The organism is Sporosarcina cascadiensis (assembly GCF_009650995.1).
GTDB lineage: Bacteria > Bacillota > Bacilli > Bacillales_A > Planococcaceae > Sporosarcina > Sporosarcina cascadiensis.
In genome coordinates, this window is sequence record NZ_WHVV01000006.1 from 113,362 (window position 1) to 171,032 (window position 57,671).

General features: G+C 42.9%; 65 protein-coding genes and 2 riboswitches (2 of these 67 only partly in view). Of the genes, 44 read left to right on the forward strand and 21 right to left on the reverse strand.

All coding sequences use genetic code 11. The features are described 5' to 3' along the window. Positions 1-197, forward strand: partial view of a malate synthase G gene (locus tag GDZ68_RS08470; protein WP_153721845.1) — the 3' end only. The gene continues 1,993 nt to the left of window position 1, outside the view; only the last 197 of its 2,190 coding nucleotides appear in the window; its start codon lies beyond the left edge, outside the window; it ends in the stop codon at positions 195-197. 140 nt (positions 198-337) lie between these two features. Then, positions 338-877: a hydrolase gene (locus GDZ68_RS08475; protein WP_153721846.1), complete on the forward strand. Its 540-nt coding sequence runs from the start codon at positions 338-340 to the stop codon at positions 875-877. Between the two features lie 46 nt (positions 878-923). Here the strand turns inward: GDZ68_RS08475 and GDZ68_RS08480 are convergent, their stop codons facing one another. From GDZ68_RS08480 to GDZ68_RS08490, 3 genes are all read right to left on the reverse strand, one after another. Then, positions 924-1,481, reverse strand: coding sequence for an SLOG family protein (locus GDZ68_RS08480; RefSeq protein ID WP_153721847.1), 558 nt, complete (start codon positions 1,479-1,481; stop codon positions 924-926). After that, on the reverse strand, positions 1,478-2,635 hold the full coding sequence (locus GDZ68_RS08485) for an acyl-CoA dehydrogenase family protein (RefSeq protein ID WP_153721848.1): 1,158 nt from the start codon (positions 2,633-2,635) through the stop codon (positions 1,478-1,480). The genes GDZ68_RS08480 and GDZ68_RS08485 overlap by 4 nt, the downstream gene beginning before the upstream one ends. 177 nt (positions 2,636-2,812) lie before the next feature. Continuing rightward, positions 2,813-3,718, reverse strand: coding sequence for an AEC family transporter (locus GDZ68_RS08490; RefSeq protein ID WP_194841103.1), 906 nt, complete (start codon positions 3,716-3,718; stop codon positions 2,813-2,815). Positions 3,719-4,117: 399 nt separating this feature from the next. On the opposite strand from GDZ68_RS08490, the gene GDZ68_RS08495 reads away from it, so the two are divergent. Further along, the gene (locus GDZ68_RS08495) at positions 4,118-5,806 is read left to right on the forward strand and encodes a methyl-accepting chemotaxis protein (protein ID WP_153721849.1); all 1,689 of its coding nucleotides are present in this window, start codon (positions 4,118-4,120) and stop codon (positions 5,804-5,806) included. 32 nt (positions 5,807-5,838) lie between these two features. Here the strand turns inward: GDZ68_RS08495 and thpR are convergent, their stop codons facing one another. Beyond that, positions 5,839-6,387: an RNA 2',3'-cyclic phosphodiesterase gene (gene thpR / locus GDZ68_RS08500; RefSeq protein WP_153721850.1), complete on the reverse strand. Its 549-nt coding sequence runs from the start codon at positions 6,385-6,387 to the stop codon at positions 5,839-5,841. A gap of 177 nt (positions 6,388-6,564) precedes the next feature. Here thpR and GDZ68_RS08505 point away from each other — a divergent pair, with 177 nt between their 5' ends. Beyond that, on the forward strand, positions 6,565-7,356 hold the full coding sequence (locus GDZ68_RS08505) for an HAD family hydrolase (RefSeq protein WP_153721851.1): 792 nt from the start codon (positions 6,565-6,567) through the stop codon (positions 7,354-7,356). A 49-nt stretch (positions 7,357-7,405) separates the two neighbouring features. Here GDZ68_RS08505 and serA read toward each other — a convergent pair whose 3' ends face one another. Next, positions 7,406-8,992: a phosphoglycerate dehydrogenase gene (gene serA / locus GDZ68_RS08510; protein ID WP_153721852.1), complete on the reverse strand. Its 1,587-nt coding sequence runs from the start codon at positions 8,990-8,992 to the stop codon at positions 7,406-7,408. A 618-nt stretch (positions 8,993-9,610) separates the two neighbouring features. Here serA and GDZ68_RS08515 point away from each other — a divergent pair. Further along, on the forward strand, positions 9,611-9,922 hold the full coding sequence (locus tag GDZ68_RS08515) for a thioredoxin family protein (RefSeq protein WP_153721853.1): 312 nt from the start codon (positions 9,611-9,613) through the stop codon (positions 9,920-9,922). A gap of 42 nt (positions 9,923-9,964) precedes the next feature. Here GDZ68_RS08515 and GDZ68_RS08520 read toward each other — a convergent pair whose 3' ends face one another. Continuing rightward, entirely contained in the window at positions 9,965-10,234 is a 270-nt protein-coding gene (locus GDZ68_RS08520) for an AbrB/MazE/SpoVT family DNA-binding domain-containing protein (protein ID WP_153721854.1), read from the reverse strand. Between the two features lie 149 nt (positions 10,235-10,383). Then, a riboswitch (SAM riboswitch) is annotated at positions 10,384-10,490 on the forward strand. A gap of 93 nt (positions 10,491-10,583) precedes the next feature. Here GDZ68_RS08520 and metA point away from each other — a divergent pair. Together metA and GDZ68_RS08530 are read left to right on the forward strand one after the other, a co-directional pair. After that, positions 10,584-11,492 carry a homoserine O-acetyltransferase MetA gene (gene metA / locus GDZ68_RS08525; RefSeq protein WP_153721855.1) on the forward strand — a complete coding sequence of 303 codons (909 nt, stop codon included), beginning with the start codon at positions 10,584-10,586 and terminating at the stop codon, positions 11,490-11,492. A gap of 86 nt (positions 11,493-11,578) precedes the next feature. Next, entirely contained in the window at positions 11,579-12,283 is a 705-nt protein-coding gene (locus GDZ68_RS08530) for a YetF domain-containing protein (RefSeq protein WP_376776829.1), read from the forward strand. A 45-nt stretch (positions 12,284-12,328) separates the two neighbouring features. Here GDZ68_RS08530 and GDZ68_RS08535 read toward each other — a convergent pair whose 3' ends face one another. Beyond that, complete coding sequence (locus GDZ68_RS08535; RefSeq protein WP_153721856.1) at positions 12,329-12,988, reverse strand: HAD family hydrolase; 660 nt, start codon at positions 12,986-12,988, stop codon at positions 12,329-12,331. A gap of 106 nt (positions 12,989-13,094) precedes the next feature. Beyond that, positions 13,095-13,730 carry a spore coat protein gene (locus GDZ68_RS08540; protein ID WP_153721857.1) on the reverse strand — a complete coding sequence of 212 codons (636 nt, stop codon included), beginning with the start codon at positions 13,728-13,730 and terminating at the stop codon, positions 13,095-13,097. Positions 13,731-13,856: 126 nt separating this feature from the next. Between GDZ68_RS08540 and GDZ68_RS08545 the strand changes: the two genes are divergently transcribed. Next, positions 13,857-15,140, forward strand: a complete 1,284-nt coding sequence (locus GDZ68_RS08545; RefSeq protein WP_153721858.1) for a LysM peptidoglycan-binding domain-containing protein — start codon at positions 13,857-13,859, stop codon at positions 15,138-15,140. A gap of 41 nt (positions 15,141-15,181) precedes the next feature. Here the strand turns inward: GDZ68_RS08545 and GDZ68_RS18075 are convergent, their stop codons facing one another. Next, the gene (locus GDZ68_RS18075; RefSeq protein ID WP_194841104.1) at positions 15,182-15,325 is read right to left on the reverse strand and encodes a hypothetical protein; all 144 of its coding nucleotides are present in this window, start codon (positions 15,323-15,325) and stop codon (positions 15,182-15,184) included. Between the two features lie 396 nt (positions 15,326-15,721). Here GDZ68_RS18075 and gdhA point away from each other — a divergent pair, with 396 nt between their 5' ends. Beyond that, the gene (gene gdhA / locus GDZ68_RS08550) at positions 15,722-17,104 is read left to right on the forward strand and encodes an NADP-specific glutamate dehydrogenase (RefSeq protein WP_153721859.1); all 1,383 of its coding nucleotides are present in this window, start codon (positions 15,722-15,724) and stop codon (positions 17,102-17,104) included. Positions 17,105-18,049: 945 nt separating this feature from the next. Continuing rightward, the gene (locus GDZ68_RS08555; RefSeq protein WP_153721860.1) at positions 18,050-18,616 is read left to right on the forward strand and encodes a YdcF family protein; all 567 of its coding nucleotides are present in this window, start codon (positions 18,050-18,052) and stop codon (positions 18,614-18,616) included. A gap of 60 nt (positions 18,617-18,676) precedes the next feature. Here GDZ68_RS08555 and GDZ68_RS08560 read toward each other — a convergent pair whose 3' ends face one another. Further along, positions 18,677-19,471 carry a histidinol-phosphatase HisJ family protein gene (locus tag GDZ68_RS08560; RefSeq protein WP_153721861.1) on the reverse strand — a complete coding sequence of 265 codons (795 nt, stop codon included), beginning with the start codon at positions 19,469-19,471 and terminating at the stop codon, positions 18,677-18,679. Positions 19,472-19,625: 154 nt separating this feature from the next. Between GDZ68_RS08560 and hisZ the strand changes: the two genes are divergently transcribed. From hisZ to rlmN, 11 genes are all read left to right on the forward strand, one after another. Next, positions 19,626-20,858, forward strand: coding sequence for an ATP phosphoribosyltransferase regulatory subunit (gene hisZ / locus GDZ68_RS08565; protein WP_194841105.1), 1,233 nt, complete (start codon positions 19,626-19,628; stop codon positions 20,856-20,858). Then, positions 20,846-21,481 (forward strand): ATP phosphoribosyltransferase, encoded by a 636-nt coding sequence (hisG, locus tag GDZ68_RS08570; RefSeq protein ID WP_153721863.1) that lies wholly within the window; start codon positions 20,846-20,848, stop codon positions 21,479-21,481. The genes hisZ and hisG overlap by 13 nt, the downstream gene beginning before the upstream one ends. Further along, positions 21,478-22,758 (forward strand): histidinol dehydrogenase, encoded by a 1,281-nt coding sequence (hisD, locus tag GDZ68_RS08575; protein WP_153721864.1) that lies wholly within the window; start codon positions 21,478-21,480, stop codon positions 22,756-22,758. The genes hisG and hisD overlap by 4 nt, the downstream gene beginning before the upstream one ends. After that, positions 22,759-23,343, forward strand: a complete 585-nt coding sequence (gene hisB / locus GDZ68_RS08580) for an imidazoleglycerol-phosphate dehydratase HisB (protein WP_153721865.1) — start codon at positions 22,759-22,761, stop codon at positions 23,341-23,343. A 28-nt stretch (positions 23,344-23,371) separates the two neighbouring features. Beyond that, positions 23,372-24,097, forward strand: coding sequence for a 1-(5-phosphoribosyl)-5-[(5-phosphoribosylamino)methylideneamino]imidazole-4-carboxamide isomerase (gene hisA, locus GDZ68_RS08585; protein ID WP_153721866.1), 726 nt, complete (start codon positions 23,372-23,374; stop codon positions 24,095-24,097). Then, entirely contained in the window at positions 24,084-24,848 is a 765-nt protein-coding gene (gene hisF / locus GDZ68_RS08590; RefSeq protein WP_153721867.1) for an imidazole glycerol phosphate synthase subunit HisF, read from the forward strand. Before hisA ends, hisF begins: the two co-directional genes overlap by 14 nt. Further along, a complete protein-coding gene (hisIE, locus tag GDZ68_RS08595) occupies positions 24,841-25,491 on the forward strand; it encodes a bifunctional phosphoribosyl-AMP cyclohydrolase/phosphoribosyl-ATP diphosphatase HisIE (RefSeq protein ID WP_153721941.1) in 651 nt (216 codons plus the stop codon). The genes hisF and hisIE overlap by 8 nt, the downstream gene beginning before the upstream one ends. Further along, positions 25,484-26,545, forward strand: a complete 1,062-nt coding sequence (gene hisC, locus GDZ68_RS08600) for a histidinol-phosphate transaminase (RefSeq protein ID WP_153721868.1) — start codon at positions 25,484-25,486, stop codon at positions 26,543-26,545. Before hisIE ends, hisC begins: the two co-directional genes overlap by 8 nt. Before the next feature lie 913 nt (positions 26,546-27,458). Beyond that, positions 27,459-28,811: a cyclic 2,3-diphosphoglycerate synthase gene (locus GDZ68_RS08605; RefSeq protein ID WP_153721869.1), complete on the forward strand. Its 1,353-nt coding sequence runs from the start codon at positions 27,459-27,461 to the stop codon at positions 28,809-28,811. Positions 28,812-28,901: 90 nt separating this feature from the next. Beyond that, entirely contained in the window at positions 28,902-29,102 is a 201-nt protein-coding gene (locus tag GDZ68_RS08610) for a hypothetical protein (RefSeq protein WP_153721870.1), read from the forward strand. Positions 29,103-29,198: 96 nt separating this feature from the next. Further along, positions 29,199-30,275 carry a 23S rRNA (adenine(2503)-C(2))-methyltransferase RlmN gene (rlmN, locus tag GDZ68_RS08615; protein ID WP_153721871.1) on the forward strand — a complete coding sequence of 359 codons (1,077 nt, stop codon included), beginning with the start codon at positions 29,199-29,201 and terminating at the stop codon, positions 30,273-30,275. Positions 30,276-30,295: 20 nt separating this feature from the next. On the opposite strand, the gene GDZ68_RS08620 is transcribed toward rlmN, so the two are convergent. The 4 genes from GDZ68_RS08620 to GDZ68_RS08635 form a co-directional block, all read right to left on the reverse strand. Further along, complete coding sequence (locus GDZ68_RS08620; protein ID WP_153721872.1) at positions 30,296-30,658, reverse strand: hypothetical protein; 363 nt, start codon at positions 30,656-30,658, stop codon at positions 30,296-30,298. Positions 30,659-30,733: 75 nt separating this feature from the next. Further along, complete coding sequence (locus GDZ68_RS08625; protein ID WP_153721873.1) at positions 30,734-31,294, reverse strand: SCO family protein; 561 nt, start codon at positions 31,292-31,294, stop codon at positions 30,734-30,736. Then, the gene (locus GDZ68_RS08630) at positions 31,295-32,704 is read right to left on the reverse strand and encodes a sensor histidine kinase (RefSeq protein WP_153721874.1); all 1,410 of its coding nucleotides are present in this window, start codon (positions 32,702-32,704) and stop codon (positions 31,295-31,297) included. It abuts the gene before it with no gap. Further along, on the reverse strand, positions 32,701-33,378 hold the full coding sequence (locus tag GDZ68_RS08635) for a response regulator transcription factor (RefSeq protein ID WP_153721875.1): 678 nt from the start codon (positions 33,376-33,378) through the stop codon (positions 32,701-32,703). The genes GDZ68_RS08630 and GDZ68_RS08635 overlap by 4 nt, the downstream gene beginning before the upstream one ends. Before the next feature lie 155 nt (positions 33,379-33,533). Between GDZ68_RS08635 and GDZ68_RS08640 the strand changes: the two genes are divergently transcribed. From GDZ68_RS08640 to GDZ68_RS08655, 4 genes are all read left to right on the forward strand, one after another. Continuing rightward, the gene (locus tag GDZ68_RS08640; RefSeq protein WP_194841106.1) at positions 33,534-34,289 is read left to right on the forward strand and encodes a FixH family protein; all 756 of its coding nucleotides are present in this window, start codon (positions 33,534-33,536) and stop codon (positions 34,287-34,289) included. 120 nt (positions 34,290-34,409) lie between these two features. Beyond that, positions 34,410-34,742, forward strand: coding sequence for an ASCH domain-containing protein (locus GDZ68_RS08645; RefSeq protein WP_153721877.1), 333 nt, complete (start codon positions 34,410-34,412; stop codon positions 34,740-34,742). Between the two features lie 8 nt (positions 34,743-34,750). Beyond that, a complete protein-coding gene (locus GDZ68_RS08650) occupies positions 34,751-35,191 on the forward strand; it encodes a DUF2269 family protein (protein ID WP_153721878.1) in 441 nt (146 codons plus the stop codon). 69 nt (positions 35,192-35,260) lie between these two features. After that, positions 35,261-36,109 (forward strand): MetQ/NlpA family ABC transporter substrate-binding protein, encoded by an 849-nt coding sequence (locus GDZ68_RS08655; RefSeq protein ID WP_228551059.1) that lies wholly within the window; start codon positions 35,261-35,263, stop codon positions 36,107-36,109. 105 nt (positions 36,110-36,214) lie between these two features. Here the strand turns inward: GDZ68_RS08655 and yfkAB are convergent, their stop codons facing one another. Both yfkAB and GDZ68_RS08665 read right to left on the reverse strand, forming a co-directional pair. Beyond that, positions 36,215-37,312: a radical SAM/CxCxxxxC motif protein YfkAB gene (gene yfkAB / locus GDZ68_RS08660; protein WP_153721880.1), complete on the reverse strand. Its 1,098-nt coding sequence runs from the start codon at positions 37,310-37,312 to the stop codon at positions 36,215-36,217. A 19-nt stretch (positions 37,313-37,331) separates the two neighbouring features. After that, positions 37,332-38,291 carry a YecA family protein gene (locus GDZ68_RS08665; RefSeq protein ID WP_153721881.1) on the reverse strand — a complete coding sequence of 320 codons (960 nt, stop codon included), beginning with the start codon at positions 38,289-38,291 and terminating at the stop codon, positions 37,332-37,334. A gap of 172 nt (positions 38,292-38,463) precedes the next feature. Here GDZ68_RS08665 and GDZ68_RS08670 point away from each other — a divergent pair, with 172 nt between their 5' ends. Next, positions 38,464-39,192, forward strand: a complete 729-nt coding sequence (locus GDZ68_RS08670; RefSeq protein WP_153721882.1) for a MerR family transcriptional regulator — start codon at positions 38,464-38,466, stop codon at positions 39,190-39,192. Here GDZ68_RS08670 and GDZ68_RS08675 read toward each other — a convergent pair whose 3' ends face one another. Further along, positions 39,193-39,876 (reverse strand): CPBP family intramembrane glutamic endopeptidase, encoded by a 684-nt coding sequence (locus GDZ68_RS08675; protein WP_153721883.1) that lies wholly within the window; start codon positions 39,874-39,876, stop codon positions 39,193-39,195. Positions 39,877-40,215: 339 nt separating this feature from the next. Between GDZ68_RS08675 and GDZ68_RS08680 the strand changes: the two genes are divergently transcribed. Further along, positions 40,216-40,737, forward strand: coding sequence for a hypothetical protein (locus GDZ68_RS08680; RefSeq protein WP_153721884.1), 522 nt, complete (start codon positions 40,216-40,218; stop codon positions 40,735-40,737). Positions 40,738-40,853: 116 nt separating this feature from the next. On the opposite strand, the gene GDZ68_RS08685 is transcribed toward GDZ68_RS08680, so the two are convergent. The 4 genes from GDZ68_RS08685 to GDZ68_RS08700 all read right to left on the reverse strand — a co-directional run bounded on the left by GDZ68_RS08685 (position 40,854) and on the right by GDZ68_RS08700 (position 42,962). After that, entirely contained in the window at positions 40,854-41,054 is a 201-nt protein-coding gene (locus tag GDZ68_RS08685; RefSeq protein ID WP_153721885.1) for a hypothetical protein, read from the reverse strand. 71 nt (positions 41,055-41,125) lie between these two features. Next, positions 41,126-41,371, reverse strand: a complete 246-nt coding sequence (locus GDZ68_RS08690; RefSeq protein WP_153721886.1) for a hypothetical protein — start codon at positions 41,369-41,371, stop codon at positions 41,126-41,128. Between the two features lie 15 nt (positions 41,372-41,386). Further along, positions 41,387-41,704 (reverse strand): DUF3784 domain-containing protein, encoded by a 318-nt coding sequence (locus GDZ68_RS08695; RefSeq protein WP_153721887.1) that lies wholly within the window; start codon positions 41,702-41,704, stop codon positions 41,387-41,389. 82 nt (positions 41,705-41,786) lie between these two features. Next, complete coding sequence (locus tag GDZ68_RS08700) at positions 41,787-42,962, reverse strand: MFS transporter (protein WP_153721888.1); 1,176 nt, start codon at positions 42,960-42,962, stop codon at positions 41,787-41,789. Between the two features lie 50 nt (positions 42,963-43,012). Next, positions 43,013-43,112: riboswitch (purine riboswitch) on the reverse strand. A 297-nt stretch (positions 43,113-43,409) separates the two neighbouring features. On the opposite strand from GDZ68_RS08700, the gene GDZ68_RS08705 reads away from it, so the two are divergent. The 17 genes from GDZ68_RS08705 to GDZ68_RS08785 form a co-directional block, all read left to right on the forward strand. Continuing rightward, on the forward strand, positions 43,410-44,303 hold the full coding sequence (locus tag GDZ68_RS08705) for an Rpn family recombination-promoting nuclease/putative transposase (RefSeq protein WP_255425141.1): 894 nt from the start codon (positions 43,410-43,412) through the stop codon (positions 44,301-44,303). Positions 44,304-44,438: 135 nt separating this feature from the next. Next, positions 44,439-44,660 (forward strand): DUF2829 domain-containing protein, encoded by a 222-nt coding sequence (locus tag GDZ68_RS08710; RefSeq protein WP_153721889.1) that lies wholly within the window; start codon positions 44,439-44,441, stop codon positions 44,658-44,660. A 57-nt stretch (positions 44,661-44,717) separates the two neighbouring features. Continuing rightward, positions 44,718-45,473 (forward strand): 3-oxoacyl-ACP reductase, encoded by a 756-nt coding sequence (locus GDZ68_RS08715; RefSeq protein ID WP_153721890.1) that lies wholly within the window; start codon positions 44,718-44,720, stop codon positions 45,471-45,473. Between the two features lie 154 nt (positions 45,474-45,627). After that, entirely contained in the window at positions 45,628-46,137 is a 510-nt protein-coding gene (locus GDZ68_RS08720) for a QueT transporter family protein (RefSeq protein WP_153721891.1), read from the forward strand. A 1,271-nt stretch (positions 46,138-47,408) separates the two neighbouring features. Then, a complete protein-coding gene (gene qoxA / locus GDZ68_RS08725) occupies positions 47,409-48,332 on the forward strand; it encodes a cytochrome aa3 quinol oxidase subunit II (protein WP_153721892.1) in 924 nt (307 codons plus the stop codon). Positions 48,333-48,365: 33 nt separating this feature from the next. Then, positions 48,366-50,312: a cytochrome aa3 quinol oxidase subunit I gene (qoxB, locus tag GDZ68_RS08730; protein WP_153721893.1), complete on the forward strand. Its 1,947-nt coding sequence runs from the start codon at positions 48,366-48,368 to the stop codon at positions 50,310-50,312. Then, positions 50,309-50,905, forward strand: a complete 597-nt coding sequence (qoxC, locus tag GDZ68_RS08735) for a cytochrome aa3 quinol oxidase subunit III (protein ID WP_153721894.1) — start codon at positions 50,309-50,311, stop codon at positions 50,903-50,905. Before qoxB ends, qoxC begins: the two co-directional genes overlap by 4 nt. Before the next feature lies 1 nt (position 50,906). Then, entirely contained in the window at positions 50,907-51,197 is a 291-nt protein-coding gene (gene qoxD, locus GDZ68_RS08740) for a cytochrome aa3 quinol oxidase subunit IV (RefSeq protein ID WP_153721895.1), read from the forward strand. 198 nt (positions 51,198-51,395) lie between these two features. Next, on the forward strand, positions 51,396-52,046 hold the full coding sequence (locus GDZ68_RS08745) for a DUF418 domain-containing protein (RefSeq protein ID WP_153721896.1): 651 nt from the start codon (positions 51,396-51,398) through the stop codon (positions 52,044-52,046). Positions 52,047-52,056: 10 nt separating this feature from the next. Then, positions 52,057-52,467, forward strand: coding sequence for a DUF418 domain-containing protein (locus GDZ68_RS08750; protein ID WP_153721897.1), 411 nt, complete (start codon positions 52,057-52,059; stop codon positions 52,465-52,467). Positions 52,468-52,597: 130 nt separating this feature from the next. Continuing rightward, positions 52,598-52,828: a hypothetical protein gene (locus tag GDZ68_RS08755; RefSeq protein ID WP_153721898.1), complete on the forward strand. Its 231-nt coding sequence runs from the start codon at positions 52,598-52,600 to the stop codon at positions 52,826-52,828. Positions 52,829-53,125: 297 nt separating this feature from the next. Continuing rightward, positions 53,126-54,070, forward strand: a complete 945-nt coding sequence (locus GDZ68_RS08760; RefSeq protein WP_228551055.1) for a M23 family metallopeptidase — start codon at positions 53,126-53,128, stop codon at positions 54,068-54,070. A 1,155-nt stretch (positions 54,071-55,225) separates the two neighbouring features. After that, positions 55,226-55,528 carry a hypothetical protein gene (locus GDZ68_RS08765; protein ID WP_153721899.1) on the forward strand — a complete coding sequence of 101 codons (303 nt, stop codon included), beginning with the start codon at positions 55,226-55,228 and terminating at the stop codon, positions 55,526-55,528. 17 nt (positions 55,529-55,545) lie between these two features. Further along, entirely contained in the window at positions 55,546-56,232 is a 687-nt protein-coding gene (locus GDZ68_RS08770; RefSeq protein WP_194841108.1) for a DUF1361 domain-containing protein, read from the forward strand. A 178-nt stretch (positions 56,233-56,410) separates the two neighbouring features. After that, positions 56,411-56,632, forward strand: a complete 222-nt coding sequence (locus GDZ68_RS08775; protein WP_153721901.1) for a small, acid-soluble spore protein tlp — start codon at positions 56,411-56,413, stop codon at positions 56,630-56,632. A 140-nt stretch (positions 56,633-56,772) separates the two neighbouring features. Next, positions 56,773-57,099, forward strand: coding sequence for a monothiol bacilliredoxin BrxC family protein (locus GDZ68_RS08780; RefSeq protein WP_153721902.1), 327 nt, complete (start codon positions 56,773-56,775; stop codon positions 57,097-57,099). A 96-nt stretch (positions 57,100-57,195) separates the two neighbouring features. Then, positions 57,196-57,671, forward strand: the 5' portion of a protein-coding gene (locus GDZ68_RS08785; RefSeq protein WP_330583161.1) for a class I SAM-dependent methyltransferase. The gene runs 85 nt beyond the window's last position; only the first 476 of its 561 coding nucleotides appear in the window; it begins with the start codon at positions 57,196-57,198; the stop codon falls past the right edge of the window.

Sequence of the window (57,671 nt, forward strand, 5' to 3'; positions counted from 1 at the left end):
TAGATGAGCAAAATGCCGGAGATGAATTATATCAGCCCATGGCTCCAAATTACGGCGATTCTGTTGCATTCCAGGCAGCTTGTGATCTGGTATTCAAAGGCGCTGAACAGCCGAGCGGCTACACAGAGCCGATATTGCACGCCCGTCGTATTGAGGCGAAAGCAAAAGCGAAACAAAAAGCAACTGTACAAAACTAAAGATATACCGTCACGGAGAGTCAACCGACTTTCTGTGACGGTTTTTCAGTTATATTCAAAGCTGGTGTTCCAGATTTTTTCTAATAAATCTGTAAATATGTTATACTATCGGCAATAGTAGAAGAAGGGGGAGAATAGATATGTTGCAAAAAGATCAAACCGTTTTTGTACTCGTGGATGTGCAAGGGAAACTTGCCCAAATAGTGAATGAAAGTGAAAAACTGCACGAAAATCTTGAAAAAGTGATAATAGGATTGCATGTTTTAGACATTCCTATCCTTTGGCTGGAGCAATATCCTGACGGGCTGGGACCCACTACAGAATCTTTATCGAGTTTGTTGAAAGGGCAGGAGCCGATTGCCAAAATGACTTTCAGTGCAGCCGGCAATGAAGAATTCATGAAACAGCTGAAAGCTACAGGCAGGAAACAAGTTCTTATTGCGGGAATTGAAACGCATATTTGTGTCTATATGACTGCGGCGGATTTAGTGAAACAGGGATATGAAGTTGAAGTCATTGAAGACGCTGTCACTTCACGGACCGAAGCGAATAAACAAATCGGTTTGCAGAAAATGAATGGTCTTGGCATCGCAGCTACTTGCGTGGAAACTGCCCTTTATGAACTAGTAGGCCAAGCAGGCACAAGTGAGTTTAAACAAGTATTGAAAATCATAAAATAATAGAAAAAAGCGAACTGCCTTTGTAACACATTGGCGTTCGCTTTCTTTATTCCCATTGTTCTCGCTGTAAATCTTCCGCAATAAGCTGCAAATCGTCAGCAGTAATAGTCAAAAGTTCATATTCAGTCGTTTCTGCCAGCTGTGCGGCCATCTGCTTAATGAATTTTGGAGAACCTTCATTTTCTTCATCGTATACAAGGAGCAGCGCATCTGAGTTACGCAGAAGAAATTTATTCTTTTCTACAAATTGCCAGGGCGCCTCATACGGTTTGTTTGTCAGACTCACAGAGTAGTCTGACATCGCGATAATCTGTTCATACATTTCTTTCTTCTCGTCATTCCAGTTAGCCTGCTGATCCAGGAATGGAGTGATGACCGCATATTGCAGCTCCGGATAGTCTTCTTGCAGTTCCCATACACACTCGACCGCCCAAGTCTCGACTCCAAGCTGGCCGCTGACGATCACCCATTCTAATCCCTGATCGAGCAAGGAGAGAAGTCGATCTGTCAGTGCTTTTTTTATGATCGCAATGCCGGGATGCTGCTCATTAAAAATCCCTAATTCATGTGCTTTATAGCCGCTGACGAGTACGCGTTTATTCATTGCTGTCCGCTGATTGCGGCTTGAGCCAATTTTGTGATAGTCATATCATCCATCGGCGGGTTATGAAGGCCGGCGCGCACATCACGGTAATGGCGTTGAAGGGGATTGGAAAGTTCCAAACTTTTTGCGCCTACAATCCGCATTGCAAGATTGACTATTTCAATTGCGCTGTTCGTGACAATCGACTTAGCGACTCCTAGTTCGTTCTGTAAATGAATACGGCGTTCGGGATTATCATAAATCCCAGCAATGTCATAAAGTAAATGACGCGCTTTAATCAATTCTAAATCCATTTTGCCGATTTGTGTCTGAATATTAAACAGCGAAGCAATCGGTTCATTCATGCTGTTAGGCTGGTATGTTGAAGCAAAATGGACAGCATAATCCCGTGCTGCCTGTGCAATACCGAGATAACAGGCCGGTATATGCAGCAGCCAGCCATTTTGTTTGCTGCCTGGGCGCAGTTCATTCAATTCAACTAGCTGTTGATCCTGAACTTTCACTTGTTCCAATACTAATGTTTGGCTTTCTGTCCCGCGCATCGAAATCGTATGCCAGGTCTCTTTAATAGAAAGTCCGTCTGCTTCACGCGGGATCAAAAAGAATCCAACTCGCTGTTTTTCTTCCACCCAGGCTGAAACAAGAAAATGGGTGAGAACAGGAGCCATAGTAGTGAAGGTCTTTTCGCCAGTTATGATCCAGCCATTTTCGAAACGTACCGCTTCTGTTTGCGGCCGACCGCCGCGAGTAGGGCTGCCGCTCTGGACTTCAGTAGCTGAACGGTTGACCAATGCTCCATTTTGGATGGCTTCGCTGAAGTGTGTTAATTGTTCAGCAGACCAGATGGTTTTCTCGAAAATTTCACCGGCGGTTGCCTGATGCCAGCCGATTGCAAGAGCTGTCGAGCTGTCAAACCGGGCAATTGTCTCTTGGAAGAGCACCATATCCGTTACCTTGATTCCGGCTCCGCCGAATTGCTTGGGTAAGATTAACGAAGTATAGCCCATTTCAACAAGTTTTTGTATATTCTCTTTTGGGAATTTGGATTGTCTGTCAGACTGCTCTGAAAAGCTGCTGAAAAACGGACCTGCCTCGGTCAATTCATTGACCCACCGGCGTTGAAAGTCCGTTGTGATAAAAAGTTCTGTCGACACGAGTAACACGTCCTAACTGCTTCAGTCTACATTCTTCTATTGAGTAATTCTTTAGAGTCTGTATGTATAAAAACAAGAAATCCTTGAGTATCTCCTTCAAGGTCATGAAATTACAGTATACTAGAAAACTAAACAAAATACCATTCAGACGAACAAAAAACTAGCAGGAAATACAGATTACGTCATGACTAAATAAAGTACGATCGGAATAGTCAATAAGCTTAATAAAGTTGTAGCCAGTGTTGTAAAAGAAACGAGATCAGGCTCTGTTCCAAACTGTACAGCAAACATGGTTGTATTTGCTGAACCAGGCATTGCCGCTTGGATAATAAGCACAGCTTTCAGCAAGTTATCGACAGGAAGGAACAACAAAATAACGACCGCTATTATAGGAGAGAAAACCATTCGGATAAGTGTAGCTGCTGTAACATAGCGGTAGGCAACGCGCTTGCGAACAATCATTGCCAACTGCATGCCGAGAACAAGCATCACTACAGGAATGGAAGCGTCTGCTATCAAATCAACCCCCTGCATCATGGAGTCTGACAGGTTAATCGACGTATATTGAAAAATGACACCAAGGATGGCGGCATAGATCAATGGCATTCGAATGACCCGCTGCATGGAATCGCGCCACGTTGCCTTCGCTTCACCGCCTATTGAAGCGAAGAAAATGCCGATGGAGTTCATCAGGATCGACTGAAATACCATCATGATAACTCCATAATCAAAAGCTTCCGAGCCGAAAGCAAATAATACCACCGGTACGCCATAATTCCCGCTGTTCATGAAAGCGGCGCTCAGTATCATTGCAGAACGTTCAGACCGGGATGCTTTCATTGCACTTGCTGTGATCCAGACCGTTATGAATAACACGATCAATAATATGAGAGCAAATGCAGCAATATAGAGATACGTGCTGTCCAACTCATTTTTATAGAAAGTACGAAAAGCTAAAAATGGTGACATTAAGTAAAGCGCTGCCGTGGAGAGCGTCTTAATGTCGAATGAAAGAAATTTCTGGCCGATGAAGCCGATTAGGAAGATAAATAATACAGGTGCGATAATACCGATAAGTTCCAAGAAAATTCCGTCCTTTCTAAGCTGCCACTCTATTATAAACAATTTTGAGTAACAGAATCTATAGGTTTCTGCAGAAGAACGAAGAAAATAATATTTATACAACGAATTGTATAAAAATGACTGTGAATGGCATGTGCAATAATGAAAGAAATTGAACAGGCAGGGAGTAAAGAACCCTTTCAGATTCAGGCTTTAAAGAACTGGTTTAATAACTAACACTAGTTCGAATGACTTTATGTTTTTATAAAAAGACATAAAAAGACAAATGATTATAGATTGCTTTAAATTTTTAAAACAGTAAATCTCCTTGTATACGAGTACAGCATATTGCGGTATAATTATTTATAAATGAATACCTTTGTATAAGTATTCATTCATTTGAATAAAGGGGATGAAATCGTGAAATTCACGGTGGGCAGGAAAATTTGGGTTGGTTTTTTAAGCGTTGGCATTATTATGGTTATTATAGGGGCAATAGGTTATTTGTCTTTAAAAAATGTCAATGAAAAATATCGTTTTTTAATAGATGACCGTATGTATAAAGTAGTTTTACTTGAGCAGCAAATGAGTGATCAAAACTATTTAACAAGCAGTATCCGCGGGTACATGCTGCATGGGAATGATACCTATCTATCTGAAATTCAAGAAAAACAAGAAAGTAATCAAGTTCGTTTGGAAGAGTTAGATAAGATTATACATAATAAAGATATGAAAGACGCTATTTTAGAAATTCGTGCGGCAACGACAAATTACGATGGCGTCATAAGGAATATAATAAGTCAAATAGAAATAGGTGACCGTGACAGAGCGCTGCAGACTGGAACGAATGGTGCAATTTATCAAGAGATTATCTCAACTAATATACAAGCCATGATTAAGTACCAAAAAGAACAGCAAAACCAGGTTGAAAAGCAAGTGGAAGGTTATACAAATGCTGCAATCTTACTGATGGTTGTACTCATCGTGCTTGGCTTGATCGGAAGTATCATTATTACTATTATCATCAGCCGGTTAATCAGCCGTCCTGTTCAACAAATGACAAGTGCGCTCAATAAAGTATCAGCCGGAAATTTTGCTTTGGATGAAGTAACTATCAAAAACCGGGATGAAATCGGGGATATGGCGACAGCCTTAAATTCGATGGTTGCAGATTTGCGAGGCATCATTCAGCGGGCAAAAGATTCAGCGAGTCAGCTGGCTGTTCAATCAGAAGGATTATCTGCCAGTGCGGAAGAAAGCTTGGCTGCTTCGGAAATGGTTGCAGAGATTTCCGAGAAAAATCTGCAGACAAGTGAAGCACAGACACACATAGTCAGTCAGTCTACTGCTTCAATGGAAGAAATGATAACGGCGATTGACCAGATTACAGAGGATAATGAAGAAATGCTTGGTTCTTCCGAAGATGTCGCCCGTTTGGTAAAAGAAGGTTCTTCATTGATGAATGAAACGACAGATCAAATGAACAATATCAGCCAGACGATTGGTGATTCGATGGTGACAATCAATGAATTGGCCGCCCGTTCAGAAAACATTAGAAATGTAACCGCCATGATTACGAACATAGCGGAACAGACAAATCTATTAGCATTAAATGCGGCGATTGAAGCAGCTCGGGCAGGGGAACACGGCAAAGGCTTTGCAGTCGTTGCTGACGAAGTGCGAAATTTGGCGGAACAGTCCAAACAATCTACTCAGGAAATCGGCCGAATGATTGACACGATTATTGAAGATGTGACAAAGGTTGTTGCAAGTACCGATGAAGGCCATAAACGTGTAGAGGAAGGGCTGGCATCGACCGAGAAAACGAATGCAGTTTTTGCGAGTATCGAACATGCGACATCAGATGTCAGTGAAAAAGTTTCCACTGTTTCCGCGGCTATTGAAGAAATCCGCGCGATGACAGATGAAGTGGCAGCTGGTTCTAAGCGCGTAGAAGAATTAGCGATCCAGGCTTCTGCAGAGGCACAGTCGACAAGTGCTGCAACAGAAGAACAGCTGGCAGCAAACGAAGAGATTACCTCCAGTTCCCAAACATTGGCGGTGCTGGCAGAACAACTTCAAAGCGATATGGGCCGCTTTCAAGTGTGATTAAATAGAGAAAAGCTGATTGCAACACGCAATCAGCTCTTTTTTAAGGGGAAATATTCTATCGATTCGTAGGAAGGTATAACGTTTGGATTGATTTTAAACAAGGTGAAGCCATTTATATGAATGGGAATAGGTATTATTTCCTCTTTCACCAATTGCATTTTATCAGCAGTTTTACGTTTTTTTGCAATCGTCACATGCGGAACAAATCGTGTATCCTTTTCCAAGTCCAGTATTTTTTCAGTCCGTCTGGCAATCTGTCTCTGCAGGTTGCACATTGCGTTAACTTTTTTAACTGAAAGATAGACAACCCGAGGACCGGTAGACGAACCGAAAAATTCTAAACCTGTTAGAGATGTAGAGAAACATGGATGGTCACTCGCGATCTTATGCAGGGAAGAAATGAGCATTTCTGCGCTTTTTTGGTTCATCTCTCCTATATAACGCATGGTTATATGCAAATCATCCTTGTGCGGAAGGACTTTATATTTTTCTTTTAACAGATATTTGGCGCGAAACTTTTCTGCCAGCTCTGAAGCGGAATCAGCGGCCGTGATGCCGATAAAGTAATGTTGAGCCACTTTTCAGTTCACCTCCTGCTTATTAGATTCCCTTCTCTGCAGATAACTATACATGGAAGGCAGAAAATTTGCATTTACATGATAAAGATGAAGAGCAAACTGACAAACTGGCAGGGTAATGTGTATAATTAAAGATGTATCTAACGTAAAAGCAGAAAAGAGAAGGGGGCAGGCGATATGATCAAAACACTGATATTTGATTTGGATGATACGCTGATTTGGGATGCAAAAAGTATTGCCATGGCATTTCAGAAGACATGTGAATATGCTACGAAAAAGACAGGTGTTAACCCGGTTGAGCTTGAGAAAGCAGTGCGCCAGGAAGCTAGAGAACTGTATGCAGCTTATGAAACTTATCCTCATACACAAAATATAGGCATCAATCCATTTGAAGGTCTTTGGGGCGTATTTGATGATCCAGGTGAAGAATTTCAGAAAATGAAAGAGATTGTTCCGGGTTACCAGCGGGATGCATGGATTAAAGGACTGAAGAAGTCAGGCGTGGATAATGAAGCTTTTGGAAGAGAGCTAGCGGAGGTGTTCCCGAAAGAACGGAAAAATCATCCCTATATTTACGAAGAAACGTTTGATGTGCTGGATCGTTTAAAAGGGAATTATCAGCTGATTTTGCTGACGAACGGGTCTCCCAGTCTGCAGCAGATCAAGTTGACGATTTCTCCGGAGATACCGCCGTATTTCGACCATATCATCGTGTCCGGAGCTTTTGGTAAAGGTAAACCTGATGCAACGATTTTTCAGCATGTCCTGGATACTTGCGGTATAACTGCGGATGAAGGACTGATGATCGGTGATAATCTGATGACCGATATACTCGGCTCAAGCAGAGTGGGTATGAAAAATGTATGGATCAACCGTGAAAGCAAGCTGCCTGTCGATGGAGTAAAACCGACGTATGAGATTGACCACTTAGAAAGTTTATTTCCAATACTATCCCAACTTACAAACTAAAAACATAAAAAATCCAGCTGATTTTCTATCAGCTGGATTTTTGTCATTCTTATAGATCAACCGCTTTTGCATCATGGATATTTTGGACTTCTTTAATACGGGAAACAGAAGCAGACTCCACATGGTGATCGACTGTAAGCATCATGATTGCGTCTCCGCCTTCAGCAGAACGTCCTACCTGCATTGCAGCGATATTGATATTTTCTTCTGCAAGCAAAGTACCTACGCGGCCGATTGCGCCTGGCTGGTCAATATGGCGGATGAACAACAAGTGACCTTTAGGGATAGCGTCCACTACATAGTCATCTACTTTTACGATGCGCGGTCCCAGTCCGTTCAGAAGAGTACCCGCTACTTTGCGGATGCCTTTCTGTGTAACGATTTCTACTGTGATTAAGTTAAGGAAACCTTTAGCAGTCGTCGTTTTCTGTTCATTTATTTTTATGCCATAACGGTCAGCCAAAAGCTTTGCATTCACGTCATTTACAGTTTCGCCAAGATTACGCTTCAGCAAACCTTTTACTGTGTTGCGTGTTAATGCACGTACATCATAGTTCGCCAATTCGCCTGCATATTGAATATTAATTTCTTCAATAACAGAGTTTTGAATTTGGGACAGGAACATACCAAGCTTTTCAGTTAGATCGAAGAAAGGCTCGATTTTTGCTAATACATCACGAGAAACGGATGGCAAGTTTACCGGGTTGCGAACAGATCCGATATTGAGGAAGTTCACAACGTCACGGCTGACATCTACTGCAACAGATTCTTGCGCTTCAATTGTGCTTGCTCCTAAATGAGGTGTAGCAATCACTTGCGGCAATGTCAGCAATTTGTGGTCAAGGAAAGGCTCTTCTTCAAATACATCAAGCGCTGCTCCGGCAACCTTCCCGGCAACAATTGCATCATACAAAGCATCTTCGTCAATGATTCCGCCGCGTGCACAGTTGATGATCTGAACGCCGTCTTTCATTTTTTCGAATGCTTCTTTATTAATCATTCTGCGAGTTTCTTTCAGTAATGGCGTGTGGACGGTAATGAAATCTGCTGCAGCCAGTACTTCATCTACTGTTCCGATCTCAATGCCTAATTTTTTAGCAATGTCTTCTGTCAGGAATGGGTCATATGCGACAACGCTCATACGCTGACCTTTAGCACGGCGTGCAACTTCTGCTCCGATTCTGCCCAGCCCGATAATACCGAGTGTTTTATCCTTCAGTTCGACCCCAAGGAAAGATTTACGGTCCCATTTATTGTTCTTCAAAGAATTGAAAGCCTGAGGGATTTTCCGTGCCATTGCCATCATCATCGCGACAGTGTGCTCAGCTGCTGAGTTTGTATTACCGTCAGGAGCATTGACAACAATGATTCCTTTTTCAGTTGCTGCATCCAAATCGATGTTATCGACGCCTACACCTGCACGGCCGATAATTTTCAATTGATCAGCAGATTCTAATAATTCTTTTGTTACAGTAGTTTGACTGCGCACTAGAAGGGCATCGAAACCTTTAATTCTGTCTTTCAGCTGATCTGGAGTCAAATCTGTATCAATAACAATTTCAAAACCTTCTGCCTGCCTTAATGGAAAAATACCATCCTCGCTGAGTGGATCACTAATAAGTACTTTAAAAGCCATGATTATCATTCTCTCCTTCAGTAAATTGTTTTGGTCCTGCATTCGGGTAATGAGCATTCATCTGATCAATCGTCTATGTAAGCTGCGCTAACCTCCTTTTAGGAAAAATAAAAAAGCCTTCCACCCCTTACAATACGTAAGGGGCGAAAAGCTCGATTAACTAACGCGGTACCACCCTTGTTTTGCTGCCGGAGCAGCCTTCATTCAGCATGCGTAACGTGCATGTGACGGATCGGCCTACTGAATATTCAGCCAATCAATTCGGAAGTGCCGCCATCCTAAGAATTTGCTGACTCTCACCACATCATCAGCTCTCTAAGAAATTCTATTACGGAAAGGTATGTCTTCGTCAAAATTGTTTTGCATGTATTAAATTTAGAACTAATCATAACACGTCCAAAACAATTGTCAATTACTTTTAAGCAAAAAATCAAAAAGTATTAAATGCGAACATATCTTATTGAATATATTGTGAACGTTCGTGTTTGAATGATGAAAATGAAAGAAATGCACTTAATATCAAGTTTGTTCTGTAAATTAGATAAGTCGTCAAGAGAGAAGAAGGATAGTAAACAATGCTATAATGACGGCAGAATAAGTAGAAAAGAGGTTATATTTATGAGGAAACTTGAGACTTTGGAACAATTTGACGGGCTGAAGAAAGAAGAGCGTGTAATTTTCTTGTTTACTGCAGACTGGTGTCCTGATTGCAGAGTGATCGAACCGTTTCTGCCGGAGTTGGAAATCGAGTTTTCGGAGTATGAATTCTTTTCTGTTGACCGCGACGATTTCATTGACCTTTGCAGTCAGCATGATATTTTTGGCATTCCCAGCTTTGTCGCTTATAGCAAAGGTAAGGAATTGGGACGTTTCGTCAGCAAGAATCGCAAAACAAAAGAGGAAATTGAAGAGTTTATCAATAGTTTATAAGCACAAACAGAAACCATCCCGCGAGTTGGGATGGTTTTCCTGTTATTCCATATCGCCAATCTGTTTCAGCAGTATTTTTGCACCTTCGGGACTGATGAATAATCCGTTAGATAATTCCTTGTTATCTTCGTTTACTTCACCGGTTATGAAACAAGCTTTGTTAACTTGGTATTTCCTCAAGATGATCTGTTCATCTTCCGAAAAGATTTCTATTGGATCCCCTTTGACAATTTGCAGAGTTTGACGAAGTTCTTTTGGAATGACGATTCTGCCAAGATGATCGACTTTGCGAACAATACCTAAAGATCTCATGGATGCCTCCTTCGGAAATAATAGTCTGTATGTCTATTATACGGAAAATTTTGTTTTATACAATTTGATTGGCTGGAATGAGTAGAACTATTTGATAATTCCGCTATACAATTTATATATTAATGTTATAATAGTCTGTAATTACATAAAACTTATCAAGAGAAGCTGAGGGAACTGGCCTGATGACGCTTCAGCAACCTCTGTGCAAACAGGAAGGTGCTAACTCCAACAAGATTGTTTTCTTGAGAGATAAGAATGATATCCCGAACCTCATTTTCTTATCTATAGGAAAATGAAGGTTTTTTTATTGAAAATAACTGGCCGAGTGAATGGCCGAGGAGGAAGAAACATGCCGATTAATATACCGCAGCAGTTACCAGCAGGAGAGTTACTGAAAGAAGAGAAGATATTTGTGATGGATGAGAATCGAGCGGTTGCACAGGATATCCGCCCGTTAAGTATATTAATCCTAAATTTAATGCCTGAAAAGGAAAAGACGGAACTGCAGCTGCTGAGATTGCTGGGTAATACACCGCTTCAGGTAAATGTGACATTTTTGAATACCGCCTCTTATACATCGAAAAATGTCAGTCAGACACATTTAGAAACATTTTACACAACTTTTGAGCACGTTAAAGACCGCCGTTTTGATGGAATGATTATTACAGGGGCACCGATAGAACTGATGCAGTTTGAAGATGTAGTTTATTGGAAAGAGCTGGAGGAAATTATGGATTGGACCAAGACGAACGTGACCTCAGTCCTTCATATTTGCTGGGGAGCACAGGCTGCACTTTATCATCATTACGGAATTGATAAGTTTGAACTGCCTGAAAAGTGTTTTGGTGTATTTGCACACGAAGTCTATGATCAGACAGTAAATCTTTCACGCGGTTTCAATGATGTATTTGTAGCGCCGCATTCAAGACATACAGGTGTATCCATTGAAGAAATAGAGAAACACCCAGATCTGACGCTGCTTTCTGTTTCAGAAGATGCGGGAGCGTTTATCGTCATCTCCAACGATGAAAAACATATTATGGTGACAGGTCACTTGGAGTATGATGCGCATACATTAGACAGTGAATATAAAAGGGATGTTGAAAAGGGAATGGAAATTGATGTTCCTGAAAATTATTATCCGAATGATGATCCAAATCAGGAGCCGATGAATACATGGCGTTCTCATACGCATTTACTGTTTTCCAACTGGCTGAATTACTACGTCTATCAGGCAACTCCATTCGTATGGAATTGAAAGAGCCGGCTGCTTCTGACATGATGAGCGTATAAGTCCATCCGTTTCACACATACTCCATACAATGGAGGTGTACGTTTGTGAATATAGATGAATTTTGGGAGTTGGCTTTCTGGGAAATGACACTTCGGACAGTGCTCTCCTTTGTGGTACTCTTGATCCTGGCGCGTTTTATGGGGAAAAAGCAAGTATCGCAGTTAACGTTCTTTCATTATGTAACAGGGATTACTATAGGTTCGATTGCGGCTAACCTGGCAGGAGAGTCGGAAACGCCTTTCTTGAATGGTTTGTATGGAATGATATTATGGGCAGTTTTGACAATTGTCGCTAATTACTTATCATTCAAATCAATCAAACTGCGTGTTTTATTGGACGATAAACCGATGATTGTGATTGAAAATGGTGAAATCATTGAAGGTTCACTCCGCAAATTAAGACTGAGTTTTAATGATCTGAATATGTTGCTTCGTGAAAAGTCCATATTTTCCATGAAAGAAGTAAATTATGCGATATTCGAAACAAACGGAAATCTCAGTGTGATGTTGAAAACAGGGGAGGAACCGGCCACCAAGAAAGATGTGCAGGCTTCATCACCTCCGCCGAAATATATTCCTACTGAAATAATCACAAACGGCAAAGTGGAAGAAAAGAATATGCGAGAATTGAAGCTGACAGATGTATGGTTGACAAAGCAGCTGGAACAGCAGGGAATCGCAAGGCCGGAGCAAGTGCTGTATGCAGAAATTCAGACGGATGGCAGTCTGTATGTTAATACATTGAAAAGTGTTTGAACTAAATGTCGCCGCATGTCAGGTTACTGGCGTGCGGCGACATTTTTACAGTATTTGCCAGGCACGCTGCTTGGCAATCGCGGCAAGTTTTGCATCAGGTCTGACGGCAACGGGATGACCCACTTGTTCCAATACAGGCAGATCTGAAATGCTGTCCCCATAGGCAAAGCTTTTTTCCCATTCCACTGTCTTCCCTTCCAAAGCGCAGTAAATCATCTCATTTTTACGCTGTCCTTGAATATGTAAGAAGGGCTGGTCCATCGCTATATGCTCCCCATTGACAGGGATTTCGGTTCCGATGATTTCATCAAAGGTTAAATGGCTCGTAACTGCAGTCAAAAATGGTGTGTAAGCACCTGAAACCAACAGTACGTGATAACCTTCTTCCCGATGTTTAGCGAGTCTATTGACGACGTCTTCATTAAAATCACTTGACATCTCGTCCTGCATTTCTTCGAAGTAAACCCGAAGCTGGGGAATTGTCAGTGTTTCCAATGCCTTCAAATAAAGCATCATGGAACGTTCTTTCATGACCGGTTCCGGAAGCATTTTTAATTTGTAACGAATATACAATGGCAGGATGGACCGGTAAAACTTGCCGTAATATTGCTGATAGGCCGGATGTTTTTTTAAATGTTCCATCAGGAGTTTAAACGTTTCTTTCGTATATAACGTGCCGTCAAAATCAAAAATTGCAACTTTCATTCAGACACCCCTCAGTTCATTCATCTCCTTACAGTATACAAATATAATGAGTGGAAAAGCAAAAAAGCAGGCGGAGAGAAAAAATCTCCGTCTGCAATGAGGTGAATTACTGAAGGTTTTTCGGCATACTTGGCTGTCCTTGTGAAGGAGCATATGAGTTGAGAAGCATATTCATATCCTGGCTGTTCAGTTGCGGTACTTGGTAGTAATGATGTTTGTTTTGGTAAATCGACAACTCATATGCCATTTCAATGCAGTTTGGAATCGAATCTGCTAATACACGGCGTACAACAGGGTTACAAACTTCAAGAGAAGCAGCAGTCTTGCCTGTGGCGCCTTCTTTAACTGCACCCAGCAAGAAACCTGATACGATTTCATCCGTTATCTCCGCTGTGGATTGGATCGGCTTGGAAGGCGCTTTTTCTTTCATCCCATAGACAAAATCACTGTTTTCCTGCATTTGATATCGCTGTGTAGGATGTGAAGGATCTTTTCCGCTTTTGAAACACTCGACTGTAATATTGTACTCGTCCAGCATAAAACGATACTGGCGGTCCAGAATATCCAAGAGTTCCGGATCTTTTACGTGCGGACGCAGCAACATGGATTGATTCAGCGCACCTACTGCTGCATTTAATACTTCGTGCACATCAAAAAGTTCATGACCGCCATGGTTCATTGAGGGTGTTACTGGACCGTCATGCATGTGCTGGGATGTCTCGAATTGATTTGTCAAATACATTTCCTCCTTCAATTATAATTCACATCAACGGTAGTATGAGAAGAAAAGGATAAATTATTCATCATGCATATTTTGACTGTCCCGACAATATCTTTGGTAGAGACTAGAAGAAAGGTGTGTTTGGATATGCAAATTCATGTTGTGCAGCCGGGAGAAAGTTTATATATGATTGGCAAAATGTATGGTGTACCGTACCAACTGATCGCTCAAGTCAATGAACTCGTGAGTGAGACGCGTCTGGCAATTGGACAAGCATTAGTGATACCAATTATCGGCACTTATTATTGGGTGCAGCCGGGCGACAGTCTTTACAAAATCGCACAAACTTATGGAATTTCTTTTGAAGAGCTTGCCAAGATTAATGCCATTAATCCTGCGGGTATATTAAGAATAGGACAGCGTTTATACATTCCTCAAGAGAAAAAGACGCCGATTGATGCGTTGCTGTATGTGGAGCCACGTAACCCGGTAAGTCAGGATATGCTTGCGGAAGTGAGGGAGCGAGTTGAACAGCTTACATATTTAGCGATGTTCAGCTATGAAGTTCAGCGGGACGGTTCTTTGAAGGCACCTGAAACAGCAGATATTCTGTCCATTGCAAAAGACGCTGGAGCGGTTAATATGCTTGTACTGACAAACTTAGAGAACTATGGCTTCAGTGCAGAGCTCGGACACGTGTTATTTACAGATCAAACCGCACAAAATAACATGATTAAAAATGCCATCGATACGGCGACAGCTTCGGGATATGGAGACATTCATTTTGACTTTGAGTTATTATTTCCCGAAGACCGTGCATTATATAATCAAATGCTGCGTAATGCACGTGAACAAATCCATAAGGCGGGACTAACACTATCGTCTGCGCTTGCCCCTAAAGCGGGCGAGGTGATGACAGGAATCTACGGAGCGCATGATTATAAAGCACATGGGGAAATTTGCGACTTTGTAGTCTTGATGACATATGAGTGGGGATATACATACAGTGCCCCGCAGGCCGTCAGTCCAATTGGTCCAGTCACAAAGGTGGTGGAATATGCTGTCAGTCAAATTCCAAGAGACAAAATCTTTCTTGGTCAAAATTTATACGGCTACGATTGGACGGCACCATTCGGCCAGGCGGACAGTAAGCCAGCCACCGCGCTCAGTCCTAAAGCTGCGACGAATCTTGCAATCGATCAAAATGTGTCGATCGAATACGACGCTTTATCTCAAGCACCTCATTATACGTATTATGATGAGCAAAGCATCGAGCATGAAGTGTGGTTTGAAGATGCAAGAAGCATTAATGCGAAGTTTACGCTGCTTAAGGATTTTAAGCTTCGCGGTATTATGTACTGGAAACTCGGCTTATCGTTTCCACAAAACTGGCTGTTGCTGGAGGACCGGTTTACTATCCGGAAACGATAAAAATAGAGCCTTCCTCAGAGGGAAGGCTCTTTAGCGTCATTTTATTCATTAGTCAGTGCTTTTACAGCGTTTTGGAAAAATTCCATGTCTGGATTTACGAGTAAGGCGGGTAAGAAAGCAAAAGTCATGATGAGCAGCAGATTAGCTCCTATAATTGAGCGGATTGGGTTGTTTTTCTTTGTCATATTGCTTCGCCTCTTTCTTTTCGTATTGTTTCTCCCGCTCAGGCAAAAGCCACTGTTCTGCTAGCTCCGCGCAGATTGTTTGAATAGATTAATAATACTATATATTCTGTTTATTGTAAATGGGAAATTTCTAATTAATACATAAAACTGACACAAAAATTGGAGCAAACGGAATAAAAAATAAAAAAATCTTGTAACTTACTATGGTTTCAGTGATAATATTGGAATACACAGAAATATTTCGAACAATTAAAATTCAATTTATTCAGTAGAATTCATCCTCTATGAGAAGTATTTTGTGTAGATTCAAGCGTGCAGGATAACTTCTACTGAGTAAAGTGAGCGACTGGTCGGTCGTCAGCTTTTAACTACCAACAAGGAAAGGGATGGTCGCATATGACAAAGATTGATGAAGTTCAATTCAACAACCGCAAACGGGCAAATGATTACGTACACGAAGTATATGAGCTGGTAAAGAAACGGAATCCGGACGAAAAAGAATTCTTGCAAGCTACCAGAGAAATCTTTGATTCCTTACGACCTGTCTTTGCAAAGCATCCCGAGTTTATGTCGAATGGAATTCTTGAGCGCATTACAGAACCGGAACGTATCATTTCATTCCGAGTGGCTTGGGAAGATGATCAGGGGAAAGTTCATGTTAACCGAGGGTTCCGTGTTCAGTTCAACAGTGATTTAGGTCCTTATAAAGGCGGCCTTCGTTTCCACCCTTCTGTAAATAACAGTATCATGAAGTTTTTGGCTTTCGAGCAAATCTTCAAAAATGCATTGACAGGCCAGCCGATTGGTGCGGGTAAAGGGGGTTCTGACTTTGATCCGAAAGGAAAGTCAGACCGCGAGATCATGCGCTTCACACAGAGCTTCATGACAGAGCTCAGCCGCCATATCGGACCGGACATTGATGTTCCGGCAGGTGATATCGGAGTCGGCAAACGTGAAATCGGCTATCTATTCGGCCAATATAACCGAATTAAAGGCGGTTACGAGGCAGGCATTCTGACAGGGAAAAATCCTGATCACGGCGGCAGCTTGGGACGTAAAGAAGCGACGGGTTACGGAACTGTCTATTTTGTAGATGAAATGCTGAAAGAGAACGATCTTTCATTGGAAGGCCAGACAATGATCGTTTCAGGTTCAGGAAACGTGTCTACTTATGCAATGGAAAAAGCGATGCAGCTTGGAGCCAAGGTTGTCGCGTGCAGTGACTCAGACGGCTATATTTACGATAAAGACGGCATCGATTTAGAACTTGTGAAAGAGCTGAAGGAATACGGCAATAAACGAATCTGGGAATACACAAAAGAACGTCCGGAAGCTGAATACCATGCAGATTGCAGTGCGATCTGGTCTGTTGCCTGCGATATCGCGCTGCCATGTGCCACGCAGAATGAAATCGATGAGATTGCAGCGCATATGCTGATTGCAAATGGCGTAAAAGCAGTTGGAGAAGGTGCGAACATGCCTTGTACGATTGAAGCGATCGAGATCTTCCAGGATCATAATATTCTATTTGCTCCGGCTAAAGCAGCCAATGCAGGCGGCGTAGCGGTATCTGCGATGGAAATGTCGCAAAACAGCCAGCGGCTTTCCTGGTCAGCAGAGCAAGTGGATGAGCATTTGAAAGTTGTTATGAAAAATATTTACACCGATTGTAAAAATGCGGCTGATGACTATGGCAAACCGGGAAATCTGGTCATGGGCGCGAATGTTGCAGGCTTCTTGAGAGTGGCGGATGCAATGGTCGCACACGGAATTAGATAATCGATAAGAAACAGACACATTATGTAATCAATGTGTCTGTTTTTTTGTTTTAAAACAATGGTCTTCGCCAAAACGTGTGCTTGACAGTTTATTTTATGAGAAGTTTGGGATTTGGCTGGGGTGGTGCAGGTGCAGTATAGGGTATAGAGGAGGTGGAAGGAGTCCGTTTCCCTGCGTTCCAGGCGGACGCATTCTGGAGGGCCCGCGGTGAGCCAACTTGGTCGCTGCGCTCCCGCAAGTTGTCTCACCTGTCGGGCTGATCCTCTCAGAGTCGCCGCCTTCCACTTCGGTACACTGGCTGGTGTTTCAGAACTTTTTATGTGGGCAGGCAGTATGAGCATTATATCTGAGATTATTATGATAGGTGTGGTATTACATGCACTACTATCATTCTGCATGGGCTAAGATTCTTGTGATCGATGCGTTTGCAAATCGAGTAACGGGACCAAGTCAACTAATCCACACTCTGCGAAAAAGAAGTATGTCATTCATTCTCACACTAGCGTAAGGCAATTCCCCAGTGCCGAAGCGGGTTCAAACTACAAACGCATTCTGGTTTCAAACTTCCCGTCAGATCGAGCAACGAGAACAACAGCTAACTAAATATACACCCTGCCAAAAAGCAACATGACATATTTCCTGCAACACCAGCGTAAGGCAATCCCCCAGCGCCGCAGCGGGTTTAAACTACAAACACACATCTCATTCAAAATTCCAGCAAAGTCGAGCAACGAAACATGCACATTATAAATCCACACATTGCCCAACTGCAGAAGGAATTTCGCAATTCGTACGTGACACATTGTCACGAACAGATATGGCGCAGACTCAAAACAATTTTTAAAAAAGTATTAGTCAATGAGCGGCGGCGATAAAGCGTCGCTGGTTTTTTGGAACTAAACGCCATTCTATTCCGTCTTACTGAACAAGAAGAGAGGCGAGTGAATGAAAAAACTGACAGCTGCAGGCATTGTCATAGTGATTTTGGCATTGATGTTTTGGTTCATTCCAAAAGAAAAGATGGAATCTGCGCAACATCACACAGCAGACGGTTCCCATGAATATGCCATTGTGTTAGGGGCGAAAGTAAACGGAGAAACGCCTTCTTTATCGCTTCGGTACCGGCTGGAGTCGGCAGCTGATTATGCCACACGTTTCCCGCATGTAAAACTAGTACTGTCGGGCGGCCAGGGTAAAGACGAAGCGATCAGTGAAGCACAAGCGATGTATCGTTATTTGCTCAATCAAGGTATAGCTAAAGAGCGGCTCATCATAGAAGACCGGTCAACTTCTACATATGAAAACCTGCAATTTACTAAAGAACTGCTTCCTGAATTGGCCGGTGTGACGATAATCAGCAGTGATTTTCATTTGGCCAGAGCACGATTTTTGGCAAAGCAACTGGGCTGGCAATCAGATGTGGTGGCAGCAAAGACTCCAGAGGTTGTAAAAACAAAAGTATTGATTCGGGAGCGGCTGGCTTTATTGAAGACGTGGATCTTCAGAAAATAAACTTAAACTGATACATACTGAAAAAAAGTGACGGAATCAATTGATTTCGTCACTTTTTTCTTATAAAGAAGAAATAGCATGGAATTGAGGTTCGCCATTACTGAATGTAGCAATATAACGGAAACCGATTGATTGGAACAGTTCAATGGATTCCCTGAATTCATGGGCGATATCTGAAGGGCGGTGTGCGTCTGATCCAAGCGTAAGAATTTCACCTCCGCATTGTTTGTAAAGGCGTAGAATATCTTCGCTTGGCATATTGTGCGCCAGACCATAACGTGTGCCTGAGGTATTAAGTTCGATTCCTTTGCCTTCAGGAATAATGGTCTGAAATATCTTTTCCAGATAATCATGGAATAAATGAGCCGGCGGCCGTCCGGTATAGCGTTTGATCAGATCCACATGGCCGAGCACGCTGTAACGTTTATAATTCTGAACACAGTAGAGCAGCTCCTTATAGTATGTTTCAAAAGCATCTTCCACAGAACGGTCGGCAAATAGTGCCTTATAATGAAGCGATTTATTTTCGACAGTGTGAAGTGAACAGATAACAAAGTCGAAACTGTGCTCGTCCATGAGTTGTTCGTAGCGATCTAGCAGATGGGGCTGCAGGCCGATTTCTACGCCTTTTTTAATCGTCAGCTGTCCTTCAAACTGATTGTTGAGCTGCTGGATTTTTTCAGCATAAGCAATCTTGTCGAAATCAAACAGTATTGTTTCATCGGGATATTCATAGTCGATGTGATCGGTGAAGCAAATTTCCTTCAGTCCTTTGGCCACGGATGCTTTGGCCATTTCTTTCATCGGGATTTCACAATCAGCTGAAAATGCGCTGTGCATATGATAATCAAACATTGGATCAGGTCTCCTTTTCTATAATCCATATTGTAGCAGATGAATTACGACAGATACAGTTGACAATACCCAAATAACCCATTATAGTAGTAATTAACTTTAGTCTAGTAAAGCGATGAAGTATTTATTGGAACGAAAGGCGGTAGAAAGTATCTTGTATTCTGAAATCCTGGCTCATGAACATGAGAGACATGAAAAAATTATCGAAACGTTGAGTAAACGTTTCACTACATATGGTTATAAGCGAATTAAAACATCAGCTTTTGAAAGGTATGATCTCTATTCGAATGTCCGCACATCGATCAATCAGAATGAAATGATCAAAGTGATTGATTATACCGGTGAATTATTGGTATTGCGTCCGGACGTGACTATTCCTTTGACACAGGAACTTGTTCAAATGAACGGCAGCCTGCCCGAAGAGATGCGCTATTACTATGTTCAGGAAGTATTCAGACAGACCTTCCGGGAAAATGAGGAGATCGGGAAGACGCAGGCGGGTGTCGAGTATTTCTGTGAAAGCTCACCTGAAGCAGATGCCGAGACAATTATGCTGGCATGTCATGCATTAAGGGATGTTGGATTTTCGGATGTGAAAATTGAAATCGGCCATGCGGGATTCTTCAATGAATTAATTGCAGACCTGTCATTGTCAGCAGAACTGACGGCTGAGCTGAAAATAATAATTCAGGCCAAGAATGTTGTGGAGATCGGTCCATTCCTGGAAAACTTGGAAATCGACCCATCAGTCAAAGAAGTATTAGAACAATTACCGTTCCTGTACGGTGCCCCTGAAACAGTTTTTGAAAGGCTTCAAAATTTGCGGGTAAGCGAATCTGTAAAGCAGGCCATCAACTATTTGCAACAGACATACGAAATCGCAGATCTATACGGCCTGAAAAAACATATCGTTATCGATCTTGGATTGATCAATCGTATGGGATATTACTCGGGCATCATCTTCCAAGGGTATGTAGAGAAATTTGGCAAACCTGTATTGATGGGCGGACGCTATGATTCTTTAAGCGAAGAATTCGGCATCAAAAGACCGGCGATCGGTTTTGCCTGTGAGATTGATTCGCTGGTAAAAGCAACGGCGCACAAAGAACTTCAAGAGCGTTTCAGCATAGATATCACAGTTCTTTATGAAGAAAGCCGAATGAAATATGCGATTGATATTACGAATGAATTGCGTGAACGTGATTATCGAGTGCTCTCCAAGCCAATGAAACAGACATTTCATTCGAAAGACAGTATGTACACGATTCAACTGACTGAACTTGTTAATGAGCTGACAGATGAAGAAGGAACAACTGAGTTTGCAGATTTCAAGGAATTGCTGGAGATGATTGTGAGCAGGAAAGGGGTACCTGAATGGACTATTTAACTGTCGCAATGGCCAAAGGACGCACGGCTGAGCGGGCGATGAAATTTCTGGAGAAATCGGATGTCCGCTTTTCAAATTTTACGGATGAAAGCAGAAAGCTCGTCATCTATGATGATCAACAGAAGATTAAACTCATTTTCGTCAAAGCGGTAGATGTCCCGGTGTATGTCGAGAACGGTGCAGCGGATGTCGGGATTGTCGGCAAGGATGTCATGATGGAAGACCCGCGTGATGTCTATGAATTGCTTGATCTTGAAATTGGCAGATGTAAATTATCGGTAGCCGGATTTCCTGAAACGCACATAGAAAACAAGCCATTTCTGACTGTTGCTACGAAATATCCGCTTATTTCAAAAGAGTATTTTGACAAGAAGGGTATACGCACCGAAATGATCAAATTGAACGGTTCAATTGAGCTGGCACCGTTGATCGGCATGTCGGATGTCATTGTCGATATTGTGGAAACGGGTACCACCCTAAAAGAGAACGGGTTGGTTGTGCTGAAGGAAATAGCAGATGTCAGTGCCCGTTTGATAGTAAATAAGGCCAGCTATGCAACCAAAACTGCAGACATTCAGCAGTTCATTCAAGATATGAAAGAAGGGTTGGAGGTGCACGCATGAAAACGATTCGAGGAAATGAATTCAGGGAAGAACTGCTCAAGCGCAGCGATTCAAGTCAGCCCGATGTAGAATTCGACCGGAATGTTCTGTCGATTATTGAACGTGTCCGCGCAGAAGGCGATCAGGCTGTGCTTGAGTTTACTGAGCGTTTCGATGGCGTGAAGCTGGTTCAGATGCTGGTTACAAATGAAGAGATTCGGGAAGCGGAACAACTTGTTACAGACGATTTTATCCGTTCGCTGCGTGCAGCAAAGCAGCGAATCTCAAATTATCATGAAGCACAAAAAGAACAGTCTTGGTTCTTCAATCCAAATGAAGGGATCATGCTTGGCCAGAAGGTAACGCCGATTTACAGCGTTGGGCTTTACGTTCCTGGCGGAAAAGCAGCATATCCCTCGACCGTCCTGATGAACGCATTACCTGCGAAAATAGCAGGAGTTTCACAGATTTCCATGGTAACACCTCCGCAGCGTGACGGTAAACTTAATCCTCACGTACTCGTTGCAGCAAAGGAAGCAGGGGTGGATAGAATCTATAAGGTCGGCGGCGCACAGGCAATTGCTGCACTAGCCTACGGAACAGAAACAATTGAAAAAGTCGTTAAAATTACAGGCCCTGGCAATGCTTACGTCGCCCGTGCAAAAAAATGGGTTTTTGGCGATGTGGCGATTGATATGATTGCAGGACCCAGTGAAATTTGTGTCGTCGCGGATGAGAATACGAATCCCGTCTATGCGGCTGCAGATTTGCTGTCACAGGCAGAACATGATGAACGGGCGGCTGCTGTATGTATCACAACAAGTGAATCATTTGCAGAAGACTTGTCCGCAGAAGTGGACCGTCAGCTTGCAAAACTTGAGCGCAAAGAAATTGCCGCACAGTCCATTGATCAATACGGACGCATCATTGTGGTCGACACACTGATAGAGGCGTTTGATATCGTCAATCGGCTGGCGCCCGAACATTTGGAGCTCATGATCAAAAATCCAATGGAACATTTAGCTTCCATCAGAAATGCAGGAGCAATTTTCCTTGGCGAACACGCTCCTGAAGCACTGGGTGATTATATGGCAGGGCCGAATCATACGCTGCCGACAAGCGGAACAGCAGCATTCTCATCTCCTCTCGGCGTCTATGACTTTATGAAAAAGTCGAGTGTTATCTATTACTCTGAAGAAGCACTGGCTGAAGTGGCGGATGATGTAATTGTTCTGGCGGAAGCAGAACAGCTGAATGGGCATGCCAACTCCATTAAAGTACGAAAGGCAGGAAGGTAAATGCGCAAACAACAAATCACGCGGAAAACAGGCGAGACAAACATAAATATGGACTTTTTTTTGGATGGCACAGGGGAAACGAAGATTCAGACGGGCGCAGGATTCTTCGACCATATGCTGACAGCTTTCGCAAAGCACGGCCGGTTTGATCTAACGGTGAAGTGCGATGGGGATATCGAAGTGGATCAGCACCACTCCGTTGAAGACGTGGGTATTGTCTTAGGGAAAGCATTCAATAAATGCATCGGAACTAAAGAAGGGATTGAACGTTTTGCGACAGTGTCGACGCCGATGGATGAAGCGTTATCCACAGCATCAATCGATATAAGCGGCAGATCATTCCTTGTGTTTAATGTGGACGGAATGAAAGATAAAGTAGGGGATTTCGACACAGAACTGGTGGAAGAGTTCTTCATCGCTTTCACAAGCCATGCTGAAGTCACGTTACATATTAACTTGGACTACGGAAAAAACACACATCACATTATCGAATCAATTTTCAAAAGCTTCGGCCGCGCACTGCGGGTCGCCAGCACCATCAACCCGGATATACAGGGTGTTCCTTCTACTAAAGGAACGTTATAATTATCATTTCATTAGGGGGAACCAGAGGATGATTTTATTTCCGGCAATTGATATTAGAGGCGGCAAATGTGTGCGCCTGATTCAAGGGGATTACGACCAGGAAGTTATATATAATGATTCGCCGACCGACATGGCGCAGGAATGGCAGCGCCAGGGTGCTGAACACATTCACGTCGTCGATCTGGACGGAGCTAAAACAGGTGATTCATTAAATAGAAAAGCAATTGAAGCAATTGCTAAAGCAGTCACAATACCGGTTCAAGTCGGCGGCGGGATTCGCACGATGGATATTGTTGATTCGCACATTGCAAATGGTGTTGCACGTGTCATCATTGGCACGGCGGCAATTCAAGATCCTGAATTTCTTAAACAGGCAGTCAAAAAGTACGATGGAAAAATTGCAGTCTCCATCGATGCGCGCAATGGGCTCGTCGCAACAGACGGCTGGACCGAAATGAGCGATGTCAAAGCAGTGGACTTACTGCAGGAACTGGATAAAATCGGAGTGAAAACGGTTGTTTATACAGATATCATGAAGGACGGTATGCTGCAGGGACCTAACTTTGAAGAACTGCAAATAATGAATGAAGCCTCTTCCATCGATATCATTGCTTCTGGCGGTGTCTCCACTGAAGAAGACATTAATAAACTTGCCGCGAAAGATATGTACGGCGCAATTATCGGAAAAGCATTATATGAAGGCAAACTATCTTTGGAAAAACTACTGGAGGACGACAGTCATGTCAGCAACTAAAAAAATTATTCCGTGTTTAGACGTAGACAACCGCAAAGTCGTAAAAGGAAAGAAGTTTCTGGACGTACAAGAGGTGGCAGATCCACTGGCACTCGCTAAAAAGTACGTAGCAGATGGTGCGGATGAACTGGTATTTTACGATATCTCAGCTTCTTCGAAAAATCGCGGAATGTTCCTGGATTTAATAGAGGAAATTGCTAAAGAAGTGCCGGTTCCGTTCATTGTAGGCGGCGGAATCCGCACACTTGAAGATGTTGACAAAGTATTTGCGCTCGGCGGCAATAAGATTTCTATTAACAGTGCTGCGCTGACAAATCCCGATATTATTAAAGAAGTGGCGGATAAATATGGTGCAGAACGCGTTATGCTGTCAATGGACGTCCGTCAGACAGGCGAAGGGAAATGGACAGTGTTCGCAAAAGGCGGAATGGAAGAAACAGATATCGACGCGATTGAATGGGCTAAGAAAATGGAGAAGCTCGGGGCCGGCGAACTGGTCGTCAACAGTATTGATGAAGACGGCGTGAAGGATGGCTATAATCTTGAATTGAACAGGGCAATGGCGGAAGCGGTCAATATTCCAATTATCGCTAGCGGCGGCGCAGGAAAGCCTGAACATTTTAAAGAAGTTTTGACGAAAGGCAGGGCAGACGCAGCGCTGGCCGCTTCTGTATTCCATTTCAATGAAATCAATATCCGCGAATTGAAAGAGTATTTGGCAGGAGAAAATATTGCAGTTAGGAATGACTAATATGACACTAGACATCAACTCACTTACATTTGACGACAATGGTCTGATACCGGCAATTGTACAGGACGACCGCACAGGTGATGTCCTCATGCTCGCTTATATGAATAAAGAATCGATTGAAAAAACGCTTGAAACGAATGAAACTTGGTTCTTCAGCCGCTCAAGACAGAAGCTCTGGAACAAAGGTGCAACCTCCGGCAATCGCCAGCAAGTACAGCGTATTTCTGTTGACTGCGATCAAGATACATTACTGCTCCAAGTGACACCGCAGGGACCTGCATGCCACACAGGAGAGAAAACATGCTTCTTCACGACAGCAGTCGAGCAGAAAGAATCACTGCGTGAAGTGGTATATGAAGTAATCGATGAAATCGCAGATCGCAAAAAACATCCGGTGGAAGGCTCTTATACCACCTACCTGTTCAATGAAGGAATTGATAAGGTCCTTAAAAAGGTGGGAGAAGAATCAACGGAGGTTGTCATCGGAGCAAAAAATGCGGATAAAGAAGAAGTGTCCAATGAAATCGCGGACCTGATCTATCACACGCTGGTCTTAATGAATATTCTCGACGTCGATCTGAAAGATGTGCAGCAAGTATTGCGTGAAAGAAGACCGAAAAAGGAAGTGCTTCGCGATGAGTAGATTTCTGAGCACAGTTGCGAGGCGGACGGAACCTTACATTCCGGGTGAACAATTGAATCAACCGGATATCATCAAACTGAACACCAATGAAAATCCGTATCCGCCGAGTCCGAAAGTGCTGACGGCGATTCAGTCGGCGCTCGAAGCAAATACACTGCAGCGGTACCCTTCACCGACAGCCGATCCTCTGCGGCATGCGATTGCCGATACATACGGACTGAGTGCTGAACAAGTATTTGTCGGCAACGGTTCCGACGAAGTGCTGGCATTTTCATTCATGGCATTTTTTGAACCGGGCAAAACGATACGCTTTCCGGAGATCAGCTACAGTTTTTATCCGGTGTATTCAAAGATATTTGATATTTCATTTGAAAAAGTTCCTTTGAATGAGGATTTCACTTTACCGGCAGAAAAGTTTTATGGTTCACAAGGCGGCGTCATTCTGCCGAATCCCAATGCGCCGACGAGTCTTTATGCAGAACTAGATGTAATAGAAGCAATTTTGAAGGAGAATCCCGACCAGGTAGTGATCATCGACGAAGCATATATTGATTTTGCAGGTCCTTCCGCTATGAAGCTGATCGATCGCTATGCTAATCTGCTGGTCATCCAGACAACATCTAAATCGCGAGCGCTTGCCGGACTGCGGGTAGGGTTTGCGCTTGGACAGCCGGACCTGATCGCGGGACTTACGAGAATTAAAGATTCATTCAACTCTTATACTATTGACCGGTTGGCAATGGCCGGAGCGATAGCTGCTTTTCGAGATCATGCATATTTCTCAGAAAGCACTAAGAAAATCATTCGCACAAGAGAGAGCTCCGCACAAATGTTGAAGGAGATTGGATTTGATGTGCTGCCGTCTGACGCAAACTTTTTATTTGCCAAGTCTGTGAAGCATGATGCAAAAGTGCTGTATGAGCAGTTAAAAGAGCGCGGCATTCTGGTCCGGCACTTTGACCAGGCGGGTATACGTGATTATTTACGTATCACAATCGGTACAGATGAGCAGATGGAGTTACTGTTTAGAGTGCTAAAAGATTTGAATAAATAAAAAGTCAGCGCCAAGATCTGTTTTTGGTAAATTGCCATATATGTACTTCGAAAATCATTCTGCGGGTTGGTGTGGTTTTAATTTTATATGTGCGGGTTTCGTTGAACGACTTTGCAGGAAGTTTGAATGGGGTGTGAGTTTGCAGTTTAAACCCGCTTCGGCGCTGGGGGATTGCCTTACGTCATGAGCCTACTGGAAAAGAGCACGCCAGCAGTCTCATGACAACGGCCTACCCCGCAGTTGCGCCTTCGCTGATGTTGAGAATGTATGCCATATTGTCTTTTTACAAAGTGTGAATTCAGTGTATGATATCGTTGCGCGGCTTTGCAAACACATTGATCGTAAAAGTTTAAGCCTTTGCAGGATTATAAGTAATGCATGAAACATCTTACCTATCGAATTAGTCTCAGATGTTATGCTCATACAGCTTACTGAAACAAAAAGTATATAGCACCAGCCTAGTGCACCGGAGTGGAAGGCGGCGACTCCGGGAGGATCAGCCCGACAGGTAAGACAACTTGCGGGAGCGAAGCGACCAAGTTGGCTTACCGCGGGCCCTCCGGAAAGCGTCCGCCTGGAACGCAGGGGAACGGTATTCTGAAATTCAAACTATACTGCATAATCAAAGCCAAATCCCAAACTTCTCATGAAATAGACTGCCAGGCGCAAGTTTGATGAACAGCTTAAATGAATAAACTAAATAAATAACCATTCATTATTGGATGGTTATTTATTTATGCATTATATATAAAAAAACAGTGAACGTTGAGTAAACAGCATTTTAAGTGTGTAAAGCAGGCCGTGTAAATGTATATGTATACGAAAAAATGTATTTTCTTCACGTTGCCTATTGTATTATTATACATAATGACTTATAATAATAAAAACAAAGAACGATTGGAGAGAATCATTTATGAAAACTAAAAATATAATTATTATTGGCGCAGCGGGAAGAGACTTCCATAACTTTAATACATACTACCGTAATAAGGAGGAATATAATGTGGTCGCATTCACAGCGACTCAGATTCCTGATATTGACGGACGAAAATACCCGGCAGAATTAGCCGGTGACCTGTATCCGGAAGGCATTCCAATTTATTCACAGGATCAATTACCTGAACTAATTAAAGAACTGAAGGCTGATGAATGTGTCTTCTCCTATAGTGATCTCAGCTACGAGAAAGTAATGGGAATCGGTGCAATTGTGAACGCGGCAGGTGCTAATTTCACATTGCTCGGCTCAAAGGCAACGATGATTAAAAGTAATAAGCCGGTCATTTCGGTTTGTGCTGTCAGAACAGGAACAGGGAAAAGCCAGACATCACGAAAAGTTATCGAGACTCTTTTAGAGCATGACTTGAAAGTAGTGGCAATCCGTCATCCTATGCCCTACGGCGATCTGGCTGCACAGCGTGTCCAGCGTTATGCAACAGTTGCAGATTTTGAAAAGCACAACTGTACAATTGAAGAAATGGAAGAATACGAGCCACATGTGGACCGTGGAAATATCATTTATGCAGGTGTGGATTACCAGGATATCTTGAATGCTGCGGAAAATGATCCAGACGGCTGTGACGTAATTCTATGGGATGGCGGAAACAACGACTTTTCATTCTATGAGCCGGATTTGGCGATTACCGTTCTTGACCCGCACCGTCCGGGGCATGAATTGAAATATTACCCGGGAGAAGTATGCTTGCGTACTACAGATGTATCCATCATCAATAAAATTGACAGCGCACCTGAAGAAGCTGTTCAAACAGTTGAAAATAATATTAAATTTGCAGCTCCGAACAGTACAATTATTAAAGCGGAGTCAAAGATCACAGTGGATAATCCGGAAATTATTAAAGGTAAACGTGTTCTGATCGTAGAAGACGGCCCAACGCTGACACACGGCGAGATGAAATTGGGTGCAGGCGTAATTGCAGCACAGCGTTTGGGTGCATCCGAAATTGTTGATCCGCGTCCGTTTGCAGTCGGCAGTCTGATCACGACATTCGAAAAATACACACATATTGACAGTATTTTGCCGGCAATGGGCTATGGCGAGCAGCAGCTGAAAGATTTGGAAGCAACGATCAATGCAACTGACTGCGACGCCGTTATTATCGGAACACCGATGGATCTGTCACGTGTAATCAACATTGATAAGCCTTGCACGCGTGTTTATTATGACCTGGAAGAAGTGGGAAGTCCGAACCTCGAGACAGTGCTCGGCGAATTTATCGTGAAACATAATTTAGCTGCAACAAATGTATAAAATAAAAAAATCACGCACCAGTGCCGGATTAAACATCGGCCGCTGGTGCGTTTTTCTGCTATACTTAAAGGTAAATAAGGGGGAACTGCAATGTTTAAATCAAAAATAATCGATCTCGTCATCGGGCTTGTCATGGTTTACTTTGCCTATGATCGGATTGCTGCAGGCTCTACGGGAATGGGAATCTTCTTCATCGTATTGGCTGCGCTGAACCTGCTGGCGTTCTTTATAAAGCTTAAAACCGACAAAGAACTTCGTGATAAACATTCCATCACAACACCTCGGGACTGAGTCTGAATTAAGATAAAACGAATCGGTTGTTCCTTTTTCGGCAATCCTGTAGTATAATAACGGGATTGCAATTTTTGAAATGAGGCTGGAATCTAAATGAAAAAATCCATATACGGTTTGACAATCGAAGAATTGACTAACTTCTTTATAGAAAACAAGCAGCAGAAGTTCCGAGCTGCGCAAGTGTGGGACTGGCTGTATAAAAAGCGTGTGCTGTCATTTGATGAAATGAAAAACATCAGTAAAGAGACACGTGACCTGCTGGACGAACATTTCACCATCCAAACGCTTGAGCAGAACGTCAAGCAAGTGTCACAGGACGGCACAGTGAAGTTTCTCTTCAAAATGACAGATGGCAACTTAATTGAAACTGTTTTGATGAAATTCCCTTACGGCTATTCTGTCTGTGTGACGACACAGGTCGGCTGTAATATCGGCTGCAGTTTCTGCGCAAGCGGTCTGCTGCGTAAAAATCGTGACTTGGATGCAGGCGAGATCGTCGGCCAGATCATGAAAGTGCAGGAACATCTCGATGGAAAAGGGGAAGACGAGCGTGTCAGCCATATCGTCGTCATGGGAATTGGCGAACCATTCGACAACTATAAAAATCTCATGAACTTTCTTCACATCGTCAACGATCAAAAAGGTCTGTCAATCGGAGCGCGTCACATCACTGTATCCACGAGTGGTCTGACAGAAAAGATTAAAGAATTCGCAGAAGAGAATATCCAGATCAACTTAGCTGTTTCATTGCATGCGCCAAATAATGAGCTGCGTTCAAAGATCATGAAAATTAACAAAGCATTCCCGATTGAGAAATTGATGGACTCGATCAATTATTATTTGGAAACGACAAATCGCCGGATTACGTTTGAATATATTTTACTGCGCGATGTCAATGATCATGTGAAAGAAGCAGAAGAACTCGGCAGATTATTAGCGGATAAGCGGCATTTGGCGTACGTCAACTTGATTCCGTATAATCCTGTTGACGAACACGGTCAATACCAGCGAAGCGAACCGCAAGCTATTAAATCATTTTACGAAGCACTGAAACGTAAAGGCATTAACTGCGGTGTTCGTCTGGAAAACGGTACAGATATTGATGCCGCATGCGGTCAACTGCGAAGTAAACAAATTAAAACAGCAAAAAAACAGCCGGTCGGAGAATAATCATCTCCAGCCGGCTTTTCTTATTTCTTCAGTAATTTGATAAGAAATTGGACAATGACAGAAACCGCCAGTCCAAATGAAGAAATGATGAACAGGGACAAGATACCGATCGCTTCTGAAAATTCATTATCCATCATGAGGAAGCTTCGAAACATTTCAGCGAATGCGAGTACCAGTACAACCATAAACATCTTGAAGGCAATATGTAATTGATAAAATAGTAAAAGGGAACTGACGATACCGACAATCAGTCCAAACACCGCAAATGATAAATAGTTGTTGACGACCAAATCGTGACCGAGAACAGTCCGTACGCCCAAAATAAGCAGAACGAACGATATCAATCCTGTAAAAAAACCGACTTTCCAATAACGAGAATCCAACAAGTACACCTGCTTTCCCTTCCTAGTATAGCGGAATCAGCGCCGGCCGTCATGTCTTTCGTTGCCGGCTGCCGATCATTTTATCCGCTTCATATCCTTCAGCAATTCATCGCGGTACGTTTCATTCGAGAAATTATACTCTTTCATAATATAGCCTTCTGAATCCATCAAATAAAAATTAGTGCCGTGCACCACTTGTGTCGAAGCCTTATGCTTCAGTACGAACGTCTGGAACTCTTCGCGCGCAAAGGCTTCCAGCTCTTGCTGGGAATAGCCGGTCAGCAGATGCCAGTTGGATTCATCATCAGTGAAATTGGCAATGTACTTCTTCAAAACCGCGGGGTTATCCACTTCTGAATCGACCGAGAAGGAAACGAATTCAACGTCTAAGCCTTCTTCTTTTAGCAGTTTCTGAAGATTGGCCATTTCGCTCGTCAATGTCGGACAAATCGTTGTACAGGAAGTGAAGGCGAAATCAGCAATCCAAGGCGTGCCGTTGAGCTGTTCAGTGCCAAATGGAGCGCCATCTTGATCTATGAAAGTAAAGGGACGAACTTGTTTTCCGCGTTCAAGCGGTTCACTGCAGCCCGTCAAAATTAGGATTGTCAGCAATAGAAAAGAGAAGAGACGTTTCATTTATTCATCACTCCTTTGCTCTAGTCCAGCAGAAAGAGGCAGCTCAATCGTGACGGCAGTATGTGTTGATTCATTCGACACGTCCAATGTCCCTTGATGTAATCTGATAATTTCTTTGACGATTGACAGCCCCAGCCCTGATCCGCCGGTTGTGCGGCTGCGAGCTTTGTCGGTGCGGAAAAAGCGTTCACCGATGCGAGCTACATCCTCATCACCGATTGTCACACCGTCATTGGTAATCTGATATTTCACGCCTGTCTCGCTTGCTGCTAAACGAATGATGATTTCCTGCTGAGCGTATTTGACTGCATTGTCAATCGTATTATAGAAGACTTGCTGTAAACGTTTCGGATCACCTTGCAGAATTAATTCTTCGTTAATTGATGTCTGTAATTGAATATTTTTTTCTTTCATTCGGATTTCAAACAGTTCCAGCGTATCGAGCAGCAGCTGTGCAATCGCAATCGGTTCGTTTTCGAGAGTATATAAATCCTGCTCGAGATGATTCAGCTCGACTAAATCGTGGATGAGTTTCTTCAGTCGTTCCGTTTCCTTCTCAATCGTCGATAGATACTGTTTAACGTCTTCAGGGGACCGGTCAATTTTATCTCTCGATAACTGTGCGTAGCCGCTGATATAAGTCAGGGGGGTCCGCAGTTCATGTACGACATTCGATGTGAAATCTTTTTTTCGCTGATCCTGCTCTTCTAATGAGCGGCTCATTGAATTAAACGCCATTGACAATTTACCGATTTCATCCGTTCGTCCAGTCTCCAGCCGGTTGGAATAATCGCCTTTTGATACGCTTTCAGAGTATGTCTGCAATGTCTGTAAAGGCTCGAACAGTGAACTCCAGACGCGCTTCAATAGTAAGAAAAGCAGAAGGAAAAAAATGGCGCCGACAACCGTCATAATCGGCAGGCTGTCCCGAAAAACATCTTGGATGGCGGCAAGCGGGACATAAATATAAATGAATCCAATAAGTCCGTTTTCACCTTTAATCGGAAAAATGCCGCCAAAGATTTCCCGGTTCAATTCCTCAACATAGCCCTCCTTCATAACAGGCTGGCCTGTTTCCAGTGTTTTTTCATCGCTTTCATTGACCAGTGACTGGTAATCCAGCTCATAAGGGAAGAATGAAGTCAGATCATCCAGCCGGTCGACAACGATAATTTCATATTCTGAGACGATATTATACCATTGGATTTTCTCAATGATGGTGTCGCTTAATTCGCCGTAATGATAGTGCGAAGCGGTCCGGTTACCTTGATAAATAATGGATTCTTTAATACGTTCTTTATAAAGATCTGTGTACAGATAATGAATGAAGAAAAACGAGAAAAGGATTGTGCAGGCGATGCTTCCTATAAAGACCAGCAACATCTTTTTGCTGAGATTCAAGTTATTCATTGAGGATCCTCAAATTTATAGCCGATGCCCCACACCGTTTCAATCATTTTTCCGGCGTCGCCAAGTTTCAGGCGAAGCGTCTTAATATGGGTATCGATGGTCCGTTCACTGCTCTGATGGTCGTTTCCCCAAATTAATTCGAGCAGCTGCTCACGGGAGTAAGCCCGCCCTTTATTCTTTGTCAGTAACAGCAATAAGTTGAATTCTTTCAAAGTTAAATTAAGCAGCCTGCTGTCAAGCTGAGCTGTATAAGAATCTTCATTGATTGTTAAAGGGCCGGCCTGCAAAACAAACGGTTCCGGATTTTGCCGGAAGGTCCGCCGCAACACTGCTTCAATGCGTGCTACAAGTTCACCGGGCATGAAAGGCTTGACGATATAATCATCTCCGCCCAATTTCAGTCCCTGAACCTTATCCCATTCTTCACCTCTGGCAGAAAGGAAAATCAGCGGCATTTCAGATAGCCGTTTCACTTCTTCCGCAAACGTAAAACCATCCATATAAGGCATCATGACATCCACGATACACAAATCGATATCATGCTGTTTTACGGCTGCCAAAGCTTGAATTCCATCACCTGCCTCTTCCACTAGATAACCGGCCTCTTCCAGGATCATCCGAATCAGATTACGCATCTGCGGCTCATCATCAATTACTAATATGTGGTAACTCATTGTATTTCTCCTCATTCCATATATCGATAGTGTAATTTTCCAAAAAACTTGTGAACTCTGTATGAAGTTTTAAGATATTGGGGAAACTTCATTAAAATTTCTCAATCATATCATATAATCATAACAGCTAAAACAATTGAAGGAGAATGAAAAACATGAAACGTTTCGGAATTTTATTAATGAGTGTCATGCTGACCGGTGCACTTGCTGCCTGCAGTCAGGAAGAAGATGTGCCGACAGATGCAGAACTTCCAGAAATACTGGAAGTGGAACTGACAGTGCCTGAACAGGCCAATGCTGGAGATTCTGTTGAACTGTCTGCACTTGTAACCCAGGGTGATGAAAAAGTCGCTGATGCTTCTGAAGTGTCCTATGAAACTTGGAAGGACGGAGAAAAAGAGAACAGTATCCATGTGGAAGCGACAAATGAGAAAGATGGTACGTACACAGCTGTCACTACGTTTCCTGATGATGGATTGTATACTGTTCAGGTGCACGTGACTGCACGTGAAATGCATATTATGCCTGAAAAGCAGATTCAGATCGGCGAAGTGCAGGAACATCTTGATGATGAAAGTGATCATCAAGATTCCGACAGCGACCATCATGAACACGGACAGACTGAAGGTCTTTCGATTCACTTTATGCAGCCTGAAGATACTAAGGCAGAAGTGGATACAGAATTGATGACGCATGTTGCCCTTGAAGGAGCACCATTGGAAGACACGCACGTACGCTATGAAATTGCTGATCCTGATAATGAAATCAAATGGGTGGAAACAGAGGAATCAAAACCCGGAGAATACACAGCGAACTATCAATTTCCTAAAGCAGGAAAATATAATGTTATAATTCACATTAAAGATGATGCGCTTCATGAGCACGAAGAACATGTAATTGAAGTGAAATAATATTTATTGCGCCCGCCAATCTTCCGTGTGGCGGGTTTTTAATTTTAAAACTCGAAATTATTGCAGAAAAGCTGTACACTGAGTGTAGTGATAAATTATAAATTACAGAGGAGTATCAGTATGACAAACTATCCAGAAAAAACATGTTCGATTGAACGATTGGTTACAATCCCGGAAGATGTACAAAAAGTTCTGAACGGAGAAAAATGGGCAACGAGACGAAATGGTGTCTACGCATATCCCGGCGAAACTATGGATCTTGAAGGTAAAGAGTATAAAATTGAAAAACTGTATCTACAGACGCTTGGCGAACTGACTGACGAAGATGCTAAATCAGAAGGCCACAGTACGGTGGAAGAGTACAAGCAGGCCATGCTTTCTATCCACGAAAAAATGCCTTGGCTCCCTCAAATGAAAGTATGGGTGCACGAATACAGCCCTCTTCAGAAATGATGTAATTTATGAGTCTCTATTACGGAGCAGTTGTTTTTGCCCACGTAGTATCGGCTGTCATCTCAGTAGGACCCTTATTCCTGCTGCTGCCATTGATTCGCAGGCTGCGTACTGCTAAGAGAGAAGCGGAAGACATCTATCTGGCTATCATTCGGGTGGTGATCCGGCTTGTCATGCACTCGGGACATGCCCTGGTGGTGACAGGTGTCCTGCTCATTTTATTTGGTCCTTGGCCGTGGCACAGTTCATGGGTGATTCTCACGTTAGCGGTTATGCTGCTGTCAGCTGTCTTTCTGGCGACCGGTTTTTCATCAGTCTTGAAGAAATTCCATGAATCCGGAAACGACAGACAATCGACTCTTGATAAACTGCAGCGCACCTCGTGGATCTATATCGGTTTACTGCTGATCATGCTTTGGCTGATGGTACAAAAACCTTCGATCTGGTAAAATTACATAACGAATGAAAAGATGTGTACAAAGCTGCACATCTTTTTTTGCGGAAGATACTGTTTGACAGTGAAAAACGCAGCGAATAAGATAGAAATTAGCAGCTTTTGCAAAGGGGACGATTGGAACATTATGAAAATGAAAATACTTGGACTGCTGATAATTGCGGGCCTTCTGCTGACAGGCTGCAGCGGCAATCAAAACGGTCAAACCATAAAAGTTGGTACAACAGAAGGGATTTATGCGCAAGTAGTAGATAAAGCGCTTGTACCGGCATTAAAAGAGCAGGGCTATAAAACAGAAGTCATCAAATACAGCGATTTAATTGAGCCGAATACTAAGCTTGCGGAAGGAGAAATTGATGCGAATTTATTTCAGCAATCAATTTATTTGGAACAGTTCAAAGAAGAATATAACTTGGATATTTCAGCGCTGACAGAAGTGCCGAGCGTCGGCCTTGGATTATATTCCAATTCCATCACTTCACTTGATGATATTCCTACCGGTTCACTGATCACGATTCCGAACGATGAACTGGGCACAGCAAGAGCATTGCGGTTTCTTGAGCAGCTGGGCATGCTGACGGTGGATCCGGATGCATCTCCATACAGTGTCAGCGAACAGCAAATCGTGGACAATCCTAAAAAATTAAAAATACAGCCTGTTATTACATCTCAGCTGATCGCATCACTGGCGAGCGGAGATGCGGCAGTTATTCCGGATAATTATATTCTGGCGAATGAAATGGAGCTGCAAGACGCGCTGGCTGAAGAACAGCTGAATAATGAGCTGGAATATATAATTGCAGTGAAAGATACTGATATGGATGAGGATTTCGCCAAGGCACTGAAGAAAGCCATTCAGTCTGATAAATTTAAAAAAGCCATTCAAGACGAATTTCAGGGGTTTGGTGAATAAACTAAATCCAAGAGCTCTACTAATGTATATGCGTTTTAATAAATACTTTCTTGGAATATAAAAATGTACGGCATCCATCTGGTAATGGAGCCGTACATTTTTTAGTTATCGGACGAGCTGCCGTTTTCGGAAGTCGACATCTTGATAATATGCATCTTTCACCAGTAAGTTCGGTCCGAGACAGCGGACAGCGGGGCAGTGACAGCTCACGCTTTTCGCGAGAGAGTGCTGCTGCCAGCGGTCATACAATTCGGGCAGCTGATCCGTTTGTATATTACCGAGCGGCGGTACATCACCAAAATCAGTGACAATGACATCTCCCGTGAAAATGTTGACGTTCAATCTTGAGCGGCCGTCCGGATCATTTCGAACCGTCACATTTTTGCCCGCTCTAAGCTTCGCAAATAGCTCTTGATCACGCGGGTCCTGACTGCAGTTGTAAAATGGCAGTGTCCCGAACAGCATCCATGTATCTTCATCACGGTAGGAAAGCAGTTCATGGATCGCCTGCCGGGTTTCATCTAATGACAGCACGTCAAGCGAAGAGGCAAAGTCGCTTGGGTACATAGGATGAATTTCGTGGCGGCCGCACTTCATTTCATTGACAATCTGTTCATGGATAGTTTTCAAATGCGGCAGTGTGCGCCGGTTGAGCATTGTTTCTGCTGATACCATAACGCCCATTTCTGATAAAGCTTTACTGTTTTCAATCATGCGTGCAAACTGAGCTGACCGGCGTTCGCGGGACGGCTGCTGTTCCATTCTGGCAAAACCGCCGTCGACGAAATCATCTATAGTACCCCAATTATGTGAAATATGCAGAACGTCCAAGTAAGGTGCAATCATTTGATAACGATCAATAGGCATCGTCAAGTTTGAATTAACCTGTGTTTTAATTTGACGTGAATGTGCATATTTCAATAAAGGCACAACATACTGCTCGACAGATCTCTTTGAAAACATCGGCTCACCGCCAGTTAAGCTGATCGTCCGTAAATGCGGGATTTCATCCAATCTTTTGAGCAGCAGTTCGATGGGCAGTGCGTCTGGGTCCTTTGGCTGCAGCATATAACCGACTGCACAGTGTTCACAGCGCATATTACATAAATAAGTCGTAGTAAATTCAATACTGGATAATACTTGCTTACCGTGAGTGTCCACGTCCAGATAGGCTTCCCAGGCATCTTTAGTAGATAAAACCATTTTTTTGACTCCTAACGTTTTAGTCCTGTTGAAGAACGTACTGGTCCATCTCTTTTGCATATTTATTCATGGAAGAAGGAGAGACATCAAAATGCTCTGCGATGTCCTTCAGTGTCATCGCAAGTGGTTTGAATAACTGATTGTCCTGTCCATAACGAATGGCACCTGCAGCAATCGCTACTTCCTTACGTGCATTTGGCTGCTGTTCCACTAAAAAATCTTCAATGAGTTCAAGCAGTTTATCCGACTGGCGCTCATGCTTTTCCAAGAACGCCGCTGCTGCTTCTAAGACACCAGATTCAAATTCAGTGAACTCATCTCCGGCATAGCCGTTTTCTCCAAGAGTTTTCCAGAAATCCATCGTGTGTTCATTCACAGAAGCGATTGTTCCTGCAAACTGTTTAATGGTATGAGAATGATCGGTGGGAAAGAAGATTAAACTGGATACAGCTAAGCAGTGATTGTCCTCTGTTCCATCAGGCAGCAGGAAGCAATAGAAATGAACGCCAGCGGGAACCGGTTTTTCGCTTTCCTTCCACAATTCAATGGTTTCTTCACCTGTAATGCTTACGGCAGTCAAGTACGTTTCTCCGACAGCAGTCACTTCCCCAATAAAGACACGGGGTTGCGCCCATTGATCGAGCAGTCCGATTATGGAAGGACGTGCTTGTTTTTTCTTTTGCTTATTCAAATAACTTGTCCATATATCTGGACGTTCGTGAAAGAAAAACTCATCCAGCGCAATCGCTTCAATCATTTCTTCAGGTAAATAAGAGCCTAAAGAAGATTTCCAAGTCTCTGCAAATTCTGAGAACACGGGAATATCATTTCGTTCCGGATAGATATCATAAAATGTCTGAAGCAGTCGTTCCATTTCTTCAGTTTGAACATCTTCAATAGAAACTGCTTGCTTTGATTCGCAGCATTTCTTGTATTTTTTACCGCTGCCACATGGGCATGGATCATTTCGTCCGACCATACAAACACTTCCTTTATAAAATTGCGACATAGTCTAGTGTACCAAACGGATGCTTAGTTGACATGCAATTTCTATCCAGGCGACTAATATGTAAAACTCTGAATATACAATTAGTCACTGAAATGATACGCTACTGAATAGGTAAACTGAAAAACTATAGGGGGAAGTTCGATTGACCTATTTATCTACTGGAGAATTAGCGAAACGTCTGGACGTTTCTGTCCGAACATTGCGTTACTATGATCAGATTGGTTTGGTTCAACCAACCGAAAGAGGTAATGGCGGGAAGCGTTTATATTCAGAAGATGATATTTTCATGTTAGAGAAGATCTTGCTGTTGAAAGACTTGTCCTTGTCTCTGGAAGACAGCAAAAAAGTCATCCAGGAACAATCGATGGCGACGATCTTGTCCGCACATAGAGCCTCTTTAACTGAAAAAGTGGAAACGTTAAATGAATCCATTCGGCATACTACCTCGCTCATCCATGTGCTCGAGCTGGAAGGGAAAATAAACTGGCAAGATGTATTAAAGTTGGTGGTAGATTACAAAGAGGAAAAGAACTGGGCATTTTATTTTACAGATGAAGAGCAGCAACTATTAGAAACTAAGCTTCCTTCTTTGGAAAATCAAGATACCTCAACAAAAAAGTGGATGAATCTGATCAAACGAATCGAGCTATGTATGGAAAAAGGAGCTTCCCCGGAATCCGAAGAAGCGCAAATTATTGTGGATGATCTAAATATTCTTTCCGAAGAGACATTTCATGGGGATCAAGAGCTTATGGAAAAGTTTTGGGAAGTAAGAAAATCCGAAAGGGCTTCTGCTGACCTTCGACTGTATCCGATTCGTGAAGAAATTATTTCATTCATTGAGCAAGCATTGGCAGTCCAGCAAGTTTGATTAAGCAAAAGCTGTCAGAAACAGTGCGATTGCATTAAAGGTACCGTGAATGATCATGCCCGGAACAACGGAACCAGTTTTTTCATAAGTCCAAGAAAAGACGAGGCCTGAAACGAATGTAGCAGGCAGTACATTATAATTGGGGATATGGACCAACATAAAGATCAAAGAGCTTGCTGCCATCCCAAGTGCAATACCGTACCGACCTCTAAACCAGCGATACAGGAAGCCGCGATAAAAGATTTCCTCGTAAACGGGTGAAATGATGCAAGCCGAAACGAATGCTATAAGGAATGCAAGCGGCGAAAGATGGGTTTGAACGCTCTCCGTTTTACTGTTTTCCACGCCGATGCCGAAAAATGACATTAAGATAACCAATAGGACACTGGCAATAAGTAAAAGAATGGTCCACCCAACAATCGGTCCCCAATAGGAACGTGAAAAACGATTTAATCCGACTTCTGTCCATCCGAGTCGCTTTGGACGCAATGCCAGTACATAAAGCCCTGTCATGAAAATAATAGACATTATGAAACCGATCAATGTACCAGAGTATAAATCGTTTTGAAATAGATCGGTTAGATAGTTCATTAAAAGGTATTCAATAAAGATCGGAACGAGCACTAACACAAGAAATAAAAGTTGAAGCAATTCTTTTTTGCCCCAAGGTGATGTTTTTAACATTGTGTTTCCTCCTCATACGGTGTTAATTTTAGTGTATGAGGTGACGTTGCGTAACCTGCAAGAAGAATTTTCAAAAAATAAAAAAGATGCCTTCCATAATAGAAAGCATCTTCCGTTCAATCATGTCATGTCGAACTTGTAGAAGTATTCTCATAGGCGACGAGGGCCACGTTTAATTCCTTCTCCAACCGATTTAGGGCGTGAAGTTCCTCTTCGCTTAGTTTTGCAATTGGTGATTCCATCTGTGCCATCTAACCATCTTCCTTTCCTGATTTGAATATAAGATGGCTGAATGAGGGTTGATTATACACATGAAGAAAAAATATAGGAGGTGGCATTATGTACGATCCGACCATTTTTGAAAATCTAAAAGTCGCGTTTGAAAATCATATCTATGACTTAGATAATCTGGAGCGTTTGATCTATATTCATAACCATTCTGATCAGCTGGATCTCGCTGTCATGTCTCGAAAGTTTACTATTCGATTTTCATTAAAAGGCTGCCATGCCGTTACTTGTGAGCTGGCCTTGCATGCATCTACGCAAGAACTGGTAAATGAAATCCTCGAAGTCGGCGATACAGAACCTGGCTGTCTTCTAACATTGCGTGTGCGTCATCAAGTCAGGGACGTGGAGACAGAATGCAGGGAGATTGAACAGATTCTTGGTAAGGTATGGGAAGATGATATATTTTTCTTGCAGACATTGAGTTTTCATTTTGATCAAAAGAAAAGAGTTTATTTGAACACAATCGATATTGATTTCAAACCTAAATTAACAGAGGAGCATATGGGTGAGATCAACGAGTTTCTTAAGAATGTTCTCGAAATGATTCGGCTCATAGGCGACAACTGCAAGTAATGATTTTTCAAAACAAGAAGAACCGGCAGAGTATGGTTATTTGTTGATTTTACAATAAATCTCCCTATGCCGGCCTTAATAAACCGACTCGATATAAGTTGAATCCTGAAAGTATTTTACTCTTCAGAAGAAAGCAGGACTGCTTGTTCCAATGCCCATATATAATCTGTTCCATCTATGCTCGGTCCGCTTGGATCCCCAAACTGTGTCACACAGCCGCATTGCATGCACACCGCAGAGTAATTCAAGTAATAAACTTTAATCCCCGGATCTTCGACATTGACGTACGTGCTGTACGGTATAAAAACATTATGCATACAAAACTTGCAGATAAGAGGCCGGCCTAATATAGTGATCTTGCTTTTTTTGCAGCTTAAGTCTTCTACCATTACGGTCCCACCTCGATATATTCAATGTTCGCTCTGTCACTGTTCACTTGTTGCTGCACGAGCTGTGTCGTACTGCAGTGTTCACAGGTCAGCGATTGCAGTGTCAACGGATCAGGAATATCTTCTGAAATGCTGTCCAGTTCTAAGTACACTTCACGGTGCCGAAAAGTTACACCGCCGCATAGCGTGCAGCACAGTTGTTTACCGATAATGTTAACTTCATATAATCCACGTCTTCTGACCAAATTAAAACACCTCACTTATTTGATGAAACGATTCCCGGTATTTGAATAGATCACCGCAAAAATCACAAGCAGAATGAATGAAACCAATCCAACGATAAATAAAATTGGCTGATTCAGTAATTCACTAACCGCAAATAATCCGATACAGAAACTCAAACCATACATAATTTTTGACATGAATCTGCATAAAGCCATTTCATCAATTTTCGCTTTCTTCTCAGCAGACATGGTGTTGTAGCCTGACAATAGAAAGGCACCTTTACCCTGTGAGAGATAGTAAGCGAAAACTACAAAAGGGATGAATACGATAAGGTTCACAATAGCTCCAGTCATTGAATACCACTCATTTCTCGCTGATACCATCATATAAAAAGCCGGCTCTATAGGATAGAGCCGACTACATTGTATCAAATTATCAGGCAGTTTGTTCCTGATTCTGCTTTTTTCTATTTGTAGACATCGAAAGGGAAATAGCCGCACAGATGAACGCAATAATAACGATACTTCCGCCTACCGCCGGCATGATCGTCACACTTCCTGTCTGGCTGAATGCCAATCCGCCAACCCCTGAACCGATGGCAATTCCGACTTGCAGGGCAGAGTTGTTGAAGCTTTGGTGAATATCAGAAGATACCGGATCACTTTGAATAATATAATCCTGCTGTGCTGGTGCAAGCGCCCAGCTGAGTCCGCCCCAGATCATCATGAAGACAATAAAGAGCGGAATTGAAAATGTCGAGTAGGGAAGCGCGAACAAACTGACGGCGAACGCTCCTAAGATAATTAGGATACTTTTCTTAGAACCAAGGCGGGTAGCAAGCCCTCCGCCGAACGCGCCGCCTGCAACAGCTGCTATTCCAAACAAGAAGTAAAATATACTGATCCAGTAAGGACTCAAGTTCATCGTTGTTTCAAGGAACGGCGTGAAGTAGGCATAGACCGTATAGTGTCCGGCGAGCATGAACATTGTCGCTAAGTGTGCGAAAAATATCTTTTTATTCGCCAGGGCTTTTATTTGCTCAGAAAGCGGCTGTACTTCACCGGTTGGTATCGTTTCAAGAAACTTCGCAATCAAAAAGATGGAGCCCACTGTCATTACCGATATTAATAAGAATACTGTCCGCCAGCCAAAAGCATTGGTAATGACAATACCGATTGGCACACCGAGCACCAATGAAGAACTGATACCCATATAAATATAGCCTAGCGCCTTCGCACGTACTCTTGGTTCCACGATACGCGCAGTAATCGTAAGTGATAGCACAATGACCAGTGCGGCACTCGCAGCAGTTAATATCCGTGCAGCCATCATCAGACTGAAAGTAGGACTGAAATACGTCAGTACGTTCCCAATGAAAAACACGCAAAGCGTAAGTAAATAAAGTTTCTTACGTTCAAATTTCGCTGTCAGCGATAAAAGAACAGGTCCTGCCACCGCATATACCAGCGCAAAAACCGTAATCAATTGCCCCGCTGTCGCAATTGAAACCTGTAAATCGTCGGCAATAACCGGCAAAATTCCGCCGACTACCAGTTCCACCAATCCGACGGTAATGGCAGAAACCGCTAATAATAATACTCTGAAATCCAAAATAATTCCTCCTGCTAACATCACTTATGACTATTTTTGAAAATAAAAAAACCCCGACTACAAAAAATTGTAGTCAGGATTTAACGGTTCCTGGTAGAAACCCTCGAACCATATTATCGAGGTTATACATGTTGATTTCATAATCAAATTTTCTATTCTTCAATCTATCATGGATTTTGTTCTTTGGCAAGGTTGAGATACTGTTTTCAAACTAGGAAGTACATAAAAATGAATCACTAAATTTGGTAAAGAAAAAGGTTCGATTGTATAATATAGAATAAGAAGTAATCCGAACGAGACCATAATGGTTGGAGGAAAGCTAGTACATGAAAATACAAAACCCTCATGATAAGTTCTTTAAAGAATCTTTAGGCTGTGGCGGTTGCAAAGGATTTCCTCATCCATTATTTGCCATAAGCTGTTGGGAAGGCAATTGACATACAAACATTGGAGCCGCAAAAAGACAGTTTTATTACGCAAGAACTGAATGAAAGCTTCTCTGATTTGCTGTTCAAAGTGGATGTGTCAGGCAGCGAAGGATATCTGTATTTTTTATTTGAACATAAAAGCTATCCGGACAAAGGAATCGCTTTTCAACTATTAAAATACATGGTTGAGATTTGGGAGGCGAAAGTAAACAAAGAAGCGGCGAAGGAATTGCCCATCATTATTCCTCTTGTTTGGTATCACGGGAAGTCGAATTGGCGTATACCCTCTAGTTTAGGAGAAATGATAGGCGGGTATGAAATGCTTTCGGAAGAACTAAAAACCTATATACCGAATTTCAATTATATCCTTTACGATATATCGAATTACACAGATGAGGAAATAAAAGGAATCGCCCAAACCCGAATCATATTGACACTTTTTCGTGATATTTATAAAGAAAACTCAAAGGAATTACAGCAATCCATCCTTCGTTCTATTAATTACTTGCATGAACTGGATGATAAACAAGCGGGGATAGAATACTTGGAAACAATGATGCGGTATATATCCGGTGTAGATACAGTTCTGTCAGAGGAAGATATAAATCAACTTATTGAACAGCTGGAAACAACGTATCCAGAAGGGAGTGACATCGCCATGACGTTAGCTGATATGTGGAGAGAAGAAGGATTTCAAAAGGGTATAGAAAAGGGTATAGAAAAAGGCATAGAGAAAGGCAAAGCTGAAGCTTTATCAGCAGTTGCAATTTTGCAATTAACCGAACGATTTGGCGCGATTCCGCAAGATATAGAAGCCGGTATTTTACATGCAAATGCAGCCGCTTTGACACTTTTGATTGTAAATGCAAGCAAATTCAAAGAGCTTGGTGAGGTGCGTAAATACATTCAGTAACAATTGTACGAAGTATTTGTGTGAGAAAGATATCTCGATATTATAAATCACTATCAGTTGTAAATTCCACTTTAATCAAGTATACTTTTCCCGATAATCAGCACTGCTTATTACAGGGATAAAGGATGGATATACATGACATTTGAAGAGGTATTGCCGCGTTTGAAAGCCGGCGAGAAAGTGATCCGCAGCGGCTGGGGCGGAGCGGAATTATATGTGAAGTTAGTAGGGGAAAGTACGTATGATGGCAAAAAGCTAAATCCGTATTTCCTGATTAATGTGACGGGCGAAGGCTATACTATGTTTACGCCTACCGTTTGTGATTTGTTGGCGGAAGACTGGGTTCTTGTTGAATAAGATGAATGAATCTGGGCTCATGAGCGATCATGAGCTTTTTTATTGCAGGAGGGTATTATGAAATTTGAGGAATATGCTGGGAAGACCGTTGTGGTGACAGGTGCTGCATCGGGTATTGCGCAGGCGCAGGCTCTGGCGTTTTTGAAGAATGGAGCAAATGTGTTTGCGCTAGACGTCAACGAAGAAGGACTGCTGAAGATGAAGCAGACATATGCTGAAAGATTTGCGTATTCAATTGGCAGCGTGCGTTCGAAAGAAGATGTGGAGCGAGCAGTTGCAGAGTCACTTGCGGCATTTGGTCAGATTGACATTTTATTAAATACGGCCGGTGTTTTGGATGGTTTTGCCAAAACTCTTGATACGGATGAAGCGCTTTGGGACCGAATCATGGATACGAATGTAAAAGGCACCTATTTGATGACAAATGCGATTTTGCCTCATATGATTGCTCGCAAATCGGGTGTCATTGTCAATATGGCATCCATTGCAGGGCTTGTGGCGGGCGGCGGCGGAGCGGCGTATACAGCTTCAAAGCATGCGATTGTCGGTTATACGAAGCAAGTAGACATGGATTACTGCCGAGAAGGAATTCGAGCCAATGCCATTGCACCGGGAGCGATTCAAACGCCGATGAATCAAGCAGATTTTGAAGGGGACGGAGAAATGGCGAAGTGGGTGGCAGATGAGACACCGGCCGGACGCTGGGCGCAGCCGAGCGAAGTCGCGAACTTAACATTATATATAGCCAGCCAAGCCGCTGATTATATTCATGGTGCGGTCATCCCAATCGACGGAGGATGGATTGCGAAATAAACTTGTTTAATTGAGTGATTTTCTGCTATACTACGCAAGCAAGCAAATATTGTTTGCACTGCGGCACTTTTGATTGAGCGATAGGCTCATTCTTCCTTTGGCCGTAGTTATTACTGGAATAGCGCAAAGGCTATTTCACAAAGGAGAAAATAAAATGAGTATGTCTTATGTCAAAGATTCACCGAAGAGTGCAGTGAGTGAGCTGACAAAAGTAGCGCTTGTGGCGGCTTTATATTTTACGGTCACTGTGGTATTTTCCGTCATTAGTTTCGGACCGGTACAGCTTCGGCTATCGGAAATGTTCAACTATCTGGCACTGTTTAATAAGCGCTATGTGATTGCAGTTACACTTGGCGTTGTGCTCGCAAACTTCATGTCACCGACTTGGGTTCTCGATGTTCCGGTCGGCTCTGCAGCTACATTAATTGCGTTACTGATCTGTCGTCAGCTGACGAAGAAAATTACGAACAATATTGTGAAAATGGTCATTACCGCTGTTATTTTCGCATTATCCATGTGTACGATTGCAGCTCAATTCACGATCTTACTGGGCTTTCCATTTTGGGCAACATGGCTGTCTATGGGGATTGGCGAACTGCTGTCGATGACAGTTGGTGGAATGATTATCTACGCGTTACATAAAAAAATAGATTTCTCCAAATAAAGGAGAGCACATTCGCTGGTTGCGAGTGTGCTTTTTTTGATTTGTAAATTGGAGATTGAGTAAGTGCATTTCAAAGGAAAGGGCAGATTTGACGAAAATGGCAAAACAGAATGTACCCAAATAAAAGCCCCGCAAAAAAATCGGCTCTTCACCAAAACATGTGCTTGACAGCATATTTCTGAGCAGTTTGAGATTTGAGTGTGATTGCGCAGTATAGGATGGTAAGTGGGAGGGTACCGTTTCCCTGCGTTCAAGGCGGACGCGTGTCCTGTGGGCCCTCGGTGAGCCAAGCGAACAGCGAAGAGTTTGCTTTGCCGTATTTTTGCGCTCTTTGCAAAAATTAAGCAATACAGAGTTTCTTCTACCCGCTATTTTCGCTTCGCTCCCTTTAGTTGTCTCATCCTATCGGGCTGATCCTACCGGAGTGGTTTTGCCGCGGGCTCACACGAAGTGAGTCATGCAACCGTGGCCAAGCGAACAGCGAAGGGTTCGCTTTGCCGTATTTCTGTGGTCTTTACAGAAATTAAGGCACTTGCGGCGAACTTAGGCTGCCTTCCACTCCGGTACACTGGGTGGTGTTTCAGGACTTATTATGTGAGTAAGCAGTATGAGCATAATATCTGAGATTATTGTGATAGGTGAAGTGTTTCAGGTAATACTTATTATTCTGCTAAGGCAAAGATTCTTGTGATCAATGCGTTTGCAAAGTCGAGAAACGAAAACACACCAACTTAACTCGCTACTCCGCAAAAAAGCAGCATGACATACATTCTCCAACACTAGCGAAGGCGCAACTGCGTAAGGCAATCCCCTAGCGCCGAAGCGGATTAAACTGCAACATGATTTTCGCAATACATACATGACAAGTTGTCAAGAACCGATTTTGGTGAAGACCCAAAAAATCAGATGAAAATAACTCTTCGAACAGTCTCTCTCTATTATTCGCCCTCAAAGTCAAATACCTTTTATGTTTAAAAGTCAAACGATCTGTATTGTATAGTATAGTTTTTCACGATAATTTCACAATCCATTTCTACTTAAATTTGGATTTTGTTCTAGTATTTTTATTAGTTGTAAATAAAAATAGTTAATTTAAGAACCTTTTGTGACAACGATTGTAATGTGTTGCTCTTTAAATTACAAAGGAATAATATAGATTTTACAAAAGTATTCATTTACTTTAAATGTAAAAAATCTAAAAATAATAATTATTTAAAAATAGTTATTGGTGGATGAATACTTTATTTACAGTAGAAAGAGGGGAGCCCCCAGTGAAGAAGAAATGGTTGCTGTTTTCGAGTTTTCTCATATTGGTTTTATCCGGTTGCGATAATCCATTACTAATATTTGACCCAAAGGGACCGCAGGCAAAAACAATTTCGGATACGATTCTTTTCTCCATCTTGATGATGGCAGGAATCTTATTCGTCGTTTATGTTCTCTTTACTTTCATGTTAGTAAAATATCGAGCTTCCAAGATGGATGAGAGCTACGAGCCACCACATGAAGAAGGAAGTAAGTGGCTTGAAATTACATGGATTGCTATCCCGGTCATCATCGTAGTGATCTTGTCTGTCGTAACAGTGCGCTCCACAACGGATGTGGAAAGTACTCCGAAAGCTTATGCAAATGAAACACCGCTCATCATCTATGCTTCTTCCTCCAACTGGAAATGGCACTTTAGCTATCCGGAAGAAGGGATTGAGACCGTAAACTATGTCAATATTCCAGAGGATCGTCCTATTGAGTTCCGACTCTATTCATATGGACCGATATCAAGTTTTTGGATACCGCAGCTGGCGGGTCAAAAATATGCTATGAGTGATATGGTGACCAAGATTCACCTAGCAGCAGATACACCGGGATCTTATATGGGGAAAAACTCCAACTTCAGCGGCAAGGACTTCGCCCATATGGAATTCGAAGCACAAGTGCTAACTGAAAAAGATTTTGATGAGTGGGTCAAAGATGTAAAAGAGACTGCTCCTGCGCTAACGGAACAAGAGTTTAATCACTTGCTGGAGCCTGGGGTATTGGGCCGTAAAACGTACAAATCTACACATTTAGAATTCAGTCCAGCTCCTGAAGGCGAACATGCCGGTCATCAGCATGGAGGAGATATGGAAATGGAAATGGAAATGGATATGACACATGAATCCGAATCAGATATACAAGGTGAACATCATCACAACTAATTTCAACCCAACACTCGAAAGGAGTCAACATCTATGAAATGGGATGAATTTTTTGTCACCGGTGAGCCGATGATTTACGCGGCGATGGTCAGTATTGTACTCGTATCCATCGCGATTCCAGCAGGTCTTACCTACTTTAAAAAATGGGGCTACTTGTGGCGTGAATGGCTGACTACAGTGGACCATAAAAAAATTGGTGTCATGTATATCATTGCTGCGCTGCTGATGCTGTTCCGCGGCGGCGTCGATGCATTATTAATGAGAGCACAGACAGCTGTCCCGAATAACGGTTTACTCGACGGACAGCATTATAATGAAATCTTTACCACTCACGGAATCATTATGATTCTATTCATGGCGATGCCGTTCATTATCGGTTTGATGAACGTCGTGATTCCGCTTCAGATCGGCGCACGGGATGTAGCATTTCCACGCTTGAATGCAGTAAGTTTCTGGCTGTTCTTCTTTGGCGCCATGCTATTGAATATTTCATTCGTCATTGGGGGATCACCTGACGCGGGATGGTCTGCATATTTCCCGTTAGCCAGTTTGGAATTCAGTCCGACGGTCGGGAATAACTACTATTCACTGGCGTTGCAAATTGCGGGAATCGGTACGCTGATGACGGGGATCAACTTCCTCGTGACGATATTAAAAATGCGTGCACCTGGAATGAAGTTAATGAAAATGCCGATGTTCACGTGGTCTATTTTGATCACCAGCGTCATTATAGTGTTCGCGTTCCCTGTATTGACCGTGGCACTTGCGCTTATGATGCTTGACCGTCAATTCGGCACACAGTTCTTTACGATGCAAAACGGCGGTATGGACATGCTGTGGGCGAACTTGTTCTGGGTCTGGGGCCATCCGGAAGTATATATCGTCATTTTACCGGCTTTCGGTATTTACAGTGAGATCATTGCGACATTTGCCAGGAAAAATTTATATGGCTATAAATCAATGGTCTATAGTATGGTGGCTATTTCCTTGCTGTCCTTCCTTGTCTGGGCCCACCATTTCTATACGATGGGACATGGCGTCATGGTCAACAGTGTTTTCTCTATTACGACGATGGCCATTGCCATTCCGACAGGTGTTAAAATATTCAACTGGCTCTTTACGCTGAGGCGCGGGAAAATCAGCTTTACCACGCCCATGCTGTACGCACTGGCGTTCATTCCGATATTTACCATCGGCGGTGTCACAGGTGTCATGCTCGCGATGGCAAGCGCCGACTATCAATATCATAATACGATGTTCTTGGTCGCCCACTTCCATTATGTACTGATTCCAGGTACGGTTTTCGGGGTCATTGCAGGGTTCCATTACTGGTTCCCGAAAGTATTTGGATTTAAATTGAATGAAAGACTGGGTAAATGGTCGTTCTGGTTCATCGCCATTTCATTTAACGTGACGTTTTTCCCGCTGTTCATTCTTGGATTGAACGGTATGACTCGCAGAATGTACACCTATTCGGAAAGTACAGGTTATGGACCTTTGAACATGCTGTCAATGGTAGGTGCCGTCGGATTAACGATCGGTTTCATCCTGCTTGTCTATAATATTTATTGGAGTACGCGTCATGAACCGCGCGAAGTGACTGGCGATCCTTGGGACGGACGTTCTTTAGAATGGAGTACGCACAGTCCCGTTCCTGAATATAATTTTGCGAAAGTACCTGAAGTGGATCAATTGGATGCTTTTTGGTTCGCGAAAAAAGAGGGCAGATCGTTGACGCAGGAAGGCGGCTATGAACCGATCCATATGCCGAATAATAATGGGCAGCCGTTCATCATGGGTTTTCTGTTCTTCTTCTTTGGATTCTTCATGGTCTTCAGCTGGTGGATTCCAGCGATTGTCGCGGGTCTATTGATTCTTGGAACGATGGCGTACCGCACATTTGAACAAGATCATGGTCACTATATTTCAGTTGAAGAAATTGAACGGACAGAAAACGCATTAAGAGGTGAAAAAGAATGAAAGTAGATCACTCTTTGCCATTAGAATACAGTACGGAGGAAAACAAGCTGAAAGTACTCGGCTTCTGGATTTTCCTTGGCGCAGAAATCGTGTTGTTCTCCACTTTGTTTGCCGTTTATTTCACACTTCAGCATAATGTGGGAAATGGACCGGGCGGCAGTCAGTTATTCGAACTCACACCTGTAATGATCGAGACGATCGTATTGCTGTCGAGCAGTTTTACGATTGGACTTGGAATTCATGCCATGCGGCTTGGCAATAAAAAAGCGATGATGGCGTTCTTTGGTATTACATTGCTGTTTGGACTTGGGTTCTTAGGCGTGGAAATTACGGAATTCGTCACCTATGTACACGAAGGAGCAACCATGCAAACGAGCGCCTTCCTATCCGCATTGTTCACATTGCTCGGAACCCACGGAGCGCACGTGACATTCGGTCTGCTATGGGGAAGTGCGATTTTACTGCAAGTGAAAAAACGCGGGCTTACACCGGAAACAGCAAATAAATCATTCATCTTCTCATTATATTGGCATTTCTTAGACGTTGTCTGGATTTTCATTTTCAGCTTTGTCTATCTGAAAGGGATGATGTAAAATGAAACAATTATTTCCCGTTCCGCATGTGATCGGCTTTGTTTCTTCCTTACTCCTTTCACTCATCGCGCTCGTCGTCATCAAGTTTCATTTGTCATTTGGCATGGGCATGACAATTTTAGGAATCACTGCCTTGATTCAGGCGTGCCTGCAGTTATTTCTGTTTATGCATGTTGGCGAGAATGAAAACAAGTCTGCTCTGCTGACGAATATCGGCTATGCATTATTTGTAGGACTGGTTACGATTTTTGGGACATTGTTTACAATGTTGTGGGGCTATCATATGATTTAAATGCAGGACATCATGCACAATGCATGGTGTCTTTTTTATATTTGCTACTTATTGCAAGCCAAAAATACAGCACAGGTCCTTTCCCGTTACTTAAGAAAAACTTAAGAAATCTACTGCTTCTTTATTAAGAATTCGCTACTATACTTGAAATGTTCCAGGCTGCCTGGGAACAAATGCATTTTTTAAGGGGAAGGTAAAATGAAACCAATAATAACCGCGGAGCGAATACATATACTCGACCTCATCCGTGGCTTTGCCTTGATCGGGCTTCCATTCGTGAATGTGCTGATGCTTTGGCGTAACGTCAATCTAACCGGGGCGCAAGCGGATATTTGGATTCAGCGTTTCTTATATATTTTCGTTGAAGGGCGTTTTTATGCCATTTTTTCATTGCTGTTTGGAGTGGGATTTTGGATTTTTCTTTCAAGAGCCGAGGAGAAAGACGATCGTCCGTATGTCCTGTTTATACGGCGTATGGTGATTTTGCTGGGAGCCGGTTTGCTGCACAGTTTAATAAATCCAGGTGAGGCCCTAGCGGTTTATGCAATTTTCGGCCTGCTTGTTCTTTTATTTTACAGGGCTCCTAAACAAGTCAACGTGATCTTAGGGATAGTCGGTATAGTGGCAGGCAGTGTATTAACAGTGAAGGTGCTTTTACCGCTTCCTCTCATCGTGTTGGGATTGGCGTTAGGGCAGTATCAGGTCTTCCCGAAAATTGCGAAATATAAAAAAATCTGGATTGCGGCAGCAGCTGTTTCATTTTTCGCAATCGGTGTCCTGACGTTCTTTCTTTGGCAGAAGGCGCCTGATGCCGGCTTGTATTCCTATGTGAAGGGGGGCTGCCTATGATCTGACTGATATGCAGGCCGAATCCAACCGTGCTTTTTATGATTTCGCTGATCGGTCTATGATGGTGGCGCCGATTTACTCTATTTTCTACGTCAGTGTCTTGGTTCTGCTGGGACTTAAAGCAGGGAAATGGCTGTCACCGCTGCGTGCGTTTGGACGAATGGCGCTGACAAATTATATTGGCCAATCGATTATACTGGTGAGTCTGGCGTCGTTTATCCCGGTTGAGCCATTCGTTTCCTATAAGACAGCAGCCATTGTATGTTTCCTGACAGTGGGCGTGCAGATCCTCTTCTCCTCACTGTGGCTTCGTTTTTTCCGTTATGGTCCGCTGGAATGGCTATGGCGCTGCGGGACTTACGGAAATTGGGTTCCGATCAGGAAGAACAACGGAGAAGGACTTGATACGGCGGGCTTGTAAGAAAAGGTCTTTGAGGCAATCGTCCTCACTGGCCTTTTTTTGCGTATTCTTAGAACAACACGGCGGATGAAACCTTTTATTGGCTGCTGCGTATGGTAACTGAGCCATCAAACTGAAGGAGGAAAAAAACATGCGATATAGAGCAGGAGAGCGCAGGATTGTCTGTCCGTGCTGCCAGAACGATACATTCGACTTGGACTACCGGCAGCTGAACACGAAGGCAGCGACACTTTTCAATTTCGACTGGGCGAACAAGGAAGCCGCCATCCTCGTCTGTCAGAAGTGCACCCATATTTCGTGGTTCATGCGGGAGCCGGAAGCCGACCGGCGAACGAATACGGAATTACGCGGAGAAGCGTGACTAGAAGACATAATCATCAAAAAATATCAGAATCTGCCTGAGTTCATCCGGGAGAAAGGCTGGGATGACCAGGCGATCGGATGGCAAATCGAGGAAATTTATGAGACGATGGCGGATGATCGGTATGTGCTGTTCGACGAAGCGGACGAAGGAAGAGAAGCCCTCGTGGTTTCATTTGAAGATGCGGAGAATGCTGTTACGTGAACTTCGCTGATACTGGTGGATCGGGAGCTCTATGAGGTGATCGGTTATATGCCGGGCGAGCGACAGCCATAACTGTTAAGGAGGAGGGAAAGCGTGAGGAATTTGAAACATTCTGTACTGCTGGTTGTTTTTCTGGCGGCTTTTTTGGCCGCTTGCGGTAAAGAGGAGGAAGAAGGAGTGGAAAAAGTAATGGAGCCGGAGATGCTTTCTACTACGTTCCTGCAAGGAGATTACGAGAAAGTCTACAGCCAGATGAGCAAAGCGTTCCGGAATGAAGTGTCGCTGAATCAGCTGCAAAAGCTGGGCGATGATTTCAATCAGGGTGTGACAGAATACATCTTGCAGTCCGAACTTCCGTTAGATGGTGGAAAGCGCTATGTATGGACAGATGAAACCGGCACAAAAGGGATAACAGCGGTATTTGACGAAAAAGAAATCATCCAGGGGCTGCAGATTATGCCGCTCGAGACACATCAAAAAGAGGACAATCAATATACAAAAACTGTATTTAATTTTCCTTTTCATGATCAGTGGTATGTGTTCTGGGGAGGCACGAACAGCCTCGTAAACTACCATTACGAATATGAAAACCAGCGCTACGCCTATGATTACGTGAAGATGAAGAACGGCAGCACGTACGAGGGCGATCCAACCATGAATGAAAGCTACCATGCATTCGGCGAGGACTATCTCGCACCGGCTGATGGCACGGTGGTGAAAGTCGAAAATGACGTGAAAGATAACGAACCGGTCGGCGATATGAACACGGAGCAGCCACTCGGGAATCATGTTATTCTGGACCATGGCAATAAAGAATTCAGTTACCTGGCCCACTTTAAAAGTCAGTCGATTACAGTGGAAGAAGGGGACAAGGTCAAACAGGGCGACCCGCTGGGACTGGTCGGTAATTCCGGAAATTCCAGCGAACCGCATATCCATTTCCATGTAGCCGACTCTGCGAAGCCCAAGACTTCGGAGAGCATGAACATTACCTTTGATAGGGAAGATCCCATTATCCAGGGAGATTTTGTGGAGTGATGCCAGCGATTGTTGAAAAACAATCAGGGGGTTTACCGTCATGATTGATGAATCCATATAGTGATCTTATAGAAAAGACTGGTCATACGCGATTGCACTTTTTTGTTTTCTGCAAAATTCATATATATGTACCGCAGGGTAAGAAGAAAGGAAAAAATCAGTATAATAAAGGAAGAGCCGCAGGTGTATAGAGTGGGAGATTACTCATTTGTCCGAGGCGATTGATAAAAAGAAGGCGCAAATAAAGGCTCTTCACCAAAACATGTGCTTGATAACCTGTCACGTGCATGTTGGCAGTGTGTGGATTTACTATGTGCGGATTTCGTTTCTCGACTTTGTAGGAATTTTAATTGAAGTGTAAGTTTGCAGTGTAAACCCGCTTCGGCGCTGGGGGATTGCCTTACGCGATGAGCCTACTGGCGAAGAACGTGCCAGCAGTCTCACAGCCACGGCCGACACCGCAGTTGCGCCTTCGCTGGTGTTGGAGAAAGTACAATGTCTGATTTTTTTGCAGAGTATGAATTGGCTTGTCTTGTTCCGCATCTCGAGTTTGGAAATGCATCGTTCACATGAATCTAAGCCTTTGCAGGACGATAAGTATTGCATGAAAAAACTTACCCATTGTAATAGCCTCAAATAGTGTGCTCATACTGCCTGCTCACACAAAAAGTCTTGAAACACCAGCCAGTGTATCTTCGTTCCAGGCAACCTAAGTACGCCGACAGGTGCCTTAATTTCTGCGAAGGACACAGAAATACGGCAAAGCGAACCCTACGCTGTTCGCTTGGCAACGGTTGCATGACTGACTTCGTGTGAGCCCGCGGCTAAAAACTCTCTGGGAGGATCAGCCCGACAGGTGAGACAACTTGCGGGAGCGAAGCGAAAATAGCGTGCAGAAGGAACTCTGTATTGCCTTAATTTCTGCACAGAGCGCAGAAATACGGCCAAGCGAACCCTTCGCTGTTCGCTTGGCTCACCGTGGGCCCGCAAGACACGCGTCCGCCTGGAACGCAGGGAAGTGGTATCTTTCCACTCTCATCCTATATTACACAATCACTAGTCCAATCTCAAACTGCTCATGAAATAGACTGTCAAGCACACATTTTGGTGCAGACACAAATAAATGTTGAAAAATATAAAGAGGAGGTAAATGTTTTGAATATAAGTTTACTATTATTTGTCTCATCAATTAATCAAGAACCTACAGAAGAAAATACTCACACATTAGTGAAAATATTTGAATCTGACTTTCGCCCTCAAGTAGGAGATATAATTGACGATCCTGGTTTTGATTCAGGCTTCCATAATGGATACGAGGTGGTAAAAGTTACAATAAATTATACTTCAAATGAGTGCCTTGTTTCACTGGCACCGTTAGCAATTGAAGTTGAAAAACTTCGTGTTGAAGATTATATAAAAAAGCTTAAAACACACGGATGGAGTATTCAGTCTAGGTAGCACTTATGGAGGCAGCTATGAGGAAATTAATCGAGAACTATAAAGGGTTACTGCTTTTCATGTTTTTTTATTGGATTGTCTGTTTTATCATGTTATATAAGGAATCAAATTTCCTTTATTTCATGCTGCCTTGGAATACCTTTTTAGCGCTATTGCCTTTGGTTTTTATTATGAAAGCAGAAATGGCGATCAGGCAGAGGAAGGTTGGTTGGCCAGCTTTTTGGATCATTCTCTGGTTGTTCTTCTTTCCCAATTCAGTTTATGTGATAACTGACTTCATTCACATAACAAACGATAAATTCTTGTGGCTTGTAGAAGTTGAGCTCTATTCTGAGGAGTCAAGAGTTGCTTATAGTCATGACATTATGCTGTGGTCAAAGTTGTTTGTCATTGGAGCAGGCTTCTTTTTTGCTCTATTGGCGGGGCTTGAATCCGTTTATATTTTAGAACGGATAAGCAGAAAAAAGTTATCAGCGTGGATCTCCTCGGCAGGACTGATCGTGCTTGCCTTACTTACAGGTTTGGGTGTATACATTGGAAGGTTTTTGCGCTTCAATAGCTGGGATATTCTTGCTGACCCGATTCAGCTAGTTAAACAAGTGATTGGGATGGATGCGTTTGCCCTGCAATTCATAGCTGTTTTTGCGTGCTTTGTCTTTGGCAGCTATTTGCTCTATAGGACTATTAGAAAAAATGCCCATTAAACAAACTGCCTTTGATTAACATTAATTTTCGATATTTAAAGTAGCAGGAAGTTTAGCCCTATTACAATGAAAATTAAAATGCTTACACCGCCACTAATTTTTCATTTTCAATAAATACTTCAATCAAATAGGCGCATGCTATCCTTGGGAAGTGAAAATAGGCAAAGGAGGATTAGCAATGGTCAAACATTATCCGAAACCGAATGATCCGGCTGATGATAAAGAAAGATTGAACAAAACAATCAGCAATATGGAAGCGGCAGAAGAAGCAATGGAGTTCGCAGAAGGGAAAGAACGAGCCAGTATCAAAGAAAAGAACGAACGAAGAGCGGAGAGTATTGAGGATTTGAAAAATGAAATCCAAGAAGAAGATAAATCGAGGATTAATGGTTATATATAACACTGCAGAATCTAGTCTGTGCGTGAAACTTTCGAGTTTTTTGCACAGGCTTTTTATAGGCAAAAAACAAGCATTTTTCCCACCGCGCTGTATACAATATATAATAGTACTGAGTTTCATATGAAAAGGGAGAGTTTATTGTGAATCGAATTCGATCTATAGAGGCATGGCGGGCGCTTTTGGATAAATCTGATGAACAGCCATTTCTGTTATTCAAATTAAGCATGACAAGTTTTGCAAGTATTGCAGCTAAAAAAGAAATACAGAAGCTTCAGACGGAATTGCCGATTTATGTTGTGATTGTTCAAATAAGCAAGAAAGTCTCCAATGCGATTGAATCGGATTTAGGTGTTAAGCATGAAACCCCACAGTTGCTGATCTTAAAAGATAAAAGAGGAATTTGGCAAGCAACACATTATCAGATTAAAGAATCGATAGTGAAGGATGCCATTGTGACCTACGTTTAATCCATCAATAAATAATTCGGTGGGCCGATAATAGAAAATGATTGGATGGTGTACAAGCACATGGGAGGCTGGTTTCCTAGAATATATGATCTGGTGATGAAGCCTTTGGAACTAACGCGTTTCAAGCAGGTACGTACGGAATTAGTGAGGTCAGCAAGAGGGAATGTGTTGGAGATTGGATCAGGAACCGGTGTCAATTTTCCTTTCTATCGCCATGCTGAAAAAGTAACTGCTGTGGAACCAAATCCCTTGATGACCAAACGGGCTGTCAAGCGAATGAAAAACACAAGCGTGCCAGTCGAATTATACGAAACAACTGCTGAATCATTACCGTTTGCCGATAATACATTTGATACAGTTATCGCAACACTTGTATTTTGCACGATTCCAGATCCAGCGAAAGCATTAGCGGAAATTCGCCGCGTCAGTAAACCGGGAGCTGAGATTTTGTTTTTTGAGCATGTACAAATGAAACAGCCCGTTCTAAGAAAAGCACAGGATTTTCTTAATCCACTTTGGAAAAGAGTATGCGATGGTTGTAATCTTAATCGCAATACCTTATTGCTTATTCA

Coding starts and splice junctions, on each gene's coding strand:
- qoxD (WP_153721895.1), top strand. CDS start 50,907: ATGAAACAATTATTTCCCGTTCCGCATGTGATCGGCTTTGTTTCTTCC.
- hisB (WP_153721865.1), top strand. CDS start 22,759: ATGCGCAAACAACAAATCACGCGGAAAACAGGCGAGACAAACATAAAT.
- GDZ68_RS08775 (WP_153721901.1), top strand. CDS start 56,411: ATGGTCAAACATTATCCGAAACCGAATGATCCGGCTGATGATAAAGAA.
- GDZ68_RS08555 (WP_153721860.1), top strand. CDS start 18,050: ATGAAAAAACTGACAGCTGCAGGCATTGTCATAGTGATTTTGGCATTG.
- GDZ68_RS08650 (WP_153721878.1), top strand. CDS start 34,751: ATGAGTCTCTATTACGGAGCAGTTGTTTTTGCCCACGTAGTATCGGCT.
- hisG (WP_153721863.1), top strand. CDS start 20,846: ATGGACTATTTAACTGTCGCAATGGCCAAAGGACGCACGGCTGAGCGG.
- GDZ68_RS08480 (WP_153721847.1), bottom strand. CDS start 1,481: ATGAATAAACGCGTACTCGTCAGCGGCTATAAAGCACATGAATTAGGG.
- GDZ68_RS08750 (WP_153721897.1), top strand. CDS start 52,057: ATGCAGGCCGAATCCAACCGTGCTTTTTATGATTTCGCTGATCGGTCT.
- GDZ68_RS08625 (WP_153721873.1), bottom strand. CDS start 31,294: ATGAAACGTCTCTTCTCTTTTCTATTGCTGACAATCCTAATTTTGACG.
- hisF (WP_153721867.1), top strand. CDS start 24,084: ATGTCAGCAACTAAAAAAATTATTCCGTGTTTAGACGTAGACAACCGC.
- rlmN (WP_153721871.1), top strand. CDS start 29,199: ATGAAAAAATCCATATACGGTTTGACAATCGAAGAATTGACTAACTTC.
- GDZ68_RS08720 (WP_153721891.1), top strand. CDS start 45,628: ATGAGTATGTCTTATGTCAAAGATTCACCGAAGAGTGCAGTGAGTGAG.
- GDZ68_RS08520 (WP_153721854.1), bottom strand. CDS start 10,234: ATGAGATCTTTAGGTATTGTTCGCAAAGTCGATCATCTTGGCAGAATC.
- yfkAB (WP_153721880.1), bottom strand. CDS start 37,312: ATGGTTTTATCTACTAAAGATGCCTGGGAAGCCTATCTGGACGTGGAC.
- serA (WP_153721852.1), bottom strand. CDS start 8,992: ATGGCTTTTAAAGTACTTATTAGTGATCCACTCAGCGAGGATGGTATT.
- GDZ68_RS08680 (WP_153721884.1), top strand. CDS start 40,216: ATGTACGATCCGACCATTTTTGAAAATCTAAAAGTCGCGTTTGAAAAT.
- GDZ68_RS08685 (WP_153721885.1), bottom strand. CDS start 41,054: ATGCATAATGTTTTTATACCGTACAGCACGTACGTCAATGTCGAAGAT.
- GDZ68_RS08605 (WP_153721869.1), top strand. CDS start 27,459: ATGAAAACTAAAAATATAATTATTATTGGCGCAGCGGGAAGAGACTTC.
- qoxB (WP_153721893.1), top strand. CDS start 48,366: ATGAAATGGGATGAATTTTTTGTCACCGGTGAGCCGATGATTTACGCG.
- GDZ68_RS08640 (WP_194841106.1), top strand. CDS start 33,534: ATGAAACGTTTCGGAATTTTATTAATGAGTGTCATGCTGACCGGTGCA.
- qoxC (WP_153721894.1), top strand. CDS start 50,309: ATGAAAGTAGATCACTCTTTGCCATTAGAATACAGTACGGAGGAAAAC.
- hisA (WP_153721866.1), top strand. CDS start 23,372: ATGATTTTATTTCCGGCAATTGATATTAGAGGCGGCAAATGTGTGCGC.
- GDZ68_RS08710 (WP_153721889.1), top strand. CDS start 44,439: ATGACATTTGAAGAGGTATTGCCGCGTTTGAAAGCCGGCGAGAAAGTG.
- GDZ68_RS08540 (WP_153721857.1), bottom strand. CDS start 13,730: ATGTATTTGACAAATCAATTCGAGACATCCCAGCACATGCATGACGGT.
- GDZ68_RS08475 (WP_153721846.1), top strand. CDS start 338: ATGTTGCAAAAAGATCAAACCGTTTTTGTACTCGTGGATGTGCAAGGG.
- GDZ68_RS08505 (WP_153721851.1), top strand. CDS start 6,565: ATGATCAAAACACTGATATTTGATTTGGATGATACGCTGATTTGGGAT.
- GDZ68_RS08665 (WP_153721881.1), bottom strand. CDS start 38,291: ATGGTCGGACGAAATGATCCATGCCCATGTGGCAGCGGTAAAAAATAC.
- GDZ68_RS08545 (WP_153721858.1), top strand. CDS start 13,857: ATGCAAATTCATGTTGTGCAGCCGGGAGAAAGTTTATATATGATTGGC.
- GDZ68_RS08560 (WP_153721861.1), bottom strand. CDS start 19,471: ATGTTTGATTATCATATGCACAGCGCATTTTCAGCTGATTGTGAAATC.
- GDZ68_RS08715 (WP_153721890.1), top strand. CDS start 44,718: ATGAAATTTGAGGAATATGCTGGGAAGACCGTTGTGGTGACAGGTGCT.
- GDZ68_RS08610 (WP_153721870.1), top strand. CDS start 28,902: ATGTTTAAATCAAAAATAATCGATCTCGTCATCGGGCTTGTCATGGTT.
- GDZ68_RS08770 (WP_194841108.1), top strand. CDS start 55,546: ATGAGGAAATTAATCGAGAACTATAAAGGGTTACTGCTTTTCATGTTT.
- hisIE (WP_153721941.1), top strand. CDS start 24,841: ATGACTAATATGACACTAGACATCAACTCACTTACATTTGACGACAAT.
- GDZ68_RS08635 (WP_153721875.1), bottom strand. CDS start 33,378: ATGAGTTACCACATATTAGTAATTGATGATGAGCCGCAGATGCGTAAT.
- GDZ68_RS08675 (WP_153721883.1), bottom strand. CDS start 39,876: ATGTTAAAAACATCACCTTGGGGCAAAAAAGAATTGCTTCAACTTTTA.
- GDZ68_RS08745 (WP_153721896.1), top strand. CDS start 51,396: ATGAAACCAATAATAACCGCGGAGCGAATACATATACTCGACCTCATC.
- GDZ68_RS08515 (WP_153721853.1), top strand. CDS start 9,611: ATGAGGAAACTTGAGACTTTGGAACAATTTGACGGGCTGAAGAAAGAA.
- GDZ68_RS08630 (WP_153721874.1), bottom strand. CDS start 32,704: ATGAATAACTTGAATCTCAGCAAAAAGATGTTGCTGGTCTTTATAGGA.
- GDZ68_RS18075 (WP_194841104.1), bottom strand. CDS start 15,325: ATGACAAAGAAAAACAACCCAATCCGCTCAATTATAGGAGCTAATCTG.
- gdhA (WP_153721859.1), top strand. CDS start 15,722: ATGACAAAGATTGATGAAGTTCAATTCAACAACCGCAAACGGGCAAAT.
- GDZ68_RS08695 (WP_153721887.1), bottom strand. CDS start 41,704: ATGACTGGAGCTATTGTGAACCTTATCGTATTCATCCCTTTTGTAGTT.
- GDZ68_RS08645 (WP_153721877.1), top strand. CDS start 34,410: ATGACAAACTATCCAGAAAAAACATGTTCGATTGAACGATTGGTTACA.
- GDZ68_RS08535 (WP_153721856.1), bottom strand. CDS start 12,988: ATGAAAGTTGCAATTTTTGATTTTGACGGCACGTTATATACGAAAGAA.
- hisC (WP_153721868.1), top strand. CDS start 25,484: ATGAGTAGATTTCTGAGCACAGTTGCGAGGCGGACGGAACCTTACATT.
- metA (WP_153721855.1), top strand. CDS start 10,584: ATGCCGATTAATATACCGCAGCAGTTACCAGCAGGAGAGTTACTGAAA.
- hisD (WP_153721864.1), top strand. CDS start 21,478: ATGAAAACGATTCGAGGAAATGAATTCAGGGAAGAACTGCTCAAGCGC.
- GDZ68_RS08755 (WP_153721898.1), top strand. CDS start 52,598: ATGCGATATAGAGCAGGAGAGCGCAGGATTGTCTGTCCGTGCTGCCAG.